53 protein-coding genes and 1 pseudogene (1 of these 54 running past the window's edge) are annotated in these 55,233 nt (G+C 75.2%); 21 read left to right on the forward strand and 33 right to left on the reverse strand.

Annotated features, from left to right (window positions below):
• Positions 1–6: 6 nt before the first annotated feature.
• Positions 7–288 carry a hypothetical protein gene (locus IFT72_RS00905; RefSeq protein WP_056052773.1) on the reverse strand — a complete coding sequence of 94 codons (282 nt, stop codon included), beginning with the start codon at positions 286–288 and terminating at the stop codon, positions 7–9.
• A 335-nt stretch (positions 289–623) separates the two neighbouring features.
• On the opposite strand from IFT72_RS00905, the gene IFT72_RS00910 reads away from it, so the two are divergent.
• Both IFT72_RS00910 and IFT72_RS00915 read left to right on the forward strand, forming a co-directional pair.
• Positions 624–1,463 carry an aldo/keto reductase gene (locus IFT72_RS00910; protein WP_056052777.1) on the forward strand — a complete coding sequence of 280 codons (840 nt, stop codon included), beginning with the start codon at positions 624–626 and terminating at the stop codon, positions 1,461–1,463.
• A gap of 160 nt (positions 1,464–1,623) precedes the next feature.
• Entirely contained in the window at positions 1,624–2,445 is an 822-nt protein-coding gene (locus IFT72_RS00915; RefSeq protein ID WP_192045321.1) for a Pr6Pr family membrane protein, read from the forward strand.
• On the opposite strand, the gene IFT72_RS00920 is transcribed toward IFT72_RS00915, so the two are convergent.
• Both IFT72_RS00920 and IFT72_RS00925 read right to left on the reverse strand, forming a co-directional pair.
• Positions 2,337–3,893 (reverse strand): FAD-dependent oxidoreductase, encoded by a 1,557-nt coding sequence (locus IFT72_RS00920; protein WP_192045322.1) that lies wholly within the window; start codon positions 3,891–3,893, stop codon positions 2,337–2,339. The two genes, IFT72_RS00915 and IFT72_RS00920, sit on opposite strands and share 109 nt — an antisense overlap.
• Before the next feature lie 176 nt (positions 3,894–4,069).
• The gene (locus IFT72_RS00925) at positions 4,070–4,867 is read right to left on the reverse strand and encodes an alpha/beta fold hydrolase (protein ID WP_192045323.1); all 798 of its coding nucleotides are present in this window, start codon (positions 4,865–4,867) and stop codon (positions 4,070–4,072) included.
• A 127-nt stretch (positions 4,868–4,994) separates the two neighbouring features.
• Between IFT72_RS00925 and IFT72_RS00930 the strand changes: the two genes are divergently transcribed.
• Positions 4,995–5,693: an NAD(P)H-hydrate epimerase gene (locus IFT72_RS00930; RefSeq protein WP_244634136.1), complete on the forward strand. Its 699-nt coding sequence runs from the start codon at positions 4,995–4,997 to the stop codon at positions 5,691–5,693.
• Positions 5,694–5,743: 50 nt separating this feature from the next.
• Here the strand turns inward: IFT72_RS00930 and IFT72_RS00935 are convergent, their stop codons facing one another.
• From IFT72_RS00935 to IFT72_RS00950, 4 genes are all read right to left on the reverse strand, one after another.
• Entirely contained in the window at positions 5,744–7,135 is a 1,392-nt protein-coding gene (locus IFT72_RS00935) for an MFS transporter (RefSeq protein WP_185234352.1), read from the reverse strand.
• A 428-nt stretch (positions 7,136–7,563) separates the two neighbouring features.
• The gene (locus IFT72_RS00940; protein ID WP_192045325.1) at positions 7,564–9,060 is read right to left on the reverse strand and encodes a DHA2 family efflux MFS transporter permease subunit; all 1,497 of its coding nucleotides are present in this window, start codon (positions 9,058–9,060) and stop codon (positions 7,564–7,566) included.
• 183 nt (positions 9,061–9,243) lie between these two features.
• Positions 9,244–10,125, reverse strand: coding sequence for an ABC transporter permease subunit (locus IFT72_RS00945; protein WP_056052801.1), 882 nt, complete (start codon positions 10,123–10,125; stop codon positions 9,244–9,246).
• A complete protein-coding gene (locus IFT72_RS00950; protein ID WP_056052803.1) occupies positions 10,122–11,099 on the reverse strand; it encodes an ABC transporter ATP-binding protein in 978 nt (325 codons plus the stop codon). The genes IFT72_RS00945 and IFT72_RS00950 overlap by 4 nt, the downstream gene beginning before the upstream one ends.
• 190 nt (positions 11,100–11,289) lie before the next feature.
• On the opposite strand from IFT72_RS00950, the gene IFT72_RS15785 reads away from it, so the two are divergent.
• Genes IFT72_RS15785 through IFT72_RS00965 form a run of 3 tightly spaced genes read left to right on the forward strand, consistent with a single transcriptional unit; the run spans position 11,290 to position 13,366 of the window.
• A complete protein-coding gene (locus IFT72_RS15785) occupies positions 11,290–11,967 on the forward strand; it encodes a DedA family protein (protein WP_371741123.1) in 678 nt (225 codons plus the stop codon).
• Positions 11,968–11,971: 4 nt separating this feature from the next.
• Positions 11,972–12,667 carry a nucleoside/nucleotide kinase family protein gene (locus IFT72_RS00960; RefSeq protein WP_192045327.1) on the forward strand — a complete coding sequence of 232 codons (696 nt, stop codon included), beginning with the start codon at positions 11,972–11,974 and terminating at the stop codon, positions 12,665–12,667.
• Between the two features lie 12 nt (positions 12,668–12,679).
• Positions 12,680–13,366 carry a histidine phosphatase family protein gene (locus tag IFT72_RS00965; protein ID WP_192045328.1) on the forward strand — a complete coding sequence of 229 codons (687 nt, stop codon included), beginning with the start codon at positions 12,680–12,682 and terminating at the stop codon, positions 13,364–13,366.
• Positions 13,367–13,378: 12 nt separating this feature from the next.
• Here IFT72_RS00965 and IFT72_RS00970 read toward each other — a convergent pair whose 3' ends face one another.
• The gene (locus tag IFT72_RS00970; protein WP_192045329.1) at positions 13,379–14,479 is read right to left on the reverse strand and encodes a hypothetical protein; all 1,101 of its coding nucleotides are present in this window, start codon (positions 14,477–14,479) and stop codon (positions 13,379–13,381) included.
• 74 nt (positions 14,480–14,553) lie between these two features.
• Between IFT72_RS00970 and IFT72_RS15795 the strand changes: the two genes are divergently transcribed.
• From IFT72_RS15795 to IFT72_RS00990, 4 genes are all read left to right on the forward strand, one after another.
• Positions 14,554–15,039 (forward strand): MarR family winged helix-turn-helix transcriptional regulator, encoded by a 486-nt coding sequence (locus IFT72_RS15795; protein WP_192045330.1) that lies wholly within the window; start codon positions 14,554–14,556, stop codon positions 15,037–15,039.
• A gap of 182 nt (positions 15,040–15,221) precedes the next feature.
• Positions 15,222–16,598, forward strand: coding sequence for a peptidoglycan DD-metalloendopeptidase family protein (locus IFT72_RS16550; RefSeq protein ID WP_192045331.1), 1,377 nt, complete (start codon positions 15,222–15,224; stop codon positions 16,596–16,598).
• A gap of 98 nt (positions 16,599–16,696) precedes the next feature.
• Positions 16,697–17,227: a GNAT family N-acetyltransferase gene (locus tag IFT72_RS00985; RefSeq protein WP_371741124.1), complete on the forward strand. Its 531-nt coding sequence runs from the start codon at positions 16,697–16,699 to the stop codon at positions 17,225–17,227.
• 10 nt (positions 17,228–17,237) lie between these two features.
• Entirely contained in the window at positions 17,238–17,603 is a 366-nt protein-coding gene (locus tag IFT72_RS00990; RefSeq protein ID WP_185231666.1) for a hypothetical protein, read from the forward strand.
• Here IFT72_RS00990 and IFT72_RS00995 read toward each other — a convergent pair.
• The 4 genes from IFT72_RS00995 to IFT72_RS01010 form a co-directional block, all read right to left on the reverse strand.
• Entirely contained in the window at positions 17,600–18,517 is a 918-nt protein-coding gene (locus IFT72_RS00995) for a hypothetical protein (RefSeq protein WP_192045332.1), read from the reverse strand. The two genes, IFT72_RS00990 and IFT72_RS00995, sit on opposite strands and share 4 nt — an antisense overlap.
• A gap of 43 nt (positions 18,518–18,560) precedes the next feature.
• Entirely contained in the window at positions 18,561–19,541 is a 981-nt protein-coding gene (locus tag IFT72_RS01000) for a DNA/RNA non-specific endonuclease (protein ID WP_192045333.1), read from the reverse strand.
• A 176-nt stretch (positions 19,542–19,717) separates the two neighbouring features.
• Positions 19,718–20,362 carry a PadR family transcriptional regulator gene (locus IFT72_RS01005; RefSeq protein ID WP_192045334.1) on the reverse strand — a complete coding sequence of 215 codons (645 nt, stop codon included), beginning with the start codon at positions 20,360–20,362 and terminating at the stop codon, positions 19,718–19,720.
• 218 nt (positions 20,363–20,580) lie between these two features.
• Complete coding sequence (locus IFT72_RS01010; RefSeq protein WP_082514239.1) at positions 20,581–21,501, reverse strand: CoA ester lyase; 921 nt, start codon at positions 21,499–21,501, stop codon at positions 20,581–20,583.
• A 209-nt stretch (positions 21,502–21,710) separates the two neighbouring features.
• Here IFT72_RS01010 and IFT72_RS01015 point away from each other — a divergent pair, with 209 nt between their 5' ends.
• The 3 genes from IFT72_RS01015 (at position 21,711) to IFT72_RS01025 (ending at position 25,557) form a co-directional block, all read left to right on the forward strand.
• Positions 21,711–23,357, forward strand: coding sequence for a hypothetical protein (locus tag IFT72_RS01015; RefSeq protein WP_192045335.1), 1,647 nt, complete (start codon positions 21,711–21,713; stop codon positions 23,355–23,357).
• A 46-nt stretch (positions 23,358–23,403) separates the two neighbouring features.
• Positions 23,404–24,126: a hypothetical protein gene (locus tag IFT72_RS01020; RefSeq protein ID WP_167258365.1), complete on the forward strand. Its 723-nt coding sequence runs from the start codon at positions 23,404–23,406 to the stop codon at positions 24,124–24,126.
• A gap of 144 nt (positions 24,127–24,270) precedes the next feature.
• On the forward strand, positions 24,271–25,557 hold the full coding sequence (locus IFT72_RS01025; RefSeq protein ID WP_192045336.1) for an Nramp family divalent metal transporter: 1,287 nt from the start codon (positions 24,271–24,273) through the stop codon (positions 25,555–25,557).
• 28 nt (positions 25,558–25,585) lie between these two features.
• On the opposite strand, the gene IFT72_RS01030 is transcribed toward IFT72_RS01025, so the two are convergent.
• From IFT72_RS01030 to IFT72_RS01040, 3 genes are all read right to left on the reverse strand, one after another.
• A complete protein-coding gene (locus IFT72_RS01030; RefSeq protein ID WP_371741125.1) occupies positions 25,586–26,725 on the reverse strand; it encodes an alpha/beta fold hydrolase in 1,140 nt (379 codons plus the stop codon).
• 90 nt (positions 26,726–26,815) lie between these two features.
• Complete coding sequence (locus IFT72_RS01035; RefSeq protein ID WP_056052831.1) at positions 26,816–27,163, reverse strand: VOC family protein; 348 nt, start codon at positions 27,161–27,163, stop codon at positions 26,816–26,818.
• 107 nt (positions 27,164–27,270) lie between these two features.
• Complete coding sequence (locus IFT72_RS01040) at positions 27,271–27,804, reverse strand: DUF1990 family protein (protein ID WP_192045337.1); 534 nt, start codon at positions 27,802–27,804, stop codon at positions 27,271–27,273.
• Between the two features lie 47 nt (positions 27,805–27,851).
• Here IFT72_RS01040 and IFT72_RS01045 point away from each other — a divergent pair, with 47 nt between their 5' ends.
• A complete protein-coding gene (locus tag IFT72_RS01045) occupies positions 27,852–28,493 on the forward strand; it encodes an alpha/beta hydrolase (protein ID WP_192045338.1) in 642 nt (213 codons plus the stop codon).
• Here IFT72_RS01045 and IFT72_RS01050 read toward each other — a convergent pair.
• The 4 genes from IFT72_RS01050 to IFT72_RS01065 all read right to left on the reverse strand — a co-directional run bounded on the left by IFT72_RS01050 (position 28,477) and on the right by IFT72_RS01065 (position 32,371).
• Positions 28,477–29,778: a hypothetical protein gene (locus tag IFT72_RS01050; protein ID WP_185231687.1), complete on the reverse strand. Its 1,302-nt coding sequence runs from the start codon at positions 29,776–29,778 to the stop codon at positions 28,477–28,479. The genes IFT72_RS01045 and IFT72_RS01050 overlap by 17 nt on opposite strands.
• Positions 29,775–30,488, reverse strand: a complete 714-nt coding sequence (locus tag IFT72_RS01055) for an ABC transporter ATP-binding protein (protein WP_192045339.1) — start codon at positions 30,486–30,488, stop codon at positions 29,775–29,777. The genes IFT72_RS01050 and IFT72_RS01055 overlap by 4 nt, the downstream gene beginning before the upstream one ends.
• A 220-nt stretch (positions 30,489–30,708) precedes the next feature.
• Positions 30,709–31,998 (reverse strand): M18 family aminopeptidase, encoded by a 1,290-nt coding sequence (locus IFT72_RS01060; RefSeq protein ID WP_185231693.1) that lies wholly within the window; start codon positions 31,996–31,998, stop codon positions 30,709–30,711.
• An 85-nt stretch (positions 31,999–32,083) separates the two neighbouring features.
• Positions 32,084–32,371, reverse strand: a complete 288-nt coding sequence (locus IFT72_RS01065) for a hypothetical protein (protein WP_192045340.1) — start codon at positions 32,369–32,371, stop codon at positions 32,084–32,086.
• A 275-nt stretch (positions 32,372–32,646) separates the two neighbouring features.
• On the opposite strand from IFT72_RS01065, the gene IFT72_RS01070 reads away from it, so the two are divergent.
• The gene (locus tag IFT72_RS01070; protein WP_167258377.1) at positions 32,647–33,924 is read left to right on the forward strand and encodes an MFS transporter; all 1,278 of its coding nucleotides are present in this window, start codon (positions 32,647–32,649) and stop codon (positions 33,922–33,924) included.
• A gap of 46 nt (positions 33,925–33,970) precedes the next feature.
• Here the strand turns inward: IFT72_RS01070 and IFT72_RS01075 are convergent, their stop codons facing one another.
• Positions 33,971–34,567, reverse strand: coding sequence for a TetR/AcrR family transcriptional regulator (locus IFT72_RS01075; RefSeq protein WP_192045341.1), 597 nt, complete (start codon positions 34,565–34,567; stop codon positions 33,971–33,973).
• A 293-nt stretch (positions 34,568–34,860) separates the two neighbouring features.
• On the opposite strand from IFT72_RS01075, the gene IFT72_RS01080 reads away from it, so the two are divergent.
• Positions 34,861–37,182 carry a beta-glucosidase gene (locus tag IFT72_RS01080; RefSeq protein ID WP_244634183.1) on the forward strand — a complete coding sequence of 774 codons (2,322 nt, stop codon included), beginning with the start codon at positions 34,861–34,863 and terminating at the stop codon, positions 37,180–37,182.
• A 52-nt stretch (positions 37,183–37,234) separates the two neighbouring features.
• Here IFT72_RS01080 and IFT72_RS01085 read toward each other — a convergent pair whose 3' ends face one another.
• The 7 genes from IFT72_RS01085 to IFT72_RS01115 form a co-directional block, all read right to left on the reverse strand.
• Positions 37,235–38,209, reverse strand: coding sequence for a DNA-3-methyladenine glycosylase 2 (locus tag IFT72_RS01085; protein WP_371741126.1), 975 nt, complete (start codon positions 38,207–38,209; stop codon positions 37,235–37,237).
• A complete protein-coding gene (locus IFT72_RS01090) occupies positions 38,206–38,805 on the reverse strand; it encodes a DNA-3-methyladenine glycosylase I (RefSeq protein WP_192045343.1) in 600 nt (199 codons plus the stop codon). Before IFT72_RS01090 ends, IFT72_RS01085 begins: the two co-directional genes overlap by 4 nt.
• Positions 38,802–39,386, reverse strand: a complete 585-nt coding sequence (locus IFT72_RS01095) for a methylated-DNA--[protein]-cysteine S-methyltransferase (protein ID WP_056052864.1) — start codon at positions 39,384–39,386, stop codon at positions 38,802–38,804. The genes IFT72_RS01090 and IFT72_RS01095 overlap by 4 nt, the downstream gene beginning before the upstream one ends.
• Positions 39,383–39,919, reverse strand: coding sequence for a sigma-70 family RNA polymerase sigma factor (locus IFT72_RS01100; protein ID WP_192045344.1), 537 nt, complete (start codon positions 39,917–39,919; stop codon positions 39,383–39,385). Before IFT72_RS01100 ends, IFT72_RS01095 begins: the two co-directional genes overlap by 4 nt.
• A gap of 1 nt (position 39,920) precedes the next feature.
• Positions 39,921–40,523 (reverse strand): methylated-DNA--[protein]-cysteine S-methyltransferase, encoded by a 603-nt coding sequence (locus IFT72_RS01105; protein ID WP_371741127.1) that lies wholly within the window; start codon positions 40,521–40,523, stop codon positions 39,921–39,923.
• Positions 40,524–40,785: 262 nt separating this feature from the next.
• Positions 40,786–41,064: an acylphosphatase gene (locus tag IFT72_RS01110; RefSeq protein ID WP_056052869.1), complete on the reverse strand. Its 279-nt coding sequence runs from the start codon at positions 41,062–41,064 to the stop codon at positions 40,786–40,788.
• Between the two features lie 157 nt (positions 41,065–41,221).
• Positions 41,222–42,208: an aldo/keto reductase gene (locus IFT72_RS01115; RefSeq protein WP_192045345.1), complete on the reverse strand. Its 987-nt coding sequence runs from the start codon at positions 42,206–42,208 to the stop codon at positions 41,222–41,224.
• A gap of 152 nt (positions 42,209–42,360) precedes the next feature.
• Here IFT72_RS01115 and IFT72_RS01120 point away from each other — a divergent pair, with 152 nt between their 5' ends.
• The gene (locus IFT72_RS01120; protein ID WP_192045346.1) at positions 42,361–42,813 is read left to right on the forward strand and encodes a VOC family protein; all 453 of its coding nucleotides are present in this window, start codon (positions 42,361–42,363) and stop codon (positions 42,811–42,813) included.
• A gap of 70 nt (positions 42,814–42,883) precedes the next feature.
• On the opposite strand, the gene IFT72_RS01125 is transcribed toward IFT72_RS01120, so the two are convergent.
• The 3 genes from IFT72_RS01125 to IFT72_RS01135 form a co-directional block, all read right to left on the reverse strand.
• Complete coding sequence (locus IFT72_RS01125; protein WP_056052874.1) at positions 42,884–44,095, reverse strand: alcohol dehydrogenase catalytic domain-containing protein; 1,212 nt, start codon at positions 44,093–44,095, stop codon at positions 42,884–42,886.
• Between the two features lie 233 nt (positions 44,096–44,328).
• Positions 44,329–46,413 carry a carboxypeptidase-like regulatory domain-containing protein gene (locus tag IFT72_RS01130; RefSeq protein WP_192045347.1) on the reverse strand — a complete coding sequence of 695 codons (2,085 nt, stop codon included), beginning with the start codon at positions 46,411–46,413 and terminating at the stop codon, positions 44,329–44,331.
• 294 nt (positions 46,414–46,707) lie between these two features.
• Complete coding sequence (locus IFT72_RS01135; protein WP_167258398.1) at positions 46,708–46,845, reverse strand: hypothetical protein; 138 nt, start codon at positions 46,843–46,845, stop codon at positions 46,708–46,710.
• A gap of 150 nt (positions 46,846–46,995) precedes the next feature.
• Between IFT72_RS01135 and IFT72_RS01140 the strand changes: the two genes are divergently transcribed.
• Both IFT72_RS01140 and IFT72_RS01145 read left to right on the forward strand, forming a co-directional pair.
• Complete coding sequence (locus IFT72_RS01140; protein ID WP_192045348.1) at positions 46,996–48,384, forward strand: MFS transporter; 1,389 nt, start codon at positions 46,996–46,998, stop codon at positions 48,382–48,384.
• Entirely contained in the window at positions 48,381–49,001 is a 621-nt protein-coding gene (locus IFT72_RS01145) for a thermonuclease family protein (RefSeq protein WP_192045349.1), read from the forward strand. The genes IFT72_RS01140 and IFT72_RS01145 overlap by 4 nt, the downstream gene beginning before the upstream one ends.
• On the opposite strand, the gene IFT72_RS15805 is transcribed toward IFT72_RS01145, so the two are convergent.
• Positions 48,926–49,735, reverse strand: an 810-nt coding sequence (locus IFT72_RS15805) for an MMPL family transporter (protein WP_244634138.1), incomplete at its 5' end; no start/stop codon positions are given. The two genes, IFT72_RS01145 and IFT72_RS15805, sit on opposite strands and share 76 nt — an antisense overlap.
• 1 nt (position 49,736) lies before the next feature.
• Positions 49,737–51,013 (reverse strand): annotated as a pseudogene (locus tag IFT72_RS15810) (MMPL family transporter); the annotation flags it as partial.
• A 91-nt stretch (positions 51,014–51,104) separates the two neighbouring features.
• On the opposite strand from IFT72_RS15810, the gene IFT72_RS01155 reads away from it, so the two are divergent.
• Positions 51,105–51,662 (forward strand): MarR family winged helix-turn-helix transcriptional regulator, encoded by a 558-nt coding sequence (locus IFT72_RS01155; protein ID WP_056052889.1) that lies wholly within the window; start codon positions 51,105–51,107, stop codon positions 51,660–51,662.
• Positions 51,659–53,083: an L-serine ammonia-lyase gene (locus tag IFT72_RS01160; protein ID WP_056052892.1), complete on the forward strand. Its 1,425-nt coding sequence runs from the start codon at positions 51,659–51,661 to the stop codon at positions 53,081–53,083. Before IFT72_RS01155 ends, IFT72_RS01160 begins: the two co-directional genes overlap by 4 nt.
• Before the next feature lie 72 nt (positions 53,084–53,155).
• Here IFT72_RS01160 and IFT72_RS16555 read toward each other — a convergent pair whose 3' ends face one another.
• A protein-coding gene (locus IFT72_RS16555) for an Ig-like domain repeat protein (protein WP_192045351.1) crosses the window boundary here: on the reverse strand, positions 53,156–55,233 show its 3' portion. It continues 124 nt past the right edge of the window; 2,078 of the gene's 2,202 nt are visible here — the last part of the coding sequence; its start codon lies off the right edge, out of view — the gene reads right to left on this strand; its stop codon occupies positions 53,156–53,158.

Consider the following 55,233-nt stretch of genomic DNA (forward strand, 5'->3'; position numbering starts at 1 on the left):
GAGCGGCTAGGCCGCCAGCGCGAGCGCGCCGGTGCTCACGGCGTACGCCTGCACGATGGTGCGGCTCGGCTCGCGGCGCCAGCTGCGGCCGGGGATGACCCAGCCCTGGGCGCCCTCGACCGTGACGGCCGAGCCGACGCGGACGGCGTCGGTGACGACGTCGGCCCAGGCGCGGACGACGAACTCGGCGCCGCGGTCGTCGACGACGACGAACTCGACGAGGCGGGGGGTGGACGGGGAGGGCTCGGTGGTGACCGTGCCCGAGACGGTGATGATGTTCTCGTTCATGATGTGTTTCTCTCGGTGCTCTTGCTCTGTGGCACGCAGCGCGGGGCGTGCGTGGTCCGCCGTTCTCGGCGGGTCGGACGGTGCGTCCGCAGGTCGGTGACCTGGTCGGGCCTCGCTCTCGAGCGACGGACCGGTGAGTAGGCGGGCTGGTGAGGCCCGGACCGGTGGTGCTCGTGAGGCTGTTCGATCCGGCCTGCGTGTGGACGACAGGCCGTGGATCGGGGACGATCTGAGAGGATCATCGCCAAGCGACTCATGACTGTACCACGATGCGACCGAGAGAACCAGGGGCGTTGGCCGGGACGCCGTCGGGCGCGAGTGGTTGCCTGGTGTGCATGACCACGATCCCCACCATCACCCTGAACAACGGCGTCGAGATCCCCCAGCTCGGCTTCGGCGTCTACCAGATCGAGCCCGACGAGACGAAGGACGCGACGCTCGCCGCCCTCGAGGTCGGCTACCGCCACATCGACACGGCCGAGATGTACGGCAACGAGGCCGGCGTCGGCGAGGCCCTCCGCGCCTCCGGCCTCGACCGCTCCGAGGTGTTCGTCACCTCCAAGCTCAACAACGGCTTCCACCGCCGCGACGACGCGCTGAAGGCGTTCGACGGCACGCTCGACGCCCTCGGCAGCGACTACGTCGACCTCTTCCTCATCCACTGGCCCCTGCCGACCACCGACGTCGACTACCTCGAGACCTGGAAGGCCCTCGAGGAGATCCACGCGACCGGCCGCGCCAAGGCCATCGGCGTCTCGAACTTCCAGCAGGCCCACCTGCAGCGCCTGCTCGACGAGTCCGACGTCGTGCCCGCCGTCAACCAGATCGAGGTGCACCCGTACCTCACGAACGACTCGCTGCGCCTCTTCGGCGTCGAGCACGGCATCCACACCGAGGCCTGGTCGCCCATCGCCCAGGGCAAGGTGCTCGACGACCCGACCCTCGTCGAGATCGCGGAGCGCGTCGGCAAGTCGACCGCGCAGGTCACCCTGCGCTGGCACGTGCAGCGCGGCGACATCGTCTTCCCGAAGTCGGTCACGCGCAAGCGCGTGGAGGAGAACTTCGCGCTCTTCGACTTCGAGCTGAGCGACGCCGACGTGGCCGCGATCACCGACCTCGACAAGGGCGAGCGCACGGGCCCCGACCCCGACACGTTCGACTACATCCCGTCCTGATCCCGCCCGGGGCCCGCGACCGCGGGCCCCTCGCGGCGTCGATCGCACCAGCGCCGACCGGGCGCGGCACCCGTGCCGCACCCGGTCGGCGCTAGTACGCTCGTCGTCTCCGCCGCAGCCGGACCGGGCCGCGGCAGGTCGCCGAAGGAGAACCGTCGAAGTGCGTCACGTCGTGGGGGGCCTGCGCCTCCTGGCCGCCGCCGTGGGCCTCGTCGCGCTCGTGGGCAACTTCGTCTACGTGCTCGGCTTCTCGACCTTCACGTCGTTCAACTACTTCAGCTACTTCACGCAGCAGAGCAACATGTCGAACGTCGTGGTGCTCGTCGGCTCGGGGGTGGCCGCCCTCCGCGGCCGGTCGGAGTCGCCGCTCTTCGTCTCCGTCCACGCGCTGGTCACGACCTACGTCATCGTGTCGGGCATCGTCTACGGCATCATCGTCGCCGAGTCGCTGGCCAACGGCTACGCGATCGGCGTGCCCTGGTCGAGCCAGGTGCTGCACTTCTGGATCCCCAGCTACGTGCTCGTCGACTGGGTGCTGGCCCCGGGGCGCAGCCGCATCAGCTGGAAGGTGCTCGGCGTCGTCCTCGTCTACCCGGTCGTCTGGGGCGTGGCCACGATCGTCCGCGGCGCCGACGTCGGCTGGTACCCCTACTTCTTCCTCGACCCGGCGCAGGTCTCGTGGCCCGGCGAGTTCCTGATGTACAACGCCATCGCGCTCGGCACGATCGTCGGGGTGCTGACCGGGCTGATCGCGCTCAGCCACCTGCGGCCCCGCGGCCCGCTGGCCGGCACCGCGCCTCCGCCCGGGCACGCCGACCAGCCCGGGGGCGGGGCGGGCTCCGGTGCGACAGGGGCGGCCGGCGCGGCCGGGGCTCAGGAGGCGGGGGTCGAGTCGGGGGTCGTGGTCTCGCCCGGCTCGGTGCCGGCTCCGTCGTCGCCTTCGGCGCCGTCGTCGGCCGGGTCGTCGAGCAGGTCGAGGTAGGGCTGCAGGCTCGCCATCGCCTGGGCGACGGCCTCGTCGTCGTCGAGCTCGAGGGTCGCCAGGGCCGCGTCGCCGCCCGTGAGGGCGACGAGCACCGGCTCGCCCGTGACCGGCTCGAGGTTGAGGAAGACGCGCCAGCGGGCCGTGTCGTCGGCGACGACCCAGACGGTGGCCGTGGTCGACCAGAACGCGCGCTCGAAGCGCAGCCAGAGCACCTCCTGGTGGCCGACGCCCAGGGCGTCGATCGCGTCGAGGTGCTGCTGCGGGAGCTCCGGCGAGAACTCGACCGACGCCTCCTTCAGCACCCCCAGCGGGACGGTGACGACGGCGCGGTCGGCGGAGAGCGACTCACCGGTGGCCGTGCGCAGGCCGACGCCCTCGTCGCCGTGGCGGATGCGCACGACGTTGCTGTCGCGCAGCACGTCGAGGCCCCGCAGCTGGGCCGTGACGAACGACGAGAAGCCGCCGGTGACGAGGGCGGCGTCCGCGGGCAGGACGAGGTCGGAGACGCCGGAGGCGCTGCCGGCGTCGAGCTCGCGGGCGGCGAGGGCCGAGGCGCCCGCGCCGAAGCGGACCGGCAGCACCTCGTCGACCACGACGGCGAGCCGGTCGGCGTCGGAGACTCCCGAGGCGTCGGGCTCGGCCGACACCTGGTCGGCCCCGGAGCCGGCCAGCGCCTCCGCGAGGGTGGGGGAGCCGGCGCGGCCGACCGCCCACTCGGCGGCCCGGGCGAGGGCGGAGGCGGTCGTCGCGTCGAGCACGGGGCCGTCGGTGACGAGGGCGGCCCCGTCGGCGGCCCGGGCCTCGACGGTGGGCTCGAGCCGGGTCAGGGCCACCCCGCTGAGGGCCAGGGCCGCGCGGAGGGCGACGGCCGCGTCGCCGAGGGGGAGGGCGGCGCCGAGCTCGACGGGGAAGGGCCAGTCGTCGCCGTCGACGCTGTGGACGCGGCCCCCGACGCGGTCCCTGGCCTCGATCACGACGACCTCGAAGCCGCGGTCGGCCAGGCTGCGCGCGGCCGTCGCCCCGGCGACGCCGGCGCCGACCACGGCGATGCGCTCGCCCGGCTGCGCGACGTCGGCCACGGCGTCGGCCACCTCGAACCCGCTCGCCCGCGCCCCGGAGACCGTGCCGGGCGACACCGACGCCGTGGCCTCGCCGGCGAGGAAGACGCGGTCGCCGAGGGGCTCGCGGAGCGTCCGCCGGCTGTCGGGCCCGGCGTCGGGGGTGAGGTGGCTCGTCGCACCGAGGGCGTACGGGTCGCGGGCCCAGTCGCTGCGCCGGAAGGCCACCGGGGCGACGCCCTCGGGCAGCGGGGTCGGCGTGGGCGTCGGGGTCGCCGTGGGGGTGGGGGTCGCCGTCGGCGGCGGGGCGTCGGTCGTGCAGGCGGCCAGCAGGAGCACGGCCCCGGAGACCGAGCCCGTCAGGAACGCGCGACGACTGATGCCCATGGTGCGTCCATCATCGCAGCGACGGGCGGCCGTGTCGCGCTCCACGGGCGCGTCGCATCCGTCGAGCGCGTCGAGCGTTCAGGAGCGGCCGGTGTGAGCGGCCCGTCGCGGGGCGCCCCGCGCGGCTGCCTCCTGAACCGTCGACGCCGGGGCGGCGCGCTGACGCGACGGGGCGCTCAGGCGTCGACGGCCTCGAGGAAGGTCCGCAGCAGGTCGGTCACCTGGTCGACCGGCTGCAGCGACGACGCGTGGTCCTGCCCGACGAGCTCGTAGAACGCGGCCTCGGGCATGCGGCGTGCGGCGTCCTGCGACTCGCGGTGCCGCTCGACGTCGCGGGTGCCCGCGAGCAGCAGCGTCGGCACCGTGACCGAGTCGAGCTGCTCGGCCGTGAGGCCGCCGCCCGTCTCGGCGGCGGTGAAGAACGCCGCCAGCGCCTCCGGGTCGTCCTGGCGGAAGGCGAGCCGCGTGCCGGGGTCGAGCGGGCGGCCCATCGCGAGCTCCCACCCGGCGATGAACGAGTCCATGCCCCCGGTCGTGAGCCGCTCGTGCCAGTCGGGCGTGAAGGTCGCGCCGATGTTGCCGTTCATCGGCGCCCAGCTGCCCCCGATCGTCGTCAGGGTGCGGAGCAGCTCGGGCTCGTGGGCCGCGATCGACAGGCCGACCCGGGCGCCGAACGAGTACCCGACGTAGTGCACCGGCGCGAGCCCGGTGGCGTCGAGCACGGCGGCGACGTCGGCGCGGTGGTGGGCCATCGAGTACGCGGCGGGGTCGTGGGGGCCGCCGCTCCGGCCGTGGCCCCGCAGGTCGAGGGCGACGACGGTGAAGTCGCGCTCGAGGTCGCGCAGGTAGCCGAGCCCGCGCCAGCTGCCCTTCGACAGGCCCGAGCCGTGCACGAGCAGCAGCGGGGCACCGTCGCCGGCCACCTCGTAGGCGATCGCGGTGCCGTCGACGGGGTTGTGGGCCTCAGAACGCATCCGGCCAGTCTGGCAGGGAGGCGCCTCCGCGTGCCCGGACCGGTCCGTTCGTGCCCGGATCGCCCCGGTCCCGGTCTGCTTCCCTCGGAGCGAGCGCGGGAGGCGCGGGTCGGCCACGATGGACCCCATGGTCCACGGATGGTCGGCAGAGCAGGTCAGGGCGGCCGAGGCGCCGCACCTCGAGGCGGGCGAGCCGCTGATGCAGCGCGCGAGCGACGGCCTGGCGGAGGCGGTGCGCGGTCTGCTGCGCGACTCCGGCCGGTGGCCCGCCCCCGTGGTGCTGCTCGTCGGCAGCGGGTCGAACGGGGGCGACGCGCTCTTCGCCGGGGCGGGGCTCGCGGCCGACGGCTGCCCGGTGACCGTGGTGCCGACCGGCTCCCGGGTGCACGAGGCCGGCCTCGCCGCGGCCACCGGGGCCGGGGCCGTCACGGACGACCCGGCCGCGTGGGACACGCCCGAGGGCGCCGGTCGGCGACTGCAGGAGACGGGTGCCGCGGTGCTGCTCGACGGCCTCGTCGGTACGGGCACGAGCGCCGACCCCGCGCTGCGCGGCCGCGCGCGGGACGTCGTCGAGGCCCTGCTGCCCTCGCTGCGCCAGCCGGGCGCGCCCGCCGTGGTCGCGGTCGACGTGCCCAGCGGCGTCGGCCCCGACGACGGCAGCGTGCCCGACCCCGCCGTGCTCCCGGCGACCCTGACGGTCACCTTCGGCGGCCACAAGGCCGGGCTGCTGCTCGAGCCGGCGGCCGGCCTCGCGGGGGAGGTCGTGCTGGTCGACATCGGCCTGCTGCCCGACCTCGCCCGGATGACGCCGCTCGTCACGCGCTGACGAGCGGCGCCGGCCTCACGACCCGGCCCGGCCTCTCGACCGGGCCGGCCTCACGACCGGGGCTTCACCACCGACAGGGGGCTGGTGATCGCCTCGAGCGACTTCCGTTCGGCGGCCACGCCGAAGACGAACGCGATCACGCCGCCGACCAGCATGATGCCCGCGCCGAGGAAGTAGCCGAAGGTCAGCGGCCCCCGGTCGGTGCCGTCGCCGATCAGGGCGCCGTAGAGCGTCGGGGCGACCGCGCCCGCGATCTGGCCGAGCGCGAAGAAGTAGCCGATGACCTGGCCGCGCAGCTCGAGCGGGAAGATCTCGCTCACCGTGAGGTACGCCGAGGAGGCGCCCGCCGACGCGAAGAAGAACGACACGCACCAGAAGACCGTCTGGGTCGTCGCGCTCAGCACGTCCATGTGGAAGAGCACGGCCGACACGGCCAGCACCACGGCCGAGACGCCGTAGGTGAGGAAGATCATCTGCCGGCGGCCCCAGGTGTCGAAGAGGTGGCCGAGCAGCAGCGGGCCGAGCAGGTTGCCGATCGCGAACGGGAAGAAGAAGTACTGCGTCGACGCCGGGTCGGTGCCGTAGAAGTTCTGCAGCACCAGGGCGTAGGTGAAGAAGATCGCGTTGTAGAGGAACGACTGCGTGATCATCATCGTCGCGGCGACGAGGGTGCGCTTCGGGTAGTCCTTCACCAGGGTGCGGACGATGACGCTGAACGAGATCCGGCCGTCGCCGGCGATCTCGAGCGCCTGGTCGTCGCTGACGGGCTCCAGGTGCCGGCCCTCCGCCTCCACCCTCTTCTCGATGTCGGTGACGGTGGCCTCGGCCTCCTCCTCGCGGCCGTGGGTCATCAGCCAGCGCGGGCTCTCGGGGATGTGCCGGCGCAGGTAGATGATGATCAGCCCGAGCACCGGGCCGATGAAGAAGCCGATGCGCCAGCCGACGTCCTCCGCGAAGTAGTCGGTGTTCAGCAGGAAGAGGTTGGCGGCCGAGCCGAGGGCCGCACCGCCCCAGTACGTGCCGTTGATCGCGATGTCGACGCGGCCGCGGTAGCGCGACGGGATGATCTCGTCGATGGCCGAGTTGATCGCGGCGTACTCGCCGCCGATGCCCATGCCGGCGATGAAGCGGAACACGGCCAGGAAGGCGAAGTTCGGCGAGAGCCCGGCGAGGCCGCTGGCCACGAGGTAGATCGCCAGCGTGAGGATGAAGAGCTTCTTGCGGCCGAGCGTGTCGCTCATGCGCCCGAAGATCAGGGCGCCGGCGACCTGGCCGAGCAGGTAGATCGTGCCGAGGTAGCCGACCTGCGCAGCCGTGAGGCCGAGGTCGGCCTGGAAGCCGGCGGAGGCGACGATCTGGATCTCGAGGCCGTCGAGCACCCACGAGAAGCCGAGGCCGACGACGATCGTCCAGTGGAAGCGGGTCCACGGCAGGCGGTCCATCCGGGCCGGGACGAGGCTGCGCCGGGGAGCCCCGGTCGCCCCCTCGGCGGTGGTGGGCGTGTTCGACATGGGTGCCTCCCCGGGTGCTGCGCTCGACGTGCGGAGCGGCCGCGGCGCAGGTGCCGTCGGCCGGTCGGGGAGTGCAGGCGCTGCAGGAGTGCAGCCTCTGCACGGGCCGCGACCGGTCGAAGCTACTCCCCGCCCGGGGCCGGTGACCGGTGCCCCGGAGGGGCTCGCGGCGGAGGCGTCGAGCGTTCAGGGCGACCCGGCTCGGCGGGGCGCCGACGACCCCCCGGACGCCGCTGACGCCTGAACGCTCGACACGGGGTCGGCGCGCAGGCGTCAGGGGGCGGAGGCGGAGCCAGCCGGAGCCGGCCTGGGAAGGCCGCGGGCCGGGGAGGCGCGGTGTCCGCCCCGAGGAGGGTCGGCTAGTGCGCGACCACCTTCTCGGCGCCCTCGACCACCGGCGGCCGGCGGACGAAGAACGAGCCGACCACGGCGAACACCGAGATGACCGCGCCGACGAGGAAGGCCGCCCGCACGCCGCTGCTGGCGGCGGCGACGTCGCCCGCGCCGCCGGAGGCGGCCGTGGTCGCGGCGAGGGTCATCACGGTGACGAACACGGCCGTGCCGGCGGCACCGGCGACCTGCTGCACCGTGCCGACGACCGCGCTGCCGTGCGAGTACAGACGCCCCGGCAGCGAGCCGAGGCCCGACGTGAAGAGCGGCGTGAACATGAGGGCGAGGCCGATGCTCAGCGCGACGTGCGCCCCGAGCACCATCGGGATCGGCGTCGACTCGGAGACCGTCGACAGGAACCACAGCACGGCGGTGACCAGGGCGGTGCCGGGCACGAGCAGGACGGTCGGGCCGTACTTGTCGAAGAGGCGGCCGACGATCGGCGACAGGAGGCCCTGGACGAGCCCGCCCGGCAGGAGCAGCAGGCCGGTCGCGAGGGGGTCGAGGCCGTGCACGTTCTGGAGGTAGATCGGCAGGACGATCAGCGTGCCGAACAGGGCGATCATGCCGATGCCGAGCACGAGGGTCGACATCGTGAAGGTGCGGGAGGCGAAGGTGCGGAGGTCGAGGAGCGCCGTGTCGGTGCGCTGCAGCGCGCGCTGGCGCAGCACGAACGCGACGAGGGCCACGACGCCGACCGCGAGCGGCACCCACGCCGGCACGGCGGCCTCGGCGCCCTCGCCGAAGGTGCTGAGCCCGTAGACGACGCCGCCGAAGGCGAACGCGGAGAGGATGACCGACAGCACGTCGAGGGGCACCTTGGTGGGCGTCGTCACGTTCTTGACGCGGACGGCCCCGAGGGCGAGCGCCGCGAGGGCGATCGGCAGCACCAGGATGAACATGAAGCGCCACTCGAGGACGCTGAGGATGAGGCCGGAGATGGTCGGGCCGATGGCCGGGGCCACCGAGATGACGATCGAGATGTTGCCCATCGTGCGGCCGCGGGTCGCCGGCGGCACGAGGGTCAGGACGGTCGTCATGAGCAGCGGCATCATGATCGCGGTGCCCGACGCCTGCACCACGCGGCCGATCAGCAGCACGCTGAAGCCGGGCGCGAACGCCGAGATGGCGGTGCCGAGGCTGAACAGGCTCATCGCGGTGATGAACACGGGGCGCGTGTCGAAGCGCTGGAGCAGGAAGCCCGTGATCGGGATGACGACGGCCATCGTCAGCATGAAGCCGGTGGTCAGCCACTGGCCGGCCGTGACCGTGATGTCGAGGTCGCGCGTGAGGCTGGGCAACGCGACGCCCATGATCGTCTCGTTGAGGATGACGACGAAGGCCGAGACGAGCAGCAGGCCGATGACCAGCTTGTTGCGGGCGGCGGTCGCCGCGTCGGGGCCGTCGTCGGCGCCGGCCGCGCCGGCGGGGGCGGCGGTCGTGGGGCGGGCGGTGTCGCTCGTCATGGCGGTGCTCCTGGGGAACGAGGGCGGATGGCGGGAGGCGACCTCACCGTCGAGACGCTCCAGGGAGAAGGCCCCGCCCGCCTGGATCATTCCCGCGGATCGCCCCTGGATGTGCCGGGAGCCCGCGAGCCGCCCCGAGGGGCGGCCGGCGGGCTCCGAGGCCGAGCGGTGACGGCGGCGGCGTCAGACGTCGCGGCGCTTCACCGCGGCGACCGCGACGACGAACAGGGCGACGACCCAGCCGGCGAGCACGCCGAGGGCCTGCCACGGCGTCAGCACCACGGCGTCGTCGACCGTCGGCGGGGTCAGCATCGACGACCCCTCGACCTGGTACTCGAAGACCCGGGTCGCGGCCTGGGGCGGGGTGAACTCGTACAGCGTGTAGATCCACGGCTCGGAGATCACGGCCATGCCGATCGTGAAGATGATCGGCAGCACGAAGACCAGGCCGATCGACGCCGCGATGCCGCCGGCCCCGTTGCGGATGACCGCGCCCAGCCCGAACGAGATCATCGCGATCATCGCGACGCTGGCGGCGGCGCCGACCAGCGACCACCACAGGCCGGTGTCGCCGAGGTCGAGCTCGATGCCCGTCGACGACGAGAGCAGGGGCGTGCAGACGAGCGCGGCGACGACCAGGGCGAGGCCGGAGACGACGAAGGTGCTGACGCCGACGATCAGCACCTTGGCCACGAGCGCGGGTGTGCGCCGGGGCACGGCGGTAAAGGTCGAGCGGATCATGCCCGTGCCGTACTCGCCGGTGATGACGAGGGCGCCGAGCACCGCGGCGACGAGCTGGGCGAAGGCGACGCCGATCGTGATGACCTGCACGCCGAGCGCCTGCTGCTGCTCGGCCGTGGCCTCCATGCCCTCGAAGCCGCTGGCGACGGAGGCGAACAGCGCGCCGAACCCGACGACGATCACGACGATGACGGCGAAGCACCACGCGGTCGAGCGCAGGCTGCGGAGCTTGATCCACTCGGAGGCGACGACGTGGGCGAAGGTCACGCCGGGCCCGACCGAGTGGCCGTGGGCGGAGCGTCGGGTGGGGGCGGCGGCGGTCATCGCGAGGCTCCGGGGGTCGTGGCGGCCTTCTCGGCCGCGGCGGGGGAGGCGGGGGTCGCGGCGGCGGCGCCGCCCGCGTGGTACTCGACGGAGTCCTGGGTGAGCGACATGTAGGCCTCCTCCAGCGAGCGCACCACCGGGGTCAGCTCGTGCAGGACGATGCCGCGCGAGGCGGCGAGCTCGCCGACCCGGGCCGCGGTGACGCCGGGCAGCTCGAGCGAGCCGTCGTCGGCCGTGACCGGCTCGACGCCGTGCTCGGCGCGGACGAGCTCGACGAGCTGGGGCAGGTGCGGGCTGCGCACGCGCACCCCGTCGCCCGAGGCCTGGGCGATCACCTCGCTGACGGGGGCGTCGGCGAGCACGCGGCCGCGGCCGAGCACGATGAGGTGGTCGGCGGTCTGGGCCATCTCGCTCATCAGGTGCGACGAGAGGAAGACCGTGCGCCCCTCGGCGGCGAGGTGGCGGGCCAGGGTGCGGACCCAGACGACCCCCTCGGGGTCGAGGCCGTTGACCGGCTCGTCGAAGATCAGGGTGGCCGGGTCGCCGAGCAGCGCCGCGGCGATGCCGAGACGCTGGCCCATGCCGAGCGAGAAGCCGCCGACGCGCTTCTTCGCGACGGGCTCCAGCCCCGTGAGGGCGATGACCTCCGCGACGCGCGAGCGGCCGATGCCGTGGGTCGCGGCCATCGCGTGGAGGTGCTCGGAGGCGCTGCGCCCGCGGTGCACGGCCTTCGCGTCGAGCAGCACGCCCACCTCGCGGAGGGGAGCCCGGTGCTCGGCGTAGGGGCGGCCGTTCACCGTCACCGAGCCGGAGCTGGGGCGGTCGAGGCCGACCACCATGCGCATCGTCGTCGACTTGCCCGCGCCGTTCGGCCCGAGGAAGCCGGTCACGATGCCCGGCCTCACGGTGAACGACACGTCGTCGAGGGCGACCTTCTGGCCGTACCTCTTGGTCAGGTGCCGAGCTTCGATCATGTGGTGGGTTCCTCCCCGGGGCCGTCCGGCGCCGCAGCGCCGCCCCCGCGCGGTCGCACGGCGGTCCTCGACCGACGATAGGGCCGCGGGCGCCCCGGCGGCATCCGCCGACCGGACGAGGCGGAGCGGGCCCGGCTGCGCTGCGCGGGGGAGGACCGGTCGTGCCCGCCGACCTTGTTACAGTCCTCCGGTGACGACCGACGCGCTCCTCGCCTCCCTGCCCGCCGCCTCCGGGGGGTTCCTCCTCTTCGACCCCGAGGCCCTGCTGCCCGCCCTGGGGCCGTGGGCGCTCGCCGGGATCTCGCTGATGATCTTCATCGAGTCGGGCGTGCTCTTCCCCTTCCTGCCCGGCGACTCCCTCCTGTTCACGGCCGGCCTGCTGCACGAGCCGCTCGGCCTCGAGGTCTGGGTGATCGCGCTCTGCGCCTTCGTCGCGGCCTTCCTGGGCGACCAGGTCGGCTTCTTCCTCGGCCACACCTTCGGGCGCCGGTGGTTCCGCCGCGACGCGCGCGTGCTGAAGACCGCGCACCTCGAGAAGGCCGAGGCGTTCTTCGCCAGGTACGGCGGCGTCTCGCTCATCCTCGGCCGGTTCGTGCCGATCGTCCGCACCTACGTGCCCCTGGCCGCCGGCACCGCGGGCTACACCTACCGCAAGTTCGTCGTCTTCAACGTCGTCGGCGCCTTCCTCTGGGCCGTCGGCATGGTCGTGCTCGGCTCGCTGCTCGGCGGGGTGCCGATCATCCGCGACCACGTCGACGTCTGGGCGATCGTCCTCGTGGTCGTGTCGGTGATGCCGATCGTCGTCACCGTGCTGCGCAAGGCCCTGGCCGGCCGACGCGACCGAGCCGCCGCCGCGAAGGGCCTCTGAGGCCGTGACGGCGGGCGCGACGCGGGCGAGCGAGGCCGCGGCCGGCCTCGTCGACCGGCACCGCGCCTCCGGCCGGCGCCGCACCGTCGTCGGGCTGGCGGGCGAGCCCGGCGCGGGCAAGAGCACCCTCGCGGCCCAGCTCGTCGTCGCGCTCGGGGCCGCGGGGCTGAGCGCCGTCGTCGTGCCGATGGACGGCTTCCACCTCGCGAACGTCGAGCTCGACCGCCTCGGGCGTCGCGACCGCAAGGGCGCCCCCGACACGTTCGACGCCGACGGATACGTCGCGCTGCTGCGGCGTCTCGCGGCGCCGGGGCCGCGCCCGGTCTGGGCGCCCGACTTCGATCGCGACCTCGAGGAGGCGGTGGCCGGCTCGATCGCCGTCGCGCCCGAGGTCGAGGTGGTCGTCACCGAGGGCAACTACCTCCTCGTGGACGCCGAGCCGTGGACGGCGGCCCGCGCCGCCCTGCACGAGACGTGGTTCGTCGAGGTCGACCCGGCGGAGCGCCTGCGGCGCCTCGTGGCCCGGCACGTGCGCTTCGGCAAGGACGAGGAGGCAGCGCTCGCGTGGGCGACCGGCCCCGACGAGAGCAACGCCCGGCTGGTGCGCGCCGGGCGGGCCTCGGCCGACCTGGTCGTCGTCGCGGACGCCGGTGCGGGCCCGGTGCCGCGCCCGGAGACCGGCGTCGGGGGCCTCTCGTAGGCTGGGCGCATCATGCGACTGCTCCTGATCCGACACGGCCAGACCCCCGACAACGTCATCGGCGCCCTCGGCACGACCGCGCCCGGCGCCCGCCTGACCGACCTGGGCCTGCGCCAGGCGGAGGCCCTGCCGGCCGCGCTCGCGGCGGAGACGATCGGCGCGCTGTTCGTCAGCACGCTCGTGCGCACCCAGCTGACGGCGGCGCCCCTGGCCGCGGCGCGGGGCCTCGAGCCCGTCGTGCTCGACGGCCTCCGCGAGGTCGTCGCGGGCGACCTCGAGATGCGCAACGACCCCGCTGCGGGCGCCGCCTACATGGGCACGGTCGCCCGGTGGGTCGTCGGCGACCGCGACGCGCGGATGCCCGGGGCCGAGAGCGGCCACGAGTTCCTGGCCCGCTACGACGCGGCGATCGGGCGCGCGACGGCCGACGGCCACGACACGGTGGCCGTGGTGAGCCACGGCGCGGCCGTGCGCGGCTGGGTCGGCTGCCGGGTGGCGGGGGCGGGCGGCACGTTCGTCCGTGACCACGACCTCTCGAACACGGGCGTGGTCGTCGTCGAGGGCAGCACGACCGACGGCTTCCGCCTCGTCTCGTGGGAGGGCACGCCCCTCGGCGGCGCCGACCTCGACGACCCGACGGCCGACGACCCGACGGGCGAGGCCCCGGCCGACGTCGTCGACGCCGCTGCCCGGCCGTAGGGCGGGGGTCGCCTAGGCGGCGACCACCTCGTCCTCCTCCGTCACGGGCGCGAGCTCGTCGGCCAGCCGCGTGCGGCGGACGCTGCCGAGGTGCACGAGCCCGGCGACGAGCAGGCCGGCGACCAGCCAGAGGGCGAGCACGAGCACGTCGCGGCCGACGCCCTGGTCGGCGAAGTAGACGACGGTCTGCGTCGCGTGCAGCCACGCGGCGCCGTTCCAGAAGCTGCTCAGCGCGGCGAAGAACGGCGGCACCAGGCCGGCGGCGAACACTCCGCCCGAGCTGGTGAAGTTGAGCATCACGAAGAGCATCGTGAGCACGGGCGTGGTCCAGTGCCGGAGCAGCGGGTGCAGGCCGACGCCGATGACGACGATCGTCGAGACGTAGAGCCAGCTGAGCAGCCACAGCTGGCCGAGGGCGTGGTCGACGATGCCGTAGACCGGCCCGACGACGAGCGTGCCGATCGCGGCCACGACGGCGGCGGTCGCGACCGCGACGCCGAGGCGCGCGGCCAGGCCCGTGCGGGCCGCTGCGACGACCGCCGAGATCGCGGCCGCGCTCGCGTACCCGCCGACGCTGAGGGCGACGAGCAGGAAGAAGAGGCCCTGCCCGGTGGGGTCGCCCTCGCCCGAGGGCACGACGTCCTCGACCTGCAGCGGCAGCTGCTGCTGGTACGCCACGGGCAGGAAGACCTTCTGCACGACGGACGCCGTCGTGTCGCTCGCGGCGCTCGAGACGAAGAGGGTGGCGTCGTCGGTGGTCGCCTCGTAGGCGGCGACGACCTCCCGGTCGGCGACGAGGCCCCGGGCGGCGCCCTCGTCGGCGACCGTGCGGACGTCGAGGGCGTCAGGCGCCCGGTCGTTGAGGGTCTGGGCGAAGACCTCGGCCTCGGCGCTGGTGCCCACGACGGCGACGGGCAGGTGGTGGGGCGCGGGGTGGCCGAACGCTCCGAGGTAGGCCAGGGCCATCCCCGCGGCGAGGAAGAGGGGGATGAGGAGGTGCAGGCCGAGCCCTCGCCAGAACCGGGGGTCGAGGCGCGGGCGGCGGCCGGCCGATGGGGCGGCGCTCGCGGTCGGAGCGGTCGTGGTCGAGGGGGAGTGTTTGTGTTGCACCATGCAACACACTCTAGCCCTCGAGCGCGCGCGGTGCCAGCTCGTCGTGCCCGGGCTCGCCCTCGTAGGCTCGGGGCGTGCAAGCCGACGACCAGACCACCGGCATCGACGCCGTCTACGCCGAGCTCGAGCGGGTCTCCCGCCGGGCGGTGGCGCGAGCCCGTGCCCGCAGCGCTCCCCTCTCGTTCGTCGAGCACTCGCTCGTGACCTTCATCGCCTCGCACCCGGGCTGTCGGGCGATCGACATCGCCGCCGACTTCTCGCTGAACCGGTCGACCGTGTCGCGTCAGCTCGCGGGCCTGGTCGAGCTCGGGCTCGTGACGACGGTGGGCGAGGAGGCGCCGGCCGGGTCGGCGGAGACGCGCCGCGGCCAGGTGCTCGCGCTCACCCCCCGCGGCGACGAGCTGCTCGCACGCTCCGTCGACGCCAACCGCGCCGCCCTCGCTGAGCGCCTGGGCGACTGGAGGGTGGACGAGGTGGAGCAGCTCGCCGCGTCGCTGCACCGTCTCAACAGCGCCTTCGGCGACGGCGCCCCCGGGGGACAAGATGCGGTGCCGGTGTGACTCGTGTGACTCGTGAGACCCTGTGTGCACCCTCAACTGGGGACAGATCCATCCACAGGCATCGGGCCCGACGGGTTTACCCTCGCCGGTCGCGCACCTAGGGTGGAGGAGTTCCCCGGCCGGGAGGATGCGCCCGCGAGGTGCGGAGACCGGCGTCCCTCCTGCAGTTAGGTACCGCCTCCGTGAGCCACGCCGTCTCCGTCCCGTCCGCCCGCAGCGCCCTCGTCGCTGTCACGACGCTCCTGGTGGCCCTCGCCATCGTCGTCGCGGGCGTGGTGGTCGGTGGCTCGCCCGCCCGGGCGGCGTCGTACCCCAGCTGGGACGACGTGACGGCGGCGCGCGCGAACGAGAGCACGAAGCAGGCGCAGATCACCGAGCTCCAGGGCCTGCTGAGCGGGCTCCAGACCGCTGCCGCCGACGCGCAGGCCGAGGCCGACCGCCTCGGCGCCGCTTTCCAGGCCGCGCAGGAGTCCGTCGACGCCGAGGCCGCCAAGCTCGCCGAGCTCGAGGCCCAGGTCGCCGAGAAGAAGGCCGTCGCCGACGAGAGCCAGAAGCGCGCCGGCCAGGTCGCCGCGCAGCTCGCACGGACGGGCGGCGGAGACGTCTCGACCCAGCTCGCCGCCGACGCCCAGGGCGCCGACGACCTCCTGTACCGCCTCGGCGCCATGAGCAAGATCACCGAGCAGGCCGAGGGCATCCGTGCCCAGGCCGTCGCCGACCGCAACGTCGTCCAGTCGCTGACCGACCAGGCGGGCGTCGCCAAGAAGGCGCTCGACGGCCTGCGCGACGCCGCCGAGACCTCCATGTCGGAGGCCCAGGCCGCGTCCGACGCCGCCGCCGCGGCCGTCACCGCCCAGCAGGAGAACGAGGGTCGCCTCCAGGCCCAGCTCGCCGCGCTCCAGTCGGAGACCGCGGTCACCGAGCAGCAGTACCAGGCCGGGGTGGAGGCCGAGAAGGCCCGCCTGGCCGCCGAGGAGGCCGCACGTCAGGCCGAGGCCGCGCGTCAGGCCGAGGCCCCCCGCCAGCAGCGCGCCGCGGCGGCTGCGGCGGCCGCCGCCGCGGCGGCTGCGAGGCCGGCCCCGGCCCCCGCCCCGGCGCCCTCCCGCCCGGGCACGTCCGCTCCCGCCCCCGCTCCGTCCCCGTCGGGCGGCGCCTGGGTCCGCCCGAGCGGCGGCGGCATATCGAGCGGCTACGGCATGCGCGTCAACCCCGTCACCGGCATCTACACGAACCACGACGGCATCGACCTCGCCCCGGGCTGCGGATCGCCGATCTACGCGGCGTCGTCCGGCACCGTCGACTACGCCGGCTCGTACGGCGGCTACGGCAACTACGTGCGCATCGCCCACGGTGGCGGCCTCAGCACGGCGTACGGCCACATCGTCAACGGCGGCATCCGGGTCTCGAAGGGCCAGTCGGTCGTCGCCGGCCAGCTGATCGCCCTCGTCGGCTCGACCGGCAACTCGACCGGCTGCCACCTGCACTTCGAGACGCGCGTCTCGGGCGCCTCGACGAACCCGGTGCCCTTCATGGCGGCGCGGGGCGTCAGCCTCCGCTAGCGGGCCTCGGCTCCGATCGAGGGCCTCGGCACCGGCCTGGGGTGCAGAGCAGACCGCGGGCGCGGAGCAGACCCCGGGCGGAGTGGCAAGATCGACAGGTGTCGAACGCTGCCGCCCTGACCCCCGTCCACCTCGAGCACGTCGACTGGCACGACCCCCGCGCCGTCGAGCTCCGCGCCCGGATGGACGCCGAGATGTCGGCGGTCTACAGCGCGGGCCGCGAGCCCGACCCCGACGACGTCGTGGCCGCGCGGGACGCCGCTCTCCTCGTGCACCCCGAGAAGGTCCGCGCCACCCTCCTCGTGGTGGACCCCGACGGCACGGCCCTCGGCCACGCCGCCCTCTACGACCGGGGCGGCGAGTGGGAGGTCAAGCGCGTCATCGTCGACCGTGAGCAGCGCGGCCGGGGCATCGGGCGCCTCCTGATGGCCGGCGTCGAGGCCGACGCCCGCGCGGCGGGCGCCCCGCGGATGATCCTGCAGACCGGCGACCGCCAGCCCGACGCGGTGGCGCTGTACGAGAAGACCGGCTGGACGGGCATCCCCACCTACGAGCCCTACGTCACGACCATCCCGCAGTCGATCTGCTTCGAGAAGGTGCTCGTCGGGGCGGAGCAGCACGCCGGTTAGGGTGGGCACCGTGATCACGCGACGCGACGCCGCCCTCCGCCTCGACATCCCGCTCGAGATGGCCGCCCGGCACGGCATCCCCGCCCGCCTCACGGTCGACGAGCTGCTCGAGCTCGAGAAGTCGCCGCCGGCCTGGCTGGTGCAGTCCCGCGCGAACCGCACGGGCAAGCCCGTCTGGGTCGACCTGTCGTGCGTCGTCTGCGGCTACCACGAGGCCGCGCGGCCGAAGAAGTGGTGGCCCGAGTGGACGCACCTCAGCTGTGACGACCACCACGCCGACGAGCTGCCGGCCCCGGCCGAGGGCGTCGTCCGCACCGAGGTCGACGGCGTCGGCAGCCGCTTCGTGGCGGTCGTCGACGTCGAGCTGAGCCGCTAGGCGCCGTAGCCGACCGACGCCGGCGGAGCGATGCCCGCGACGACGTGCACGGCCGCCTGCCGGGCGTCGTCGGCGAGCAGCAGTCGCTGCAGGTGCTGGTCGTGCCACCGGGCGAGCTCGCGCGGGGTCACGTCGTCGACGCCGTCGGCGACCGTGTAGCGGAAGGCCGTGGCCTCACCGTCGACGGCGACGGTCCGTCGCTCGCCCAGCTCGGTGCCGTCCGCCGCGTCGACGAAGACCTCACGGCCCGGGTCGTCGGAGGCGGGCAGCACGACGTCGACCCGGGGGTGCGCCGCCCCGGCGGCGGGGCCCTCGACCCCCGTGCCGAGCCGCGCCTCGACGAGCCGTGCATCCACGAGGCGGGCCGAGTCCCCGACGCGGGCCGACTCCGCGAGGCGGGCCGACTCCGCGGCGGCGGGGCGGGTCTCGTCGTGCCCCGCGGCGACGTCGTCGACGACCCGTCGCACGTCGTCCTCGATGCGGTCGCTCTGCTGCTCCAGCGCGGCGGCGGCGGCGCGCAGCCAGGCCTCGACGGCGCGGGTCTCGTCGGCGGACCAGCCCGTGGGCTCGGCCGAGCTGACGGAGAAGTCCGCCGCGTCGATCGACCACTCCCAGCCGAGCAGCGCCCGCGTGAAGGCGGAGGGGGAGGGCAGCACGGCGAGGGTGCCCCGCCGGAGGCCGGGCGCCCAGTGCAGCTCGGGGTCGGTGAACAGGTGCTGCACGGCGGCGGCCTCGGGCAGGGCCGCCGTGGCGGGCACCGCGAACCAGGCCCGGATCGCCCGCCACGACGACGACCGCCGGGGGAGGGCGTCGTGGTCGCGCGGCACGAGCACGGTCTGCGGTCGCCCGCCCTCGTCGCGCCCCGCAGGGTCGCGCTCGGCGGGGTCGAGGTCTTCGGGGTCGAGGTCGGGCACGGAGGTCGATGATGCCACGCGGGGCCCGGAGGCGCGGGGCGGGTCAGAAGGTCAGCTGATCGACCGAGGTGAGCGGCACCCAGCCGGGGCGCAGCCCCTCCGGTGGCTGGACGGTCGGCACGGTCTGCAGGGAGTCGGCCTCGGCGAGCTGCGCGATCTCGAGCCCCGTGAGGGCGGCGATGTCGCGGACGGGCACCTGGAAGGTGCGGTACTCGCCCAGGGGCGGCGGGTCGCCGGCCTCGTGGGCCCGGGCGAAGGCGGCCTCGAGGTCGACGCCGTCGAGCTCGGGCCCCTGGTCGAGCAGGTAGCCCGCGGTGCGGAGCGCGGCACCGCCCCGGGTCGCCCAGGCCGCGATCTTGAAGAAGCTGCGGGGGATGCGCACCCCGCGGTAGGGCGCGTCGTCGTCGAGCAGCACCGGCCCGGTGAAGACGGTCAGGCGCTGCCGGTGCACCTGGGCGTACTGCAGCACCTGGTCCTCCAGGCCGAGCCAGAGCTCGGCCGACTGGTTGAAGTCGGCGGCCTGGGGCGCGGCGTTCGTGTACGAGAACGTGTCGCGGTTCGCGCGGGAGGCGACGGCGGGCGAGCCCCAGACCGGGTCGCGTCGGCGGACGAGGTGGCCGCGGTCGAGGTCGTTGCGGGCGTAGACCTCGGGGCCGCACTGCTCGTCGGCGGGCACGCGCTCGTCGAGGTGCCAGTCGTCGCCCCGCTCGAGGTCGATCAGCGAGCTCCCGTCGACGTTGACCGCGGTCAGCGCCGCCAGGCGCCGGGCCGGGTCGAGCAGCACGGTGAAGTGCGCGTAGGGCAGCTCGCGGACGACGCGGCCGCCGGTGTCGGGCAGCTGGACGCCCACGCCGAGGAAGTCGGGGTCGTAGCCCGTGGCCGAGGCGGCCTCGGGCCCGTCCGGGTCGAGGCCGGCGAGGTCGGTGTCGACGGGCCCTGCGGCGTCGCGGTTGCCGGTGCCGGTGCCGGTGCCGCCTGCCCCGTCCAGCCCCTCACGTGCGTCCTGGTCGCCTGTGGTCGTCATCCGCGCCTCCTGCCGGTGGGGCCCTCGGCCCCTCGCGGGTCATGGTGCACCCGGCCGCCGACATCCGCCCGGGGGTCGCGGCGCCCGGGCGGACGACGGAGGAGGCGCGGCGCAGCGGCTGCTGCACCGCGCCTCCCCGGGGTGGCGCGTGCCCGGCACCGGCCGGGCCGCTGTCGCTAGTCGGCCAGGATGGCGTACAGGGCGCGACGGGTCTCGTCGAGCTTCGCCGTCGCGGCCGCCCGCTGGGCGTCGGTGACGCCGGTGCGGAACTGCTGGACCGCGCCGAAGAGCTTGCCGAGGCTCTCGCGGAACTCGTCCGAGCCCTCGGCGTCGCCGGCCGTGGCGGCCCAGGCGGCCTCGATGGCGTCGGCCTGCTCCGCGACGTACGCACGGCCGGACTCGGTCAGCGAGTACTCGCCCTTGGCGTCGGTGGCGGTCTCGACGCCGTCGACGATGAAGCCCTCGTCGACGAGCTGCTGCAGGGTCGGGTACACCGAGCCGGGGCTCGGCTTCCAGACGCCGTCGGTGCGCTCGGCGATGGCCTTGATCAGGCCGTAGCCGTTCGACGGGGCGTCGGCCAGGAGCGACAGGATCGCGAGGCGGACGTCGCCGCGGCGGGCGCGCCCCCGGCCGCCGCGGTGCGGGCCGCCGGGGCCGGGGAAGCCCGGACCGCCGAAGCCGGGGAACCCGAAGCCGGGGAAGCCCGGCCCGGGGCGGCCGGAGCGGCCGAAGGGGCGGCCGAAGCGCGCTCCGCCCGCGAGCGGGTCGTGCGAGCGGCGGTCGTGGTCGTGGTGCTGGTCGTTCTCGTGCTGCGGTGCCATGGGGGCACGTCCTTCCGGTCAGGGGTCTCGACCGGGCGGAGGCCGCGGGCGGTGTCGCCGAGCGGCTCGGGGTCGAGTGTCGCGGACCATTCCGCGATGTGTCGAAGATATGTCGCTGACAGTCGTTCGTCAACCCCTGACGACACATCCACAGCCCGGAGGGCGAGGGAGGCGCGCCCCCGGTGCGGGGACGCGCCTCCTCGGGTGCTGCGCCGGGCTCAGCTCGCGGGGGCGACGCCGAAGGCGGTGGCGAGCTTCTCGATCTTCTGCGCCCGGCCGAGGCGGGGCAGGTCGCTGCCGTCGCGGATGACCCGGCCCCGGCCCTCGAAGTCGGCGAGGAAGTCCTGGGCCCAGGCGACGTCGGAGGGCGTCGGGCTGATGACCTCGTTGATCACCGGGAGCTGCTCGACGTCGAGGCAGAGCTTGCCGGTGAGGCCGAGCGCGACCGCGACGCCCGCCTGCTCGCGGAGCACCGGGTGGCTGCTGCCGACGGTCGGGCCGTCGATGGGGCCGGGCAGGCCGCCGATGCGGCTCGCGACCACGAGGCGCGAGCGCGGGTACGCCATGGCGAGGTCGTCGGCGCTGGTGCCGGTGTCGCGGCGGTAGTCCCCGCTGCCGAAGGCGAGGCGGAAGGCGCCGCGGGCCTTGGCGATCGACGGGCTCTCCTCGATGCCGAGGGCCGACTCGACCAGTGCGAGCACCCGCACCGCGCCTCCCAGCCGGTCGAAGGTCTCGGTGACGTGCTCGGGCGCCTCCGTCTTGGCGAGCATGACGCCCTGCAGGCCGGGCAGGCCCAGGAGGGCGTCGACGTCGTCCGACCAGAAGTCGGTGGAGCGGTCGTTGATGCGCACCCAGGCCTCGCCGCCGTCGCGGAGCCACGCGACGACGTCGTCGCGGGCGGCCGGCTTGCGGGCTGGGTCGACGGCGTCCTCGATGTCGAGCACCATCTGGTCGGCCCGCGACGCCGCCGCGGGGGTGAAGCGGTCGGGCGCCGTGCCGGGCACGAGCAGCCAGCTGCGGGCGATGTCGGCCGGGGGCTTCGGGCGACGTCGCCCGTCGGGGCGGGAGGACGGCTCGCCGCCGGGGGTCGGTGCTGCGGTCGCGGTGTCTGCGGGCGCGGTGTCTGCGGTCTCGGTCATGGGACGTCCTCGTCTCGGTCGGCGGCCGGTGGTCGCGTCAGGCGGTCGCCCCCACGGTACCGGTCCGCCCCCCGAGGGCGGGGCGTCCCGGCTTCTGGGAGGAGACGGGCGTACCGTTCAGCGAGATCACAGGCGTCCGACGCCCGCACCCCCGCGACGTCGTCGATGCCGGCACCTGAGCACGAGTCCCCGAACACGAGGAGCGCACCATGACCGACGAACGATCCCCCCGGGCCGACGGCACCGACGACCACGCCGAGGGACGCGTCGACGAGGGCCGCCCCGAGGCCGGGGCCCCCGCCGTCGACTTCGGCGGCCCGGCCGAGCCGGCCCGCGACCCCGCGGACGACCAGCACGACGACCAGCGTGGCGAGCAGCACGGCGAGCACGCGTCGGCCCCCGCCGTCGACTTCGGCGGCCCCGCCGAGCCCGCCCGCGACCCCGCCGACCACGAGCACGACGGCTCCGACTCCGCGACGCGGGCCCTGCCGGTCACCGGTGACGAGCCCGGCCGCCACGACGACGGCGTCGAGCCGCGGGGCGAGCTCTTCCCGCCCGCCGCGTCGCTCGCCGACGACCAGGCGACCCCGACGACCGCCGACGGCTCCGTCGCGGCCGCCGAGGTGCCGGGAGGCGACCAGGGTCGCCGCGTCGACGCCGGCGACGGCCGCGGAACGACCATCGACGGCGACGCGAGCGTCGACCCCGAGCGGATCGAGGCCGAGCGCCGTGACGGTGTCGACCGCGACGGCGAGACGGAGGTCATCGCACCGCTGAGCAGCGACGATCGCGACCACGATGCTCGCCACGACGGCGACGCCGACCGCCGCGATGACGCCGACCGCCGCGACGACGCCGACCGCCGCGACGACGCGACCGTCCCCCCGGTCGTGGCCCCCGTCGCCCCCGGCGCGCGCGCCTGGTCGGCCGGGTCGTCCTCCGACGACGACGGCCCGCGTCGTCCGCTCCACGACGACGAGGCTCTCCGTGCCGCCGAGGCCGCCCGTGCCGAGCCCGTCCGCGACTCCTCCGAGCGCGACGGCGACCGCGACGCCGACCGCGACCGCGACTCCCGCGACGGCGCCGTGGCCGTGGGTGCCGGTGCCGCCGCGGCGGGCGCCGGTGCCGCCGCCGCCCACGCCCGCTCCGACGACGGCCGGATCGGCGACGCCCGCACGACCCCCGCCCCCGCGGCGGGCCGCACCCCGACCGGAGCGGTCGAGCGCGACCGCACCGGCGGCTACCCGACCACCGACGACGGCGACATCGACCGCGTCGGCCTCCGCCGCGACCTCCTCGCCGAGCAGAAGGAGGAGTTCGGCGGCATGCGCTTCGGCGCCGGCCTGCTGGGCTGGTTCGCCGCGACCGGCCTCGGCGTGGTGCTGTTCTCGATCCTCGCGTCCATCACGGCGGCCGTCGTCGTCGGCTCGTCGCCCAGCGCCTCGCCGCTGGCGCTGCAGCAGACGCTCGCCGACCAGGGCCCGGTGCTCTCGCTCGTCGTCGGCATCGGCGTGCTCGTCATCGTCTTCGTCGGCTACCTCGTCGGCGGCTACACGGCCTCTCGCGTGGCCCGCTTCTCGGGTCTCAAGCAGGGGCTCGCGACCTGGCTCTGGGGGCTCGTCATCACGATCGTCACCTCGGTCGTCGTCGGCGTCGTCGCCGTCCAGGCGGGCGACCAGAGCTCTCCGAACTCCATGGTGCCGACGGTCGACGACCTGACCTCGATGTCGGTCGAGAGCCTGATCTTCCTCGGCCTGGTGCTCGTCCTCAGCCTCCTGGGTGCGCTCCTCGGCGGCGTCCTCGGGCAGCGCTGGCACCGCCGCGTCGACCGCTTCATCCCCGAGCACCAGGTCTGACCGACCGGTGCCCCGCACGACCCCACCACAGAGACAAGGAACCACCATGCGCCACCTCGACCGCTCCTCCCTCGTCCGGACGACGCTCGGCGTCGTCGCCGCTGGCGCTCTGGCGTTCACGCTCGTCGCGTGCTCGTCGACCTCCGACTCGGAGAGCAACAACACGGCCCCGACCCACCCCGTCAACGAGCCCGACGAGCGCGAGGGCTCGTCGGTCGCCGAGACCCCGGCCGCGAGCGTGCCGAGCCTCGCGGGCGGCGTCGACACGCAGGTCGCCGTCGACGCGTCGTTCGTCGACGCGCTCGGCACGCTGGGCCTCACGCCCGGCGTCGTCGGCACGGCGACCTTCACCGGCGGCACGTTCTCGTTCCCGATCACGGGCGGCAACGTCGACTACTACGGCCCCGACAGCGAGGTGCGCCCGTACGTGCAGGGCTTCATCGAGCACGACGGCTCGGGCCTCAGCCTCACCGCGGCCGACGGCACCGTCGTCGAGCTGACGGACTTCGACATCGACCCCGGCGAGTCGAAGCTCTACGGCGACGTGACGGTAGACGGCACGGTCGCGGCCGAGCACGCGTACCTGTTCAACCTCTGGGGCGGCACGCTCGAGCCGCTCCGCACCGAGGGCTCGAACGCCGTGCTCGAGGGCACGACGGTGCACGTCAGCCCGGCCGCCGCCTCGCTGCTCAACGAGACCTTCGGCACCGAGGCCGTCGAGGACGAGATGCTCGTCGGCGTCGCCACGATCACGGTCGCCACGCAGTAGCCCCGACCTGGTCGCCCCGAGACCGCTCGTCCCGTCACGGGGCGGGCGGTCTCGTCGTCGGTGCGCACAGCACCCTGCCTCGCTCCGGCGCAAGCCCCTGAACAAAGAAGTTCGGCATCCCGAAACCTGTGTAGGGTCGAGCGCATGCCGACGATCGACGCCCGCCGCCGTGACGACGACGCCCCCGGGGAGGCGCGGGTCGACCAGCCCGCCGCGGTCGCGCTCCCGAGGCCCCGCGGAACCCTGCTCGGCCCCGCGTTCGTCGCGGCCATCGCCTACGTCGACCCCGGCAACGTCGCCGCCAACCTCACCGCCGGCGCGCAGTACCAGTACCTGCTGCTCTGGGTGCTCGTCGCGGCGAACGCGATCGCCGTGCTCGTGCAGTACCTGTCGGCGAAGCTCGGCATCGTCACCGGCCGGTCGCTGCCCGAGGTGCTCGGCGACCGGCTCGGCCGGAAGCGACGGCTCGCCTTCTGGGGCCAGGCCGAGATCGTCGCGGCGGCGACCGACGTCGCCGAGATCATCGGCGGGGCGCTGGCCCTGCAGCTGCTCTTCGGCGTGCCGCTCGTCGTCGGCGGCCTGATCACCGGCGCCGTGTCGCTCGGCCTCCTGATGCTGACGCGCTACCGCCGCGGCCACGTCTTCCAGACGATCGTCATCGCGCTCCTGGCCGTCCTCACGATCGGGTTCTGCGCCGGCCTGCTCTTCTCGCCCCCGTCGGCGGGCGACATGCTCGCCGGCCTCGTGCCGCGGTTCGAGGGCAGCCAGTCGGTGCTGCTCGCCGCGTCGATGCTCGGGGCGACGGTCATGCCGCACGCGGTGTACCTGCACTCCGCGCTCGTGCGCGACCACCACGGCACGGTGACCGAGGGCGCCGACCGCCGTCGCGTGCTCCGGGCCACCCGGTGGGACGTCGTCTTCGCCCTCGTCATCGCCGGCGGCGTTAACATCGCCATGCTCGTGCTGGCCGCGTCGACCCTGCCCGGCCGCACCGGCACCGACACCATCCCCGGCGCCCACGACGCGATCGCCGACGCCCTCGGGCCGGTCGTCGGCGTCCTGTTCGCCGTCGGCCTGCTGGCCTCGGGCCTCGCGTCGACGTCGATCGGCGCGATGGCGGGCGCCGAGATCATGCGCGGCCTGCTGCACGTGCGCCTGCCGCTGTTCGTCCGCCGGGTGGTCACGCTGGTGCCGGCGCTCGTGCTGCTCGCCACGGGCATCAGCCCGACCTGGCTGCTCGTGCTCAGCCAGGTCGTGCTGAGCTTCGGCATCGCGTTCGCGCTGATCCCGCTCGTGATCGCCACGAGCGACGCCCGCCTCATGGGCACGGGCGTCAACGCGAGGGCCACGCGCGTCGCGGCCTGGGCCTGTGCGGTCGTCGTCGTGGCCCTAAACGTCGCGCTCATCTGGCTGACCGTCACGGGCTCGTAGGAGTCGCCCCGCGCCTCCCGCAGGCCGATCAGCCCCGCTCGGTGCGGCCCTGCTGCGCGTCCCCGTCGTGCGCGGTGCTCCGGGGGTGGGCGCCCGGGTCGCCGTCCCCGTCGTGCTCGGCGCCCGAGTCGTGGTCGTGGTCGTGGTCGTGGTCGTGCCGGCGGTCGTGGTCGCGCTCGGCCCGGTCGAAGGCGGCCTGCATCGCCTCGGCGTGGTCGGTCTTCGCCTCGGCGATGCCCGCGTCGTCGCCCCGGGCGATCGCGAGGCCCTCGCGGAGGCTCGCGCCGGCCGCGGCCAGCGACTCGCCGAGGGTGGGCCGGAAGTCACGGCGCTCGTCGCCGTCGCCCGCGTCGACGTACTCGTGCAGCACGCGGCCCTCGTCGCGGTGCACGGGCTTCTCGGCGTGCTCGACGCAGAGGCGCGCGACCTCCTGGGCGTGGGCGTGCATCACGGAGTGCGCGGCCCCCGGCATCTCCCACAGGCGCGACGAGGGCAGCAGCTCGCCGACGCGCTCCACCCACGCGCGCGGCGCGACGGCGTCGTGCTCGCCGCGGATCACGAGGGTGTCGGCCTGCACGCGGGGCAGGACGTCCTCGATCGGGTAGGTCATCATCTTCGGCAGCACCTGCGAGAACCAGTGCACGCCGCAGGCGAGGTAGGCGCGCAGGGCGAGCACCTTGACCCGGCCGGGCTCGTGCCACGCGGCCTGGACGAAGCGCCGGCCCGCCGTCAGCACACGGCGCTCGGCGGGGTTGATCACCGGGCCGATCAGCACGAGGGTCGACAGCTCGGGGCGCCGCGCCGCGAGGTCGGTGACGATCTGCGTGCCCATCGAGTGCCCGACGACGATCGGGTCGGTCAGGCCGAGGTCGTCGATGACGGCGCCGACGAGGTCGGCGAACTGCGAGATATCGAGGGCCTCGCCCGGGTGGGGCACACCGGCGAACCCGGGCAGGTCGAGGGCGTGCACCGGGCCGAAGCGGTTGAGGTCGGGCGCGAGGCGCTCGAAGTAGTCCGACGAGACGCCGATGCCGGGCACGAGCACGAACGGCCGATCGCCCGTCGTGCCGATCGTGCTGACGCGGACGTAGAGGTCGCCGCGCTCGACGCGCTGCACGGTGACGTGCGTGCTCGACTCGTCACGGTCGCGCTCCTGGGTGCGGGCCACGCGCCTCCTCGGGGTCGTCACCGCGCCGAGGGCCGACGCGGAGGGACCAGTCTCGCACCGCCCCCGATGACGCCGCTGGGCGTGCTCCGGTCAGTCGACGAGCGTGTAGAGGCTGAGGTGGTTGCCGTCGGGGTCGGGGAAGTCGACCACGTCGAGCACGCCGGGCACGTGGACGACCTCGGGCAGCTCGAGGCCGAGCTCGACCAGCCGGGCCCGCTCGGCGTGGACGTCGTCGACGCCGAGTCGCAGCACCGCCGTCGCGGAGCCGGTCGGGGCCTCCTCGCCGAGCTGCAGCCAGCAGCCGCCGAGGTCGTACTCGACGATGCCCTCGACCGGGTCGAGCTGGGGGCCGTCGACGTCGAGCACCGACTCGTACCAGCACCGGGCCGCGACGAGGTCGCTGACCGAGAGTCCGACGGTGACGCTGCTGATGCGCATGCGGCGAGTCTGGCAGGGGCGGCGGCCGGGGCGCGACGCCACGCCAGGCGCGTCCCGTCAGGGGCGTCGCGTCGGAGGCGTTGCGTCGAGGCGTCGCGTCGGGGGCGTCAGGCCGCGAGCACCGGGTCGAGCGCGCGCAGGTTGCGGTGCAGCACCGTGCCGAGCGCCAGCCTCGCGGCCGGCCCGGCCGCGCGCATGAACCACGCCGCCGGGCGCCAGACGACCCGGATGTCGAGGGTGACGCGCCCGTCGTGGTGCTGGTGCACGAGGTAGCTCTCCCAGCCGCGCTGCGGGTGGCCGACGAGCGCCGCGTGGCCGAAGCCGGCGGTGCGCTCGTCGTCGACGACGGCGAAGACGCGGCACGCCACCCGCGACCGCAGCGGGCCGACCGGGATCGCCCAGACGTTCACCTCGCCGACCCTGGCGCGCTCGGGCACCTGCTCGGGCAGGAAGCCCGAGCCGCGGTGCACCTCGAACCGCAGCACCGCGTCGGCCGCCCGTCGGAAGTCGTCGTCGCCGTGGCCGATCACGCGGCTCGCCGTGGTGAGGCGGAACCCGGGAGGTGCGTGCCGGGTGAGCGTGGGCCGCCCGGTGAACGCGTAGTCGGGTCCGAAGCCGTGCGGGGCGGTCGATGACGTCATGCGACGAGCCTGGCACGCCCGCCTGCACGGTCGGGCAGGATCGTGGCGTGACCGCACCCTCGAGCTACCTCGTCCTGCACGGCTGGCAGAACCGGCGACCGGCCGACCACTGGCAGCACCGGCTCGCCGACGAGCTCGAGGGGCGGGGCCTCGTCGTCCGCTACCCGCAGCTGCCCGACACCGACGAGCCGCGGCTGGCCGAGTGGGAGGCGGTGGTGCGGGCCGAGCTCGCCGCCCTGCCGGAGGGACCGGTGACGGTGGTCTGCCACAGCCTCGCCTGCCTGACCTGGCTGCAGCTGCAGGCCGGCGACGCGCCTCCCCGGGTCGACCGCGTGGCGCTGGTGGCGCCTCCGTCGCCCGAGCTGATCGCGGGGCAGGAGGCCGTCCGGGAGTTCGCCGGGGGAGCCACGTTCGACGGGCGGCGCCTCTCGCTCGGCGCCCGCGGCCGGCCGGGCTCGGCGCCCGCCGACGACGCCGTGGTCGTGGCGGGCGACGACGACCCGTGGCTGCCCCTCGGCCTGGTCGACACGTGGGAGTCGCGGGTCGAGGCCGCCCTCCACGTCGTGCCCCGAGGCGGTCACCTCACCCCCGACTCCGGCTACGGCGACTGGCCCGCCGTGCTCGACTGGGCCCTCGGCGCGGGCGGCGCCGCCTTCGCAGGACGCTCTGCCGTCACGAGCGGCGGCTGAGGGAGCTGCCGATGAGCAGTGCGAGCAGGGCGACCCCGGAGCAGCAGAGGGTGAGGGGGTTCAGGACCACGGCCGTCCCGGTGCCGAGGCCCGACTCGGCCGCGGACAGGAGTGGGACGGCCGACACGGTGATGACAGCGACGGCGCCGAGTGTTCCGAGGCCCCAGATGAGGACTGCCTCGCACGCCGCGATCGCCCAGAGGGTCGTCGGAGTCGCCCCGGCCGCCAGCAGTGTCCGCCCGGTGTCCTGACGGACCGGGGCGGAGAGTCCGAAGAGCAGGGCGCCCGTGATCGCGGCGAGGACCGCGGGGGCCGTGGCGAGACCGATCACGGCAGGCCAGTTGACGGTGGCTCCGGACGGGGTCAGGGACCCGGCGGCGCGCAACGCCTCGTCCCCGGCGAGGAACACGGAGGTGAGTCCTCCAGGCACGGCGACGCCCACCATCGGCACGGAGATGCCCGCACCGTCTCGGCGGAGGGCGACCGCGACCGCGGTCAGCGCCAGGCGTGGAACGGTCCATCGTCCGGCACTCGTCGCGCGAACGACCCCACCGACGACGAGCCGGCCTGCCGACGGGGCGACCCTCGACGCGGCCACCGCCCCGAGGACGAGGACGAGCAGTGACCACGGAACGAGCTCGCCGATCTCGTCGTCCCCGGTCGGACCGGACGGCATCAGGGCGAGGACCAGCGCGACGCCCGACGCCGGGACGGCGGTCGTGACGGCGCGGGTGATGGTCGAACGTCGGGGGCGCGTCGGGAAGCGTCGGGTCGCGTCCATCAACGCGGGACCCGTGGCGAGGGCGACGACGACGGGTGTGCCGATGGTGACGAGCGGGCCCGTCGTGAGGACGAGAGCCCCCCAAGGCGTCGGGAGCGGGCTCCCGATCGCGGCCGCCAGGATCACCGCACCGAGCCCGGCACCGGTGGCCACGGCGGCGACAGCACCAGCCTCAGCCACGATGAGGGCGCGGCCCTGCCACGGGAGGACGCCGAGGCCCACCCAGGCGCGGCGCGTCGGATCGAACTGCGACTGGGTCAGCCGGGACACCGCGGAGAGGCAGGTCGAGCCAGCGACCACCGACATGAGGGCGGCAGGAGTCGTCCACGATCGGACGATACCGCCGAGCGGAGCGGGCGCGACACCTGCCGACTCGACACCGGTCAAGGACAGCGCCGCGACGACGGCCGTGGCCAGGACGACGGCACCGTAGGCGTACCAGGCCCGCCGACCGGACCCGAGCGCGCGCGAGGAGGCCAGGGCGAGGTGCAGGACGCCGATCACCGGACGCCGTCGATCCGGTGGCTGATCTCGGCGGCCGTCGTCGGGCCCGGACGGGTAGTCACGTGCCCCCTGGTGATCGCCGCGACGGCGTCGAAGCTCGCGGCCAGCTCGAGATCGTGCGTGACCACCACCGTGCCGCAGCCGGCGGCCGAGAGCGCGCGGATGCCGTCGACGACATCGGCTCGGCTGTCGGCGTCGAGACTCGAGGTCGGTTCGTCCAGCACCGCGAACGGCGCTGCCTGGGCCAGCACCCGAGCGAAAGCGACTCTCTGGCGCTCACCGCCGGAGAGCTGATCGGGTCGTCGGTCGGCGAGACGGGCGAGGCCGAGATGGTCGAGGGTCGATCGAGCCGTGGCTCGCGACCTCGGGATGCGGCGGAGATCGAGGGCGACCTGCACGTTGTCGAGGGCGGACAGCGACGGAACGAGGCCGCCGTCCTGCAGGACGATGCCGAAGAGGTCGCGTCGGCGGCGGGCGAGCCGGGAAGGCGACAACGACGTGAGATCGAGGTCGTCGACGAGGACCCGACCCGAGGAGGGGCGCTGGAGGCCCGACAGGCAGCGGAGCAGCGAGCTCTTCCCGCTTCCCGAGGCGCCGACGAGGGCCGTCGTCGACGACCGGGTGACCTCGAGCGAGGGGGCGACCACCACGAGTCGACGTCCGTACCTGATCTCGACGTCCGCCAGCCTCAGCTGATCCACCTGTGTCATGTGCCGTAGGCTACATTCACAGCGAGACATTCTGATATTCCGAGAAAAGGGACGCGGTGGAGATCTTGCCATTCTGCTCACCAAACAGCCCTTTCCTAGCGGACGAGCCGGTGGGCCCGGTGGCCCACCGGCTTCACCACGGGGACTGCAGGTCGACCCACGCTCGAGAGGGCGATCAAGCCGTTGAGAACTCTGGGGCACCGACGTGCCGTCCTCGGGGCTAGGCCGCGGCGACCGGGGCGAGGAAGGCCGCCGCGGCGCGGGCGAGGTAGCCCGGGTCGTCGACGCCGCACAGCTCACGGGCGGAGTGCATGCTCAGCAGCGGCACGCCCACGTCGATGGTGCGGACGCCGAGGCGGGTCGCGGTGATCGGCCCGATGGTGGAGCCGCAGGGCACCGCGTTGTTCGAGACGAACTCCTGATAGGGCACGCCGGCCTGCTCGCACGAGCGCGCCCACTCGGCCGCGCCGGGCCCGTCGGTGGCGTAGCGCTGCTTCGCGTTGATCTTCAGCAGGGGGCCGCGGTTGACCACGGGCTGGTTCACGGGGTCGTGGCGCTCGGGGTAGTTCGGGTGCACGGCGTGGCCCGCGTCGGCGGAGAGGCACCACGAGCCGGCGAGGGCGCGGAGCCGGTCGACCTCGGTGCCGCCGAGCCCGGCCGTGACGCGGGTCACCACGTCGGAGAGCATCGGGCCGGCCGCGCCCGAGGGCGTCTCGGAGCCCACCTCCTCGTGGTCGAAGGCCGCGAACACGGCGACGTCGGCGAGCTCGACGCCCGACGCCGCGACGTCGAGCAGCGCGACGAGGCCGGCGTGCGTCGAGGTGAGGTTGTCCATGCGCCCCGCGGCGAAGAGGTCGCCCGTCAGGCCGATGACGGCGGGAGGCGCGGTGTCGGCCACCGAGATGTCGTACCCGGCGACGTCGTCGCCGGTCAGCCCGGCGAGCCCGGCGAGGTGACCGAGCACGTCGGCGTCGGCGAGGGGGCCGACCCCGACCACGGGGTCGAGGTGACGCTGCGGGTCGAGCGTGAGGCCGTCGTTGACGCCGCGGTCGAGGTGGACGGCCAGCTGCGGGAAGCGGAGCACCGGCCCGGTGCGGACGAGGTGCACCTCGCCGGTGCGCGTCACGAGCCGGCCCGCGAACTCGAGGTCGCGGTCGAGCCACGAGTTGTAGAGCGGTCCGCCGTAGACCTCCACGCCGGCCTGCAGCCAGCCGCGGGTGCCGGTCGTGCTCCTCGGCTTCAGCTTGAAGCCGGGGGAGTCGGTGTGCGCGCCCACGATCCGGTACGGGGTGGTCGCGGTGGCGCCCTCGGGCTGGATCCAGGCGATCACGGCGCCGTCGCGGAGGACGTAGCGGCGGCCCGGCCCCGTCGGCCACTCGGCCCGCTCGTCGAGCCGGTCGAAGCCCGCCGCGTCGAGCCGACGGGCGGCCTCGGCCGCGGCGTGGAAGGAGGAGGGCGAGGCCTGGATGAAGGAGGCGAGGTCGTCGAGGTGCGCGCGCGAGGAGGTCATCCCCACCAGCATGCCACCCGGCCCCGCCCGGCGGGGGTCAGCGCCCGGCGGGGGGCAGCGCCGGCGGGGTCAGCGCCCGGCGTACTCAGCGCCCGGCGCTGCCGCCGACCTGGGCGCCGGGCTCGGGGCCGCTCTCGCCGCGGCCGTCCTCGTCCTCGGCGACGAGGCCCGCGGTCGCCTCGCCCGAGTAGCCGGCGGGGTCGACGGCGACGTAGTCCTCCTCGCCGGAGGTGGTGCCGCCGAGGGGCGAGACGAGGTCGTCGTCGGCCGTCGTGTCGTCGTCGCTCGCGGGGGAGGCCTGCGGGTCGTCCCGGAACGTCGCGAGGGCCGCCGCCTCGACGGCCTCCTGGTCGTGGTCGCTCTGGTCGCTCATGGGGCGTCCTCTCGTGGTCGTGACCCCGACCCTAGGCGCGGCCCGCTCCGCCCGCCCGCCTCCCTCGGCGCCCCGCCCCCGTCGACGAGTCAGGAGGGACACGCGCCGGGGGCCGCGACCGACGCCTGTGGCGCGTCCTCCCCCTGAGTCCTCGACGGCGCGAGGCTGCCCGCGCGCCGGCCGACACCTGTCGTCACGAGCTGTTGACACCGGCTCACGCTCGTGTACAGTCTCGAACACCTAGTGCAGCTAGGTTTTGACTCGAGGAGGCGTCAATGGCCCTGTCCGGCCCGCGCGGTGAGACCGTGCTCACCCAACCCGTCAGCACGATCCGAGTGGGCAGGGGCTACCTGGCCGCCCTCGGCTTCGCCCAGTTCGGCCTGTTCGTGGCCCTGCTCTCGCCGGTCTTCGTGAGCATGCAGCTCAAGGCCCAGCAGCTCGCGCCCGACAGCCCCGAGACCCTCGTCGGCCAGGTGCTGCCGATCGGCGCCCTCGGCGCCCTGATCGCCAACCCGCTGATCGGTGCCCTGAGCGACCGCACCCGCACCCGCTGGGGCCGTCGTCGCCCCTACCTGGTCGGCGGCGTGGTGCTGCTCACCGTCGCCCTCGGCCTCGTGGCGGCGGCGCCCGACCAGCTCACGCTGACCCTCGCCTGGCTGCTCGCGCAGATCGCCGCCAACGCCGTGCTCGCCACCCTCATCGCGAGCTTCGCCGACAACGTGCCCGAGGTGCAGCGCGGCCGGGCGTCGAGCATCATCGCCCTGGCGCAGAACGTCGCCATCCTCGCCGGCCTCTACCTGGCCGTGTACCTCGTCGGCAATCTCCCCGTTCTGTTCGTCCTGCCGGGCGTGCTGGCCGTCGTCCTGGTGCTCGTCTACGCCGTGGTGGCCCGCGACGAGCTGCCTGCCTACGAGCTCAAGAAGTTCACGTTCGTGAACCTGGTCAGCTCGTTCTGGACCAACCCGATCAAGAACCCCGACTTCGGCCTCGCCTGGTGGTCGCGCTTCCTGATCACGCTCGGCACGTTCATGTTCACGACGTACCGCCTGCTCTACATGGAGCGCCACCTCGGCATCGAGGACGTCGCCGAGGCCACGGCCGCCGTCGCGTTCGGCGTGCTGCTCTACACGATCGCCCTGCTCGTCAGCGCGGCGGTCTCGGGCTGGCTGAGCGACCGCACCGGTCGTCGCAAGGTCTTCGTCGCCGGCTCGACCCTCGTCTTCGCGGTCGGCCTCGTGATGCTCGCGCACGCCGAGACGGTCACCGGGTTCTACGTCGCCGAGGTCGTGATGGGCTTCGCCTTCGGCATCTACGCCGCCGTCGACACCGCGCTGATCGTCGACGTGCTGCCGAACGCCGACCGCCCCGGCAAGGACCTCGGCGTCATCAACATCGCCAACGCCCTGCCGCAGTCGCTCGCCCCGGCCCTCGCCCTGGCCCTGCTCGGCATCGGCAGCGCCACGAACGACAACTACGTCGTCATGCTCTGGGGCGCCGGCATCGTGACCGTGATCGGCGCGCTCGTCATCATCCCGATCCGCCGCGTGCGCTGACGCCGCACCCGGGCCCCTGGTCCGCGAGGAGGCGGTGGTCGCCCGGTCAGGCCGGCGCGGCCACCGTCGCGGTGCGGAGGGCCAGCTCCCAGACGAGCCGCACGTGCTCGGCCATGTCGGTGCGGGGGTTGAGCATCCACTGCAGCTGCATGCCGTCGCTGACGGCGACCAGCACCCCGGCGAGCGTCACGGCGTCGACGTCGGGGGCGATCTGCCCGTCGACCTGTCGTCGCTCGATCGCCGTCGTGAAGTCGACGCGCAGCCGGGCGTACCGCTCGACGAAGTAGTCGCGGGCGGCGTGCCCGGGGTCGCTCGTCGCGGCCGTCGACAGGCTCGCGAAGAGCTGCACGAGCCCCGGGGTCTCGGAGTTGTGCCGGATCACCGCGAGCAGCAGGTCGACGATGTCGTCGAGCTCGGCCCAGCGGGCCGAGTCGGCCTCGTCGCGGGCGCGGAGGATGGCGGTGAAGAGCCCCTCCTTGCTGTCGAAGTAGTGCAGCAGGCCGGCCTGGGTGAGCCCGACCGCGTCGGCCAGCTCCTTCACCGAGGTGGCACGGAACCCGTTGCGGGCCACCACCTCGAGCGCGACCCGCAGGATCTCCTCGCGCTTCGCGATCCCCTTCGCGTACGAACCCCGTTGTGCCATGTGCGCCAGGCTACCCACCCCCCGGCGGCTCGGCCGCCACCGACGCCACGAAAACCCACCGCTGTTCGGTTTTGTCGAGTAGCGTTCCCTCCACGCGGTGCTGCGCCGGCCGCGACCGATCTCCGACCACCACCGGAAGGCCCCTCGTGACCCCCTCCTCCGCCGGCGACGCCGCCGTCACCGCCCGCCTCACCGAGCTGCTCGGGCAGCTGTCGCTCGAGCAGGAGGTCCAGCTGCTCACCGGCCGCGACTTCTGGACGAGCTGGCCGATCGAGCAGATCGGCCTCCGCCGCATGCTGTTCTCCGACGGCCCCTCCGGGGTGCGCGGCGAGTTCTGGGACGAGCGCGACCCGTCGCTGAACCTCCCGAGCGGAACGGCGCTCGCCGCCACCTGGGATCTCGAGGTTGCTCGCCGCTACGGCCACGCCTCCGCCGTCGAGGCCCGCCGCAAGGGCGTCGACGTCGTGCTCGGCCCGACCATCAACCTGCACCGCTCCCCGCTCGGCGGCCGTCACTTCGAGGCCTTCAGCGAAGACCCCGTGCTGACCGCCGACCTCGCGGCCGCCTACGTGACGGGCGTCCAGGAGAACGGCGTCGGGGCCACCCCCAAGCACTACGTCGCCAACGACTTCGAGACCGAGCGCTTCACCGCCGACGTCGTCGTCGGCGACCGGGCCCTCCGCGAGCTGTACCTGCTCGCCTTCGAGAAGAGCGTCGTGGAGGCGCGGGCCTGGGTGGTCATGAGCGCCTACAACTCGGTCAACGGCACCACCGCCACCGAGAACGACCTCCTCGAGACGCCGCTCAACAGCGAGTGGGGCTTCGACGGCGTCATCATCAGCGACTGGACGGCGGTGCGCTCCGTCGACAGCGCCCGCGCCTCCCAGGACCTCGTCATGCCCGGCCCGGTCGGGCCCTGGGGCGACGCGCTGGTCGCCGCCGTGCGTGACGGCTCGGTCGACCGAGCCGACGTCGACCGCAAGGTGCTCCGCCTGCTCCGTCTCGCCGCCCGCGTCGGCGCCCTCGAGGGGTTCGAGGGCACCGACCCCGTGCACGTCGAGGACGGCGTCGCCTTCGCCCGCGAGGCCGAGGCCGCCGGCGCCGTGCTCGTGGCCAACGACGGGCTGCTGCCCGTCGCCCCCGGCAGCGTGCGCCGCATCGCGGTGATCGGCGACAACGCCGACCGGGCCCGCACCCAGGGCGGCGGCAGCGCGACCGTGGTGCCCGAGAGCGTGGTCAGCCCGGTCGAGGGCGTCCGGGCCGCCTTCCCCGACGCGGAGGTGACCTGGTCGGTCGGCGCGGTCGTGCAGGAGGGCGTCGCCGAGCTGCCGCTCGCCGAGCTGACGAACCCGGCGACGGGCGAGCCCGGCGTGCACGTGCGCTTCCTCGACGAGGCCGGCGACGAGATCTTCGCGGAGGAGCGACGGGCCACCGCCCTGGTCTACCTCGGCGGCGACGCACCCGTCGAGCGCCTGCACGAGCTGGAGGTCAGCACCACCTGGACCCCCGCCTCCTCGGGCCGGGTCCGGCTCGGCTTCGCCTCGATCGGCGAGGCCACCTTCGTGGTCGACGGCGAGGAGCTCTTCACCGCCCGCACCGAGGCCGACGGCGACGAGCTGGGCGCGGCGCTGCTCGCCCCGCCGAGCGAGTCGCACCCGCTCGACGTCGAGGCGGGTCGCCCGGTCGAGCTGGTCATCCGCTACCGCCGGGCCGAGACGAGCGGCGAGGCCTTCGCCGGCACCATGATGTTCACCGCCGGGCTCGACGCCGACGACACCGACCCGCAGCAGCTGATCGACGAGGCGGCCGCCGCCGCCGCCGACGCCGACCTGGTCGTGCTCGTGGTGGGCACCAACAGCAAGGTCGAGTCGGAGGGCTTCGACCGCTCGACGCTCGCGCTGCCCGGCCGCCAGGACGACCTCGCCCGCGCCGTGCTCGCCGCGAACCCGCGCACCGTCGCCGTCGTCAACGCCGGTTCGCCGGTCGAGCTGCCCTGGCGCGACGAGGCCGCCGCGGTGCTGCTCACCTGGTTCGGCGGGCAGGAGTACGGCCACGCCCTCGGCGACCTCCTGGTCGGCGACGCCGAGCCCGGCGGCCGCCTGCCCACGACCTGGCCCGCGGCCACGGCCGACGTGCCGGTGCTCGACGTCACGCCGGTCGACGGCACCGTCCGCTACGACGAGGGCGTCCACGTCGGCTACCGGGCCTGGCTCCGCGCCGGCGTCGAGCCGGCCTGGCCGTTCGGCCACGGCCTCGGCTACACGAGCTGGCGCCAGTCGGGCCTCGAGGTCTCCGACACGGTGGCCGAGGGAGGCGCGGTGACCGTCACCGTCCAGGTCGAGAACACGGGCGCCCGCGCGGGCAAGCACGTGGTGCAGGTCTACGCGTCGCGCCCCGACTCGGTCGTGGAGCGCCCCGCGCTCTGGCTGGTGGGCTTCCGGCCCGTCGAGCTCGCGGCGGGCGGGTCGGCCGCGGTGACGGTCGAGGTGCCGGCGCGGGCCTTCGCCGACTGGCGCGACGGCGCGTGGGCGCACGAGCCCGGCGAGTTCACGCTGCACGTCGGCACGTCGGTGGCCGAGCTGCCCCTGACGGCGACGACGGTGCTCACCGCCTGACGCCCGGCGCCCGCCGGGGCGCTGCGGCGCTCCCGGGTGCTGCCGGCCCCGCTCAGGGCGCGGTCGGCAGCACCGCGGCCCAGAGGTGGAACAGGGCGTAGGCGCGGAAGGGCGACCACGGGGCCGAGGCCGCCTCCGCCTCCTTCGTGGTCGCCCCGCCGAGCACCCGCCGCAGCACGAGGTCGCCGGCCGGCCACGCGTCGCGGTCGGCGAGGGCGCGCACGGCGAGGTACTCGACCGTCCACGGCCCGATGCCCGGCACGGCGAGCAGCCGTCGTCGGGCGTCGGCGAGGTCGACGTCGGGCGAGATCACGAGGCCGTCGGTGACGACCGTCGCCAGGGCCGAGAGCGTGCGCGCCCGGGCGTTGGTCACGCCGACCGCGGCGCGCAGCTCGTCGACGTCGACGGCGGCCAGCGCCTCCGCGCGCGGGAAGCGCCGGAGGCCCGTGCCGGGCACGTCGACGCCGTGCGCGGCGACGAGCCGACCGGTGAAGGTCCGGGCCGCGGCGAGCGAGACCTGCTGCCCGAGCACGGTCATCACCGCCGTCTCGAAGCCGTCGGGGCTGCCCGTGACGCGGATGCCCGGCCGGGCGCGCACGAGCGGGCCGAGCACCGGGTCGGCGCCGAGCGCGGCCTGCACCGCGCCCGTGTCGCCGTCGAGGTCGAGCCAGCGCCGGGCCAGCGCCCCGGCGCGGTCGAGGTCGGCCGGGCCGAGGTCGACGCCGTCGGCGGGCACGACGTCGACCTCGACGACGTCGGGGCCGAAGTGCACGTCGAGCCGGCCGAGTCGAGCGGCCCGACCGACCCCGGCCCCGCCGACCCCGGCCCCGCCGAGGTCGACGACCCGGGAGTGGGTCGAGGCCGCCACGTCGGTCAGCTCGGCCCCTGGCACGCTGTGCGCGGCGAGCAGGCCGACGGCGTGGGCCGGGTCGTAGTCGCCGTCGACGGCGAGCGACAGGCGGCGGGCGCGGGAGTCGCGGGTCGGCTCGGCCGCGGAGCCCCCCGGGGCCGTGCCCCCGGCCCTCACGGCGTCGCCGCCCACACCCCGGACGACCCGCGCCGGTGGCTGTCGACGAGGTGGGTGTCGACGATGCCCGTCGCCTCCATCAGGGCGTGCATGGTGGTCGGGCCCACGAACCGGAAGCCCACGGACTTCAGGGCGCGCGAGAGGGCGACGCTCTCCGGCGAGGTCGTCGGCACCTCGGCCGCCGTGGCCGGGCGGGGCGTCTCGGCGGGCCGGAACGACCAGACGAAGTCCACGAGCCCGCCTGCGTCGCGCAGGGCGACGGTGGCGCGGGCGTTGGCGACGGCCGCGTCGACCTTGAGCCGGTTGCGGACGATGCCCGCGTCGGCCAGCAGCCGTGCCCGGTCGTCGTCGTCGAACGCGGCCACGACGTCGGGGTCGAAGTCGCGGAACGCCGCCCGGAAGGCGGGCCGCTTGCGCAGGATGGTCGCCCACGACAGCCCCGACTGGAACGCCTCGAGGCTCAGCCGCTCGAAGAGCCCCCGCTCGTCGCGGACGGGCATGCCCCACTCGGTGTCGTAGTACTCCCGCATCAGGGGGTCGACGGCCGCCCAGGCGGGGCGGGCGAGCCCGTCGTCGCCGATCACCACGTCGCTCACGGTGTCGCCTCCAGGTCGATCAGCAGGGCCTTGGCCTCGGGGCCGCCGCGGTAGCGGCCGGCCGTGCCGTCGCTCCGCACCACGCGGTGGCACGGCACGACGAGCGGCAGCGGGTTGGTCGCGCAGGCCGTGCCGACGGCCCGCACGGCGCGGGGGCTGCCCGCCGCCGCGGCGACGGCGGCGTAGCTCGCCGTCCGACCGTAGGGGATCTCGGGCAGGTGCTCGAGCACGGCGAGCTGGAACGCCCGCGAGAGCCGCCGGTCGAGCGGCAGGTCGAAGGCGCGACGGCGGCCGGCGAAGTACTCGTCGAGCTGGCGAGCGGCCGCGTCGAGCCGGGCCGGGGCCCGCAGCACGCGCGGGCTGACCGTCGTGGCGAGTCGGTCGAGCACGGCGTCGTGCCCCTCGACCTCGAAGGCGACCCGCACGAGGCCGACCTCCGTCGCGGCGAGCAGGAGGCGACCGACGGGGGAGTCGAGGGTGCTCCAGGCCACGTCGAGCACGCCGGCGTCGGCCGCGCCGGCGGCGAGCCGGGCCCGCAGCACGGCGAGGTCGACCTGCTCGGCGGTGGTCGGGTCGGTCACGAGGGTCCTCCGGGTCGACGACGGCGGGGTGCGGGCGGGAGCGCCGGGGGCGGCTCCGAGGCCGGGGGCACCAGCGCCGTCCGCAGCGCGGCGACCCCGTCGCTCGCCGCCCGGCGGGCGGCGTCGTGGCTGACCCCGGTCGCCTCCGCGACCTCGCGGTGGCTGAGCCCGGCGAGGTGGTGGCCGACGACGGCGACGCGCTGGCGGTGCGGCAGCCCGCGGACGGCGTCGAGCAGCTCGTCGTCACGGGCGAGCACCTCGTCGAAGGGCCGGGGCGCGGGCGGCTCGGGCAGCGTCTCGACCGGGAGCGCTCGGCGGGCCTGCCCGCGCAGCACGTCGAGGGCCTTGCGGCGCGCGACGGTCACGAGCCAGGCCTCGACGTTCGTCCCCGGCGGCAGCCCGGGCCAGGCGACGAGCGCGGCGAGGAAGGTCTCCGACCAGGCGTCGTCGGCGTCGGCCGGCGGCAGCAGGGCACGGCAGACGCGCAGCACGGTGACCCCGTGCTGCTCGACGGCGCGGTCGAACGGGCCCACGTCAGAACAGCCGGCTCTCGCGCCGCTCGGCGGGCTCCTCGAGGGCCAGCAGGAACCTCTTGCGCTCCAGCCCGCCCGCGTAGCCGGTGAGGGCCCCGCCGGCGCCGACCACCCGGTGGCACGGCACGACGATGCTCAGCGGGTTCAGCGCGTTCGCGGCCCCGACGGCCCGGGCCAGCCCGACCCCGCCGAGGCCGACGGCGAGCTGGCCGTAGGTGCGGGTCTCGCCGTGGGGGATCGTGCGGAGGGCCGCCCAGACCCGCTGGCGGAAGTCGTCGCCGCGCGGCGCGAGCGGCAGGTCGAAGGCCGTCCGCTCGCCGGCGAAGTACTGCCCGAGCTGCCGGGCCACCTCGCCGAAGTCGCTCGCGCCGGTGCCGACGTCGGAGCGCGGGCCCAGGGAGTCGCGGGTCGGCCCGCGCCGGTGGCCCTCGAACCACAGGCCCACGAGCCCGTCGACGCCCCCCGCGACGGTCAGCAGGCCCACGGGCGTGCTCGTGGTGGTGTGCACGACCGCCGCGTCGGGGGCCGTGGTCGGGGCTGGGTCGTCCGTGCCCCAGCCCGTGCCCGTGGTGCCCGCTCCGCGCGCGCTGCCGGTCTCCGTCACGGTCGTCTCCTCGTCTCTGCCGATGCTACCCACGCTGCAGACGCGCGAGAGGGGGCGGATGTGAGGTGGCCGTCGCGAGTTCGTCCCCCGACCGGTGGGCGAGTGCACCGACCGACCTGGTAGACAAGCTGGTGCACCCTCGGGTGCAGCCCGGTCCGGGGACTCCACGCTGTCGGGTGCGTGCGAGCTCCCGGGCCGGGTCCCGGCACGCGGGCCCTCGCCGACGGTGCCGCCCGCCGCTCGCCGACGCTGCCGCTGCCGTTCAGTGCCGCGTCTCGAAGCCGCCCTCGCCGAGCGGCGACAGCTCGCTCACGTCGACCCCGTCGACGCGGGAGCCCTGCGGGCCCTCCGTGAGCCACTCCAGCAGCTGGCCGACCGCCTCCGGCGTGCCCTCGGCCTCCGTCTCGACGGTGCCGTCGGGCAGGTTGCGCACGAACCCGGCGACGCCGAGGCGGTCGGCCTCGCCCTCGGTCGAGAAGCGGAAGCCCACGCCCTGCACCAGGCCGCGGACCACCGCGCGCCGTCTGATCACGTCGTCCATGCTGCGACCGTACCCGCGCCTCCCGCGCTCGGGCCCGCCCTGCCCCGGCCGCCCTGCCCGGCCGCCCTGCCCCGTCACGACGACGGGCGGGTGCGACCCGGGCGGTCCGTCGTCGACGCCCGCCCGGCTCGCACCCGCCCGCCGTGGGCCGTCCGCGCTAGCGGTCGACCGTCGACATGTCGGCGTACCGGTCGCCCTGGGGCGCGGCGACCGCGTCGAGCTGCTCGACCTGCGCGGCCGTGAGCACGACGTCGTCGGCGGCGACGTTCTCGTCGAGGTACGTGCGGCGCTTCGTGCCGGGGATCGGCACGACGCCCTCGCCCTTGGCGAGCAGCCAGGCCAGCGCGACCTGGCCGGGCGTCGCCGCTACCTCGCGGGCGACGGCGTCGACCTGCTCGACGATGCGCACGTTCGCCTGCAGGTTGTCTCCGCTGAACCGCGGCGCGAAGCGGCGGAAGTCGTCGTCGGCGAGCTCGTCGACCGAGCGCAGGGCACCGGTGAGGAACCCGCGGCCGAGCGGCGAGTACGGCACGAAGCCGATGCCGAGCTCGCGCACGAGCGGTACGATCTCGGCCTCGGGGTCGCGGCTCCAGAGCGACCACTCGGTCTGCAGGGCGGTGATCGGGTGGGTGGCGTGGGCCCGGCGGATCGTCTCGGGAGCCGCCTCGGACAGGCCGAGGTGGCGGACCTTGCCCGCCGTGACGAGCTCGGCCATGGCGCCGACCGTCTCCTCGATCGGCACCTGCGGGTCGACGCGGTGCTGGTAGTAGAGGTCGACGTGGTCGAGCCCGAGCCGCTGCAGCGAGCCGTCGATCGAGCGGCGCACGTACTCGGGCCGACCGTCGACCGCGCGCTCCTTCCGCGCCTCGGGGTCGGTGACGTTGCCGAACTTGGTCGCGACGACGACGCCGTCGCGTCGGCCGCGCAGGGCGCGCCCCAGCAGCTGCTCGTTCGTGTGCGGGCCGTACATGTCGGCGGTGTCGAGCAGGGTCACGCCGTGGTCGAGCGCGGCGTGGATCACCCGCACCGACTCGTCGTCGTCGGTGCCGCTGCCGGTGTAGAACGCGGACATGCCCATCAGGCCGAGGCCGAGGCGGCCCACGTCGAGTCCGCCGTCGACGCTGCCGAGTGTCGTGTGCTTCATGCAGACCACGCAACACCCGCTGTCGGGGTGCCCGCTGGGAGGGGGACACCCCGCGCCGACGGGTCTTGACACGGTCGCCGGCGCCTTGCCATCATGCGGGAGACGACCGGCGGCGACGGGCCGCCGGCGCCCCGCAGAGAGGCGGCGCACCGATGCCCACCATGATCTTCGTCAACCTGGCCGTCGACGACGTCGCCCGGTCGCGCACCTTCTTCGAGGCCCTGGGGTACTCGATCAACGAGGGGTTCAGCGACGAGAACGCCGTCAGCGTCGTGATCAGCGACACGATCACCGCGATGCTGCTCACGAGGCCGTTCTTCGCGGAGTTCACCCGCAAGACGATCATCGACGCCACCACCTCGACCGAGGTGCAGCTCGCCCTCAGCGCCGAGAGCAAGGAGGAGGTCGACGCGGCGTACGCCGCCGCGCTCGCCGCGGGGGCGACGCCGGCCGGCGAGCAGGACCACGGCTTCATGTACTCGAAGAGCTTCGACGACCTCGACGGTCACCACTGGGACTTCGTCTGGATGGACCCGGCCGCGGCCGCGGGCGGTGCCCCGGAGCTCAGCGTCGACGAGATGCGCGCGGGCACGACGGTCGCCTGACCACCCGGGGGAGGCGCGGTGCCGGCCCCGCCCGCACCGCGCCTCCCGCAGGCCCCGCGTCGCGGCCCAGCTACGAGCCCGTCGTCAGCTCGACCTTCAGCCACCCCGGCTCGCGCCGGTCGAACGCCTCGTACGCCGCGATCGCGTCGGTCACCGGCTCGCGCTCGGTGATCAGCGCGGTCGGGTCGAACAGCCCGGCGGCGACGCGCTCGATGAGCGGCGGCGTGACGGAGTGGTGGTCGCAGTTGCCCATCCGCACCGTGAGGTTCTTGAGCATCGCGGCACCGATCGGGTACGTCTCGACCGTGGGCGCGTAGACGCCGATGATGCCGATGCGGCCGTACTTCGCGACCATCTCGACGGCCCAGCGGGCGGCCTGCGACGGCGCGTTGCCCGGCACCCACTGGTCGCCCTGCGGGGCGGCGTCGGGCGCGACCTGCGCGACCTCCGCCTCGAACGCGGCGGCCTGCTCGGCGTCGGGGGCGGCCGGGCCGTGGGCGGCGTGTTGCGCGTCGACGCCGACCGCGTCGATGACGGCGTCGACACCGATGCCGTTCGTGAGCTCCTTGACGACCGCGACCGGGTCCTCCCGGCTGAAGTCGACGACCTCCGCGTTCTGGGCGAGGGCCTGGGCGAGGCGGTCCTCGAGGTGGTCGACCGCGATCACGCGGGCGGCGCCCTGCTGGAACGCCGACGCGATCGCGAACTGGCCGACGACGCCGGCGCCGAGCACGGCCACGGTGTCGCCGCGGCGGACGCCGGCGAGCTCGGCCCCGAACCAGCCGGTGGGGTAGATGTCGCTGAGCAGGATCGCCTGGTCGTCGCTGACCGTGTCGGGCAGCGGGTGCAGGGTGTTGCGCGCCCACGGCACCCGCACGTACTCGGCCTGCAGCCCGTCCACCGGGCCGGTCGAGGCGGGCCCGCCGAAGAAGCTCGTGCCCGCGTCGGGGCCGTTCGGGTTCGCGACGTCGCACTGGGCGGTGTGGCCCTCGCGGCAGTACCGGCAGGCGCCGCACGAGACCGTGCTGTCGATGATCACCCGGTCGCCCGGGCTGAAGCCGCGCACGGCGTCGCCGACCTCGGTGACGACGCCCACGGCCTCGTGGCCGAGGATCGTGCCCTCGACCATCGGCGCCATCGTGCCGCGCACGAAGTGCAGGTCGGTGCCGCAGATCGCGCTGCGGGTGACGCGCACGATCGCGTCGTTCGGGTCGGTGATGGTGGGCTGCTCGACGTCGTCGAGACGGATGTCTCCGACGCCGTGCCAGACGACTGCCTTCACGGGGTTCCTCCTGGTGTCTGCGGGTCTGCGGGTCCGCGGGCGGGCTGGCCCGCGGGCGCGCACGGCCGAGCCGCGCGCCCGCCCGACGGTAGGCCGGGCGTCGCCCCGCCACCCGCCGAGTCCGCTCCGTGAACGGGGTACGGCCCGGTCAGCGCGGCGGCCCGGTCAGCACGGCGGCCCCGTCGCCGGTCGGGTGACCGGCGGCGGGGCCGAGGGGCGCGGGAGGCGCGGTGTCAGTCCTCCGACCCGCTCACGACGGCCTGCTGCCGGCGCCGCAGCACGGCTCGGCCCGTCACGAGGCCGAGGCCCGCGACCAGCAGCGCGGCCCCGAGGCCGAGCGGCCAGGCCGCGTCGGCACCGGTGAAGGCGAGGCCGCCGGGCCGCCCGGCGGGACGGACCGTCGGGGTCGTGCCCGGGGCCACGGGCGCCGCGCTCGCCGTCGGCGCCGGTCCGGCCGGGGGGCCGGGGGAGGGCTCGGGCGTCGGGCCGGGAGTGGGGCCGGGCGTCGGGTCGGGCACGACGACGGTCACGGCGACCGTGCCGAGCCCGGCGTCCGCGAACCCGGTCGTGAAGGGCACCGCTCCGGCGACGTCGCCGTCGACGACGAGGCGGTAGTCGGTGCCGGGGTCGAGGCCGTCGAGCACGAAGCGACCGTCGGCGTCGGTCGTGGTCTCGGCCACCGGGGCGTCGCCGGTGGCGGGCAGCACCGCGACCGGCGCGTCGGCGACGGGCTCGCCGTCCTGGTCGACGACCGTGCCGTCGACGCTGACCGACTCGGGCGCGGGCACCTCGAGCACGAGCGGCGTCGCGGGGGCGCCGGCGGCCGGGGTCGTGAACGGGACCGCCGCCTCCGCCTGCTCGTCGACGACGATGACGTAGTCGGTCTCGGGCAGCAGCCCGTCGACCTCGAAGCCGCCCTCGGCGTCGGTCTCGACGGTCGCGACGGTCTCGGTGGGCTGGCCGCCGTCGGCCGGCACGAGCACCACGTCGAGCGTGGCGCCCGCGGCGGGCGCTCCGTCGGGGCCGGCGATCGTGCCGCTCACGTCGACGGTGGGCTCGGGGGCCGGCGCGGGCACCGGGCGGAAGAAGCCGACCGGCAGCACGCCGCCGCTGTTGGGCACGAGCGTGCCGAGCGACTCGCCCGTGTCGGCGCGGAAGAGCTCGTACGACGTCGTCGGGGCGAGGTCGGCGACGGTCGCCGTGCCGTCGTCGGCCGTGGTCACCTCGGCCACCGTGGCGCGCGAGGCGCGCTCGACGAGCCTGAGCGGCAGGTCGGGCACGGGCGTTCCCTCGGTGTCGACGATCGTGGCGGTGACCGCGACCGACGTCGGCGCGGGCGCGGGCGCGGTCGGGAAGGCGACGTCGGCGACTCCGTCGGCGGACGTCAGGTCGACGACGACGTCCTCCGCGGCGGGGGTCCCCGCGGGCGGCTCGACCGTGACGCGCCAGCCCGGCGCGGCGGTGAGGGCCGGCACGACGTACTCGCCGCGGGCGTTCGTGGTGGTCTCCGCGACGACGGTGCCGGAGGCGTCGCGGACGGTGACGGCCGCTGCCGGGAAGGCCGCGCCTCCCTCGGTCACGGTGCCGGTCAGCGACTGGGTGCGCGTCGCGAACCAGGTCTGGAAGACCGGGAAGCCCGAGCGCTGCTGGAAGGTCAGCGTCAGGGAGCCGAGCGGCACGGTCGGGCTGAACCAGGCCGCGGCGCCCTCGGTGTCGAGGGCGTCGGCGTTGCCGAGCAGCACCCCGGTCGAGGAGTCCCAGCGGGGCACGTCGCCGAGGCCGGCCGCGTCGCACGAGGGGCCGCCGGCGACGCGGCAGTAGTTGTAGGCCGAGCCGAAGCCCAGGGCCGAGGCGGGCACGGCCGCTCCGGCCGGGTCGGTCGCGGTCACGGTGACCTGGTCGGCGTCGACGTCGCCGAGGACGAACGACCAGCCGGCCGACGGGGTGGCGGAGCCGAACGTGTAGGTGGTGACCGAGGCGGCGGAGGCGACGGGCCGGTCGAGCTGCGGCCGCAGGTTGAGGTAGGGCAGGCCCCGGCTCGACCCGTAGCGCTCGCCGGGCGCGGTGGAGGCGGCCTGCCAGGTGCTCGAGCCGCTCGGCACCGTGGCCTGGCGCGAGGTCGAGGTGAAGGCCGTCTCGGGGAAGCCGCCGGGCAGCGACATCGTGCCGGACCACTCGCGAGCGCTCCCGCTGAGCGTGAAGCTGCCCCAGGCGCCGGCCTGGGCGGCGGAGGCGGTGGTCGCCCCCGCGAGGGCGAGCCCCAGCGCGACGACGGCGACGGTGCCGGCCGCGGCGCCGCGGCGGAGCGCGGCCCTCACGCGGCGGCCGCGGTGGTCGGAGCGGGCGCCGCGGCCGAGGCGGCCGGGACGGGCCGCGGGCCGGGCCCGGGCTTCGGGGCGGGCGTGGGAGCGGGCGTGGCGTCGGACGTGGTCATGGTGGTCCCCTCGACCGGGCCCCCTGGTGGGCCCGTCCCCCGAGGCTAACCGCGAGCTGAGCGTCTGTCACCGACGGAGGGGCGACCGGGGACGAGAACGGCACCGCCGCCTCCGGGGTGTCGGGGGCTGACGGTGCCGTGACGCTGCCGCTGCCGCCGACGCGGCGCTGGGAGGGAGCTAGCGCTTCTTGACGTTCGAGACGGCGTCCTCCGAGTGGGAGGCGGTGCCGCGCTTGTCCTTCTTGTCGGCCCGCTTCTCCTTGAGCGACCGCGTCGCGGTCGTCTTGGTGGACTTCTTCGTCGATTTCTCTGCCATGGTGGTGCCTCCGTCGCCCGTCCACGATGGACCGGTGCGCCGGAGCCTACGGTGCGGCGCCCCGAGACTCGCTACCCTCGTCGATGTTCACGGCTGGCGCACGGCAGGGCGTGTCGAGGACGCCCCACCCGACAGCGCCCGAGAGGCACCATGACCGACGACGTCGCCACGCAGGCACCGCCCACGCGCACCGAGCGCCTGGACGAGCTGCCCTTCACCCGCAAGCACGGCCGGCTGCTCGTCGGCAGCGGCGTCGGCTGGGCCCTCGACGCCCTCGACGTCGGCCTCGTCTCGTTCGTGATCGCCCAGCTGGCCGTCGTCTGGAGCTCCGACCGCGGCGCCCTGGCGTTCGTCGCCTCGGCCGGCTTCGCCGGCATGGCGATCGGCGCGGCCCTCGGCGGCACGCTCTCCGACCGCCTCGGGCGCAAGACCGTCTTCGCCCTCACCCTCCTCGTCTACGGCCTGGCGACCGGCGTCTCCGCGCTCAGCTGGTCGGTCGGGGCGCTGCTCGTGCTGCGCTTCGTCGTGGGGCTGGGCCTCGGCTCCGAGCTGCCGGTGGCCTCGACGCTCGTCTCCGAGTTCTCGCCGCGTCGCATCCGCGGCCGCGTCGTCGTGCTGCTCGAGGCGTTCTGGGCGGTCGGCTCGATCGCGGCGGCGCTGGTCGGCTACCTGGTGGTGCCGACCAGCGACGACGGCTGGCGCTGGGCGCTGCTGATCGGGGCCCTCCCGGCGGCGTACGCCGTGTTCGTGCGGCTGCGCATGCCCGAGTCGGTGCGGTACCTCGAGTCGCGGGGGCGGCACGACGAGGCCGAGCGCACCGTCCGGGCCTTCGAGCGGGCCGCCGGGGTGCCCGCCCCCGACCCGGCCGACGTCGCGGCCGCGGCGACCAGGGCGACGGCCCTCGAGGAGGCGCGGGTCGCGTCGGGCGCTCGCCGCGCCTCCCTCTCCGCCCTCCTGCGCGACGGGCTCCGCCGGCGGACGGTCGCCCTGTGGCTCGTCTGGGCGGCGACGAACTTCTCGTACTACGGCGCCTTCGTCTGGCTGCCGACGCTGCTCGTCGAGGCGGGCTTCCCGCTCGTCAAGTCGTTCGAGTACACGTTGCTCATCACGCTGGCGCAGCTGCCCGGCTACGCCGTCTCGGCCTGGCTCATCGAGCGCTGGGGTCGTCGGGCCACCCTGGCGGCCTTCCTGCTCGGCTCCGCGGTGGCCGCCGCCGCGTTCGGGGCGGGCGTCGTCAGCGGGAGCGCGACGCACATCGTGGTCTCGGGCGCGGCCCTGTCGTTCGCGAACCTCGGGGCGTGGGGCGCCCTGTACGCGGTCACCCCCGAGCTCTACCCGACGCGGCTGCGCGGCACGGGGTCGGGCTGGGCCGCCGGGGTCGGGCGCGTCGCCTCGATCGTCGCGCCCCTCTCGGTGCCCCCGCTGCTCGTGCTGGGCGGCGCGCCCCTGCTCTTCGTCGTCTTCGGCGCGGTGTTCCTCGTCGCGGCCGCCGCGGCCCTCGCCCTGCCCGAGCTGCGCGGCACGAGGCTCGCCGAGTGAGCGGCGGTCGCGCGCGGGGCCGCCGTCGTCGGTCGTCTCTGCTCGGCGTCGTGGTCGTCGTCGTGGCCGCCGTGGTCGTGGTGGCGTTCCCGCAGCTCCTCGACGGCTCGCGCGACGGGTCGGGCCCGGGCGCTGGCTCGGCCCCGGGCACCGGCTCGTCCCCCTCGGTCGCGGTGCCCGCCGCCGTCCCCGAGGGCGCCGCCCAGGCCATCGTCGAGCGCGTGGTCGACGGCGACACCGTGATCGTCGTGCTCGCCGACGGCGGCGCCCGGGAGCGGGTCCGCCTCATCGGCGTCGACACCCCCGAGACCGTGCAGCCCGACGCCCCGGTCGACTGCTTCGGCCCCGAGGCGAGCGCCTTCACGACCACGAGCCTGCCGGCGGGGTCGGCCGTCTGGCTCGAGGCCGACCCCTCGCAGGGCGACGCCGACCGGTACGACCGCCTGTTGCGCTACGTCTGGACGCCCGCCGGGGTCATGCTCAACCACGACCTCGTCGCCCAGGGGTACGGCCGTGAGGACACCTACGACGACCCGTACCGCTACCGCGACGCCTTCGTCGCCGCCGAGGCCACGGCCGAGGGCTCGGGCATCGGCCTCTGGTCCGCCTGCGGCTGACCGCGGCGCCGGCTCGGCCACCAGAACGCGTCGCCGGTGAGGAAGACCAGGGCCGGCACCAGCACGGTCCGCACGACGAGGGTGTCGAGCAGCACGCCGATGCAGACGACGACGCCGACCTGCGTGAGGGCGACGACCGGCAGCACGCCGAGCACGGCGAACACGGCCGCGAGCAGCACGCCGGCGCTCGTGATGACGGCGCCCGTCGAGGCCAACGCGCGCACCATGCCCTCGCGGGTGCCGTGCCGCTCCCGTTCCTCCCTCGCCCGGGTGGTGAGGAAGATGTTGTAGTCCACCCCGAGCGCCACGAGGAAGAGGAAGGCGTACAGGGTCACCGCCGTGTCGAGGGCCGGGAACCCGAGCACGTGCTGGAACAGCCAGGTCGACGCGCCCAGGCTCGCCGCGAAGGTGGCGAGCACCGACGCGATGAGCAGCACCGGGGCGACCAGCGACCGGAGCAGCAGCGCCAGGACGGCGAAGACGACCGCGAGGATGATCGGGGCGATCAGGCGGAGGTCGGCCTGCGCGGCGGTGCGCTCGTCGTAGGCCGTCGCGTCGCTGCCGCCGACGAGGGCGTCCGACACCGCGCCTCCGGCCCCGGCGTAGGCGTCGCGGAGCGCCTGGACGACGACGAACGCGTCGTCGCTCTCCGGCTCGGCCGCGAGCTGGACGTCGACGCGCGTCAGCCCGGAGGCCTCCTCGCCGACCGCCGCGGAGTCGACGCCGTCGACGCCNAGTCCGGCCGAGAACGAGTCGTCGACGATCCGCTGGGCCGTGACCGAGTCGGGGTCGCCGAGCAGCTGGTCGGTCTGCGAGAGCCCGACCGCGTAGCCGCCGAGGCCCAGGCAGAGCACTCCGAGCCCGGCGACCGCGGCGACGCTCACGACCACCGGTCGGCGCTGCACGCCCCGGCCGAGGCGCTCCCAGGCGCCCTGCTTCCGTGCCGCGTGGTGGTGGGGCTCGTCGGCGCCGGGGGAGCCGGGGGCGGAGGCGCGGGGCACGAAGGGCCAGAACAGCCCGCGACCGCAGACCACGAGGGCGGCCGGCAGCACGACGAGGGCGAAGACGACCGCGACCACGACGCCCAGGGCACAGGCCACGCCGAGCGCGCGGTTGCCCGCGAGGGAGGCGAGCACGAGGGTGGCGAGGCTGAGCGCGACCGTGCCGCCGCTCGCCGCGATCGCGGGCCCGGCGCTCGTCACGGCGGTGCGCATCGCCCGGTGCCGGTCGTCGTCGCGCAGCAGCTCCTCGCGGTAGCGGGCGACCAGCAGGAGCGCGTAGTTCGTGCCCGCGCCGAAGACGAGCACCGAGAGGATCCCCGAGATCGAGGCGTCGACGGTCACCCCGAGCGGCTCGGCCAGGGCCGCCACGACCCGACCCGCGAGTCCGTCGGCGACGCCGACGACGGCGAGCGGCACGATCCACAGCACGGGGCTGCGGTAGGTGACGATCAGCAGCACGGCGACGACGACCACGGTGACGAGCAGGAGGCGGAAGTCCGCCCCCGCGAACGAGTTCGAGACGTCGTCCTGGAAGCCGACGGGCCCGGTCAGGTACGCCGAGAGGTCGTCGGGCAGCCCCTCCGAGGCGGCGGCGCGCAGCTCTCCGGCCACGCCCGACAGGTCGGCGTCGACGTCGTCGGCGGCGAGCGGCACGGCGACGAGCGCCGCGGTGCCGTCGTCGCTGACCTGCGGGCGGACGGCCTGCGGGGTGGTCGACAGGGCCGCGAGGGCCTCGGCGCGGGCGGAGACCGACGCGACGTCCGTGTCGGAGAGGGCGGCGCCTCCTCGGCTCCAGACCAGGATGCCGACGGTCGTGTCGGACGACGGGAACTCGTCGAGCAGGGCGGTCACCTCCGCCGCCTGGCTGTCGTCGGGGAGCCCGGAGGGCGGGAACGCGTCGTCGCCGCCGGAGGGCAGGAACGCGAAGAGCAGGGCGACGGCGACGAGGGTGCCGCCGAGGACGGCCCAGGCCGACCGGTGGCCGCTGACGAGGCGGGCGAGTGCGCGCACGAGTGTCCTTCAGTTGGTGGATGTCTTAGTTGCTGAGAGTATTGCACGGCGGCGACCCGACGTCGGCGAGAATCAGTGCACAGGAGGCGCGATGACCGACCCAGACCCGGCTCACCCCGACGTGCGAGACGCGCCGGGCGCGCCCGCTCGCGCCGGGGCCCGCCGCGACGTCGTCACGGCCATGCAGCGGCTCACCACCGAGTCGCAGCGGGTCGCCCAGGCGTTCGCGGCGCAGCAGGGGCTCGGCCACATCGACCTGGAGGCGCTGCTGCACGTCATGCAGGCGGAGCAGCGGGGCGACCCCGTCACGTCGGGCCGCCTCGGCGACGTCCTCGGCGTGACGTCCGGCGCCGCCACGGGCGTCATCGACCGCCTCGAGCGCGCGGGCCACGTGCACCGCACGCGCGACGAGGTCGACCGGCGCCGGGTCATCGTGCGCTACGACGAGGCGGCCCGCGCCGTCGCCGGCCGTTTCTTCGGGCCCCTCGGCGCGCTGAGCGACCGCGTGATGGCGGGCTACGACGACGCCGAGCTGCAGACCGTCCGGAGGTTCCTCGGCGAGATGGCGGCGGCGATGGGCGAGCACGCCCGCACCGTCGGGCGGCCCGACCCCGATCCGACCTCGAGCCCCGCCCCGGAGGCACCATGACCGACCACGTCTCGGCCCTCGACCTGTTCTCGGTCGGCATCGGGCCCTCGAGCTCGCACACCGTCGGGCCGATGCGGGCCGCCCGCCTCTTCCTCGACGGGGTCGACGCCGCGGGCCTGCTCGACGACGTCGCCCGGGTGGAGGTCGTCCTCTACGGCTCGCTCGCCGCGACCGGCCTCGGGCACGGCACCCCCTCGGCGGTGCTCGCGGGCCTCGCGGGCATGGAGCCCGAGACCTGCGACCCGCTGGTGGTCTCGTCGATGCAGCGATCCGTCGAGCAGGGGGGCGGCCTCCGGCTGCTCGGCCGGCACCAGGTCGCCTTCGCGCCGAACGACCTCCGCATGGCGCCCCTGACCCGCATGCCGCGGCACCCCAACGCGATGAGCCTCGAGGCCCGCGACGCCGACGGCGCGACCCTCGCGCGGGAGGTCTGGTTCTCGACCGGCGGCGGGTTCGTCGTCCGCGACGGCGACGACGAGCACGTCGTGCCCGCCGCCGAGGCCCCGTTCGCCTTCGTCGACGCCGACGACCTGCTCCGGCTCTGCGACGCCGAGGGCGTCGGCATCGCCGAGCTGGCCTGGCGCAACGAGGTCGCGGTGCACGGCGAGGCCGCGGCCGCCGCGGGCCTCGCCGCCCGCTGGGCCGCGATGGAGGCCTGCGTCGACGCCGGCCTCGCCGCCTCCGGGGTGCTGCCGGGCTGGATGAAGGTGCCGCGACGGGCCCGCCAGATCGCCGAGATGCTGCGGGCGCAGGAGGAGCGGGCGACCGCGTTCGCGATCGGGGGCTCCGCGGTCGACCAGGGCCGCGCCTCCTCGTTGCTCACCTCCGACCTGCCGGCGCAGTGGCTGCAGGCCTACGCGATGGCCGTGAACGAGGAGAACGCCGGGGGCGGCCGCGTCGTCACCGCGCCGACCAACGGGGCCGCGGGCATCATCCCCGCCGTCGGGTACTACGCGATGCGGTTCCACGGGGTGACGCGCGACGAGCTCGAGCGCGGCTACCTGCTCACGGCCGCCGCGATCGGGTCGCTCTACAAGCGCAACGCCTCGATCTCCGGTGCCGAGGCCGGCTGCCAGGGCGAGGTCGGCTCGGCCGCCTCGATGGCGGCGGGGGCGCTCACCGCCGTGCTCGGCGGCACGCCCCGTCAGGTCGAGAACGCGGCCGAGATCGCCATGGAGCACCACCTCGGCCTCACCTGCGACCCGGTCGGGGGATTCGTGCAGGTGCCGTGCATCGAGCGCAACGCCATCGCGGCGGGCACGGCGGTCGCCGCGACGCGGATGGCGCTGCTGGGCGACGGCAGCCACGTCGTCAGCCTCGACACCGTGATCGAGACGATGCGCCAGACCGGGCGCGACATGGCCGACAGCTACAAGGAGACCAGCCGCGCCGGGCTCGCCGTCAACGTCGTCGAGTGCTGAGCGCTCGGGCGGGCCGCCGGGCGCGGCCGGGCCGGCACGGAGCCCGTCCGGCCGACCCGGCCGCCCCGCCGGTCAGCGCACGCGCAGCGTGACGCCCGCCGAGGTGCTGCCGAGCACGTCGGGCGTGCCCGAGTAGCGCACCGAGACCACCGGGCTGCCGGCCGTGGCGTACCGCGGCAGCGTCACCGTCGCGGTGCCCTGGCCGGTCGAGGTCAGGGCGACCGTCTGCACGGCGCGCCCGTCCGAGAGCACGGTGACCGAGCCGGCCGGCGAGGCGACGCCGGCGACGCGCACGGTGACGGTGGCCGTCGTGGCGGTGTTCCGTGCGGGGCTCGTCGTGGCGGGCGTGATCGCCACCGTCGAGCTCGCGGGCACGACCGTGACCGTCTGGGGCGCGCTGACCGACTTCACGAGCGACGTCGAGGAGGGCGCGAACGAGGCCGTGAACGACCACCGGCCGGCCGACGTGCTCGCGGGCACGACCCACGACGCGGTGCCCGAGGCCAGCGGCACGACCGCCACCGGCACGCCCGAGCGCGTGAAGGTCACGCTGCCGGCGGGCCAGCTGCCGGCCACCTGCGGCACGGTCGCGGTGAGGGTCGTCGTCGTCGACCCGAAGGTCTGCTGCGGGCCGCTGACCCGGAGCGACGTGGTCGTCGCGCCGGCCGTGACCGCGAGCGTCTGCGGTGCCGAGCCCGACGCCGTGACGGCGGGGTCGGAGGGCGTGAAGGAGGCGCGCAGCGCGTGGCTCCCCGCGGCCAGCGTCGTCGGCACGGCGATCGCCGTGCGACCGCTCGTGCCCACGGGAACGGTCGCCAGCACGGTCGAGCCGTCGACGAGGCTCACGGTGCCCGCGGGCGCCGTGCCGTCGGCGCGGGTCACGACGGCGGTCGCCGTCGCGCCGGCTCCGCCGTAGGTCTGCGAGGCGGTGGAGAGGGTCAGCGCGGTGGAGGTCGACACGGCGCCGCGGGGCCCGCGGAGGGAGACGTCGAGCACGGCTCCGCCCTGGGGCGAGAGGCTCGCCACGGCGACGGTGAAGCCGCCGCCGGCGCTCGTGAACGACTCGCCGGCGTCGAGGTGGGTGTCGCGGCGGGCGGGGTCGGCCGCTGCGTCGGTGCCGACCGCGAGGGCCACCGTCGTGGCGAAGCCGCCGGGCTGGGGGAGGGCGCGCAGCACGCGCACGCTGCCCGTGGCGGCCGAGCTGTCGAGCGCACACTTCGTGAAGCCGGTCGCGACGACCGTGCAGCGGGGCGCACCGCCGGCGAACTCGGCGCTCGACCGGTCGCGGCCCGTGGCCGTGCGGTACTCCAGCACGTAGTGCTGGCCGCTGACGGGGTCGGTGACGTCGACGGCGCGGCCGGCGGCCGCGGGGTCGAGCGAGGGCAGCACGACGCGCTTCGTGGTCGCCGGGGTGCTGAGCGCGACGGTGCTCGGCAGCCAGCCGAGACGCATCCGCTGCGGGGACGACAGGTGCGGGCGGGCGCCCGACACCGAGTAGCCCATGATGTCGAGGTGGTCGCCGTACTCCTCGGTGGGGCAGGCGGCGTCGGCCGTGCTGCGGAAGTCGCCGGGGGCGCCGTCGAACGAGGTCGTGCTGCGGCAGAGCGCCGAGCCGGCGTGGCCGAGCCCGAGGTTGTGGCCGAACTCGTGCAGCAGCACGGGCACGCCGAGCTGCTGGCCGAGGCCGTACGAGCTGACGATCTCGCCGCCGTCGCCGCCGATGGTGCCGAACGCCTGCGTGCCGCACGCCTCGCGGGGCAGCACGAGCAGGTGCTTCTCGGTGCCGGCCCAGCCGTACGAGGCGAAGGAGCCGCCGAAGGCCGAGGCCTTGACCTTGCTCAGCGTCGTGGACGCGTCGCAGCTCGTGCCGCCGAGGGAGCGCTCCTCGACGCCGCCGAGGCGGACGTCGACACGGCCGCCCGACTCCTCCCACCAGTAGTCGTGCAGCGCGGTGACGGCGGCGTCGATCGACGCGCGGTCGAGCGAGGTGACCGTGTCGTCGGTCGTGGCGGCGGTGGCCGACACGGTGCTCACCCAGAGGGTGTGGACGACCGGGCCGGTCGTGGGCGCGTCGTCGAGGGCGTCGGCCCGGGCGAGCGCCGAGGGCGGCACGACGAGCTGGTCCTTCGGCAGGGAGGCGGTGGTCGGGG

Source organism: Frigoribacterium sp. CFBP 8754 (assembly GCF_014841815.1).
GTDB classification, from domain to species: Bacteria; Actinomycetota; Actinomycetes; order Actinomycetales; family Microbacteriaceae; genus Frigoribacterium; species Frigoribacterium endophyticum.

Excerpts from the sequence above, each read along its gene's own strand:
- IFT72_RS00905 (WP_056052773.1), bottom strand. The coding sequence starts at position 288 with ATGAACGAGAACATCATCACCGTCTCGGGCACGGTCACCACCGAGCCC.
- IFT72_RS00910 (WP_056052777.1), top strand. The coding sequence starts at position 624 with ATGACCACGATCCCCACCATCACCCTGAACAACGGCGTCGAGATCCCC.
- IFT72_RS00920 (WP_192045322.1), bottom strand. The coding sequence starts at position 3,893 with ATGGGCATCAGTCGTCGCGCGTTCCTGACGGGCTCGGTCTCCGGGGCC.
- IFT72_RS00925 (WP_192045323.1), bottom strand. The coding sequence starts at position 4,867 with ATGCGTTCTGAGGCCCACAACCCCGTCGACGGCACCGCGATCGCCTAC.
- IFT72_RS00930 (WP_244634136.1), top strand. The coding sequence starts at position 4,995 with ATGGTCCACGGATGGTCGGCAGAGCAGGTCAGGGCGGCCGAGGCGCCG.
- IFT72_RS00935 (WP_185234352.1), bottom strand. The coding sequence starts at position 7,135 with ATGGACCGCCTGCCGTGGACCCGCTTCCACTGGACGATCGTCGTCGGC.
- IFT72_RS00940 (WP_192045325.1), bottom strand. The coding sequence starts at position 9,060 with ATGACGAGCGACACCGCCCGCCCCACGACCGCCGCCCCCGCCGGCGCG.
- IFT72_RS00945 (WP_056052801.1), bottom strand. The coding sequence starts at position 10,125 with ATGACCGCCGCCGCCCCCACCCGACGCTCCGCCCACGGCCACTCGGTC.
- IFT72_RS00950 (WP_056052803.1), bottom strand. The coding sequence starts at position 11,099 with ATGATCGAAGCTCGGCACCTGACCAAGAGGTACGGCCAGAAGGTCGCC.
- IFT72_RS00965 (WP_192045328.1), top strand. The coding sequence starts at position 12,680 with ATGCGACTGCTCCTGATCCGACACGGCCAGACCCCCGACAACGTCATC.
- IFT72_RS00970 (WP_192045329.1), bottom strand. The coding sequence starts at position 14,479 with ATGGTGCAACACAAACACTCCCCCTCGACCACGACCGCTCCGACCGCG.
- IFT72_RS01000 (WP_192045333.1), bottom strand. The coding sequence starts at position 19,541 with ATGACGACCACAGGCGACCAGGACGCACGTGAGGGGCTGGACGGGGCA.
- IFT72_RS01005 (WP_192045334.1), bottom strand. The coding sequence starts at position 20,362 with ATGGCACCGCAGCACGAGAACGACCAGCACCACGACCACGACCGCCGC.
- IFT72_RS01010 (WP_082514239.1), bottom strand. The coding sequence starts at position 21,501 with ATGACCGAGACCGCAGACACCGCGCCCGCAGACACCGCGACCGCAGCA.
- IFT72_RS01015 (WP_192045335.1), top strand. The coding sequence starts at position 21,711 with ATGACCGACGAACGATCCCCCCGGGCCGACGGCACCGACGACCACGCC.
- IFT72_RS01020 (WP_167258365.1), top strand. The coding sequence starts at position 23,404 with ATGCGCCACCTCGACCGCTCCTCCCTCGTCCGGACGACGCTCGGCGTC.
- IFT72_RS01025 (WP_192045336.1), top strand. The coding sequence starts at position 24,271 with ATGCCGACGATCGACGCCCGCCGCCGTGACGACGACGCCCCCGGGGAG.
- IFT72_RS01035 (WP_056052831.1), bottom strand. The coding sequence starts at position 27,163 with ATGCGCATCAGCAGCGTCACCGTCGGACTCTCGGTCAGCGACCTCGTC.
- IFT72_RS01040 (WP_192045337.1), bottom strand. The coding sequence starts at position 27,804 with ATGACGTCATCGACCGCCCCGCACGGCTTCGGACCCGACTACGCGTTC.
- IFT72_RS01055 (WP_192045339.1), bottom strand. The coding sequence starts at position 30,488 with ATGACACAGGTGGATCAGCTGAGGCTGGCGGACGTCGAGATCAGGTAC.
- IFT72_RS01060 (WP_185231693.1), bottom strand. The coding sequence starts at position 31,998 with ATGACCTCCTCGCGCGCGCACCTCGACGACCTCGCCTCCTTCATCCAG.
- IFT72_RS01065 (WP_192045340.1), bottom strand. The coding sequence starts at position 32,371 with ATGAGCGACCAGAGCGACCACGACCAGGAGGCCGTCGAGGCGGCGGCC.
- IFT72_RS01070 (WP_167258377.1), top strand. The coding sequence starts at position 32,647 with ATGGCCCTGTCCGGCCCGCGCGGTGAGACCGTGCTCACCCAACCCGTC.
- IFT72_RS01075 (WP_192045341.1), bottom strand. The coding sequence starts at position 34,567 with ATGGCACAACGGGGTTCGTACGCGAAGGGGATCGCGAAGCGCGAGGAG.
- IFT72_RS01080 (WP_244634183.1), top strand. The coding sequence starts at position 34,861 with ATGCTGTTCTCCGACGGCCCCTCCGGGGTGCGCGGCGAGTTCTGGGAC.
- IFT72_RS01110 (WP_056052869.1), bottom strand. The coding sequence starts at position 41,064 with ATGGACGACGTGATCAGACGGCGCGCGGTGGTCCGCGGCCTGGTGCAG.
- IFT72_RS01115 (WP_192045345.1), bottom strand. The coding sequence starts at position 42,208 with ATGAAGCACACGACACTCGGCAGCGTCGACGGCGGACTCGACGTGGGC.
- IFT72_RS01120 (WP_192045346.1), top strand. The coding sequence starts at position 42,361 with ATGCCCACCATGATCTTCGTCAACCTGGCCGTCGACGACGTCGCCCGG.
- IFT72_RS01135 (WP_167258398.1), bottom strand. The coding sequence starts at position 46,845 with ATGGCAGAGAAATCGACGAAGAAGTCCACCAAGACGACCGCGACGCGG.
- IFT72_RS01140 (WP_192045348.1), top strand. The coding sequence starts at position 46,996 with ATGACCGACGACGTCGCCACGCAGGCACCGCCCACGCGCACCGAGCGC.
- IFT72_RS01155 (WP_056052889.1), top strand. The coding sequence starts at position 51,105 with ATGACCGACCCAGACCCGGCTCACCCCGACGTGCGAGACGCGCCGGGC.
- IFT72_RS01160 (WP_056052892.1), top strand. The coding sequence starts at position 51,659 with ATGACCGACCACGTCTCGGCCCTCGACCTGTTCTCGGTCGGCATCGGG.